This is a genomic window from Klebsiella sp. CN_Kp066 (assembly GCF_040065135.1).
GTDB classification, from domain to species: Bacteria; Pseudomonadota; Gammaproteobacteria; order Enterobacterales; family Enterobacteriaceae; genus Klebsiella; species Klebsiella oxytoca.
In genome coordinates, this window is record NZ_JBEAIU010000036.1 from 1 (window position 1) to 57,671 (window position 57,671).

The window sequence follows — 57,671 nt, forward strand, 5'->3', positions numbered from 1 at the left end:
CATCGCTGAATCCCGCTGACCCGGCGGGCTGTAAGCCGTTGTTCCGTGTCAGTGGAGGCGCATTATAGGGAGTTCTGAGACGTTGACAAGCCCTGTTTGCAAAAAATCTTTCAACCGTCTCTTTTTTGTGCAAAACGCTATGAAAGCGGTAATTTTTCCAGCGATTCGAAGCCGTAACGCTGCAAAACGCTCAAAAGCTGTTCAGTTTCAGCCGTTAACGCCATACAGTACGCAATATTGGCATCACCCGATTTTGCATCAGGCGCTTCATGCTCTAATAGCCAGGCGGTTCGACGCGCAATCGCCGCCCCGGAGTCGATCATTCTCGTCCCTTCCGGCAGAACCTGCTGCAGCTCCTCTTGTAATAGAGGGAAATGCGTACAGCCCAACACAACCGTATCAGGCGGCTCCTGCATTCGCAGCCAGGGACGCAGAATACGTCGCAGCTCATCCAGCGGAACCGGCTCGCCGTGCAGCTTGGCTTCTGCCAGCTCAACCAGCTCTGCCGATCCCAGCATTTCGATTTTGCATTCATTCGCAAAACGAGCAATCAGTTCGCGCGTATAAGGACGTTTTACCGTCCCGCGCGTCGCCAGCAGACCAACAACGCCATTCGCCGTTAATCTTGCCGCGGGTTTTATCGCAGGAACCACGCCGACAACCGGAAACGCAAATTTGTCGCGCAAGGCGGGGAGGGAAACGGTACTTGCGGTATTACAGGCAATGACGGCCAGCGCCAGGGGGTAACGCTGCTGAACCGCAGTGACAATCTCCAGAACGCGTTCAACAATAAACTCTTCGCTTTTCTCGCCGTAGGGGAAAGCAACGTTGTCGAAAGCGTAGATATAATGCAGATTCGGCAAAAGCTGCCGAATCTCATTGTAAACCGACAGCCCACCGACGCCGGAATCAAACACCAGCACGGTGGGACGTGGATCAGAAGGTGTAGCTGCCAGACAAGGTGTATTCCCGTCCTGCAGTTTGGTAGCCATAAACTGTCTCGTAATCTTTATCGAACAGGTTAGCTATTTTACCACGAACTGTCAGGTGTGAGGTGATTGGATATGACAATCCGATATCCCACAGGCTCACGCCGCCAAGTTTTACATCACGGTTGTTGTCGTAATCATTATCGTAGCGCTGTCCGATATACTGATACATCACGTTCCAGCCGAGATCGAAGACCTGTCCCGTCAGTTCGTATTTCACCTGCTGCTTAGCACGGCGATACAGAACTTTATCCGTTTGGTCATCACGTGGGTCAACATACTGAAGCGTCAGATGATGGTCCACCGGGCCGGTACTGAGGTTGCCGGTCCACTCCAGCCCTTTAATGGTGGCAGACTTGACGTTGATATACTGATTATTGCTGTAGTCGATGAGGTTTTGAATTTCATAATGGTACGCCGACAGACGCCAGTCTAGCGGCCCCGTCAAACCCTCAATACCCGCTTCCCATTGTTTAGACTCTTCCGGTTTCAGATCCGGGTTAGCAGCAATACCTGGCCCGTAAGAGGAGGCAAAACGCGTCGCGCCATATTGCTGGCCGAGCGATGGCGCAAGGAATCCGGTGCCGTAGGAAAGCGTTGCCCGATAGCCTTCAACAAACTCCCAGCCCGCCGCCGTCTGCCAGGTACCGTGCCAGCCGAACTGCTCATCGTGATCTTCACGGCCAGATGCTTCCAGGGTCACGCTATCGAGCTGCTGCTGTCCAGTCAGATAAAGCCCGGTGGTGTCACGCTTGTAGGAATCCGACAACGTGGTACTGCTTGAGGTCAGCTTTTCCTGTTTCCAGTCAACACCGCCGCTTACCGCGCCATGCCCCACCTCAACGTTGTTACCCCATTGAATGTAACGCTGTTCCATATTATCCAGCGTCGCATCACCGGCATAGCGTCCCAGGTCATTGCTGTAGTTGTAGCTTTTAAGATGCTGATAGTTTGCGATCAGTTGAGAAGAGTAAATACCCGAGTTAAAGCGCAGCCCGATATCCCACGATTGATTGTAGTTCTGGGCTTCGTCGTTACCGCCGGCATAACCATACCCGCCCTGATCGTAATCGCTGTTCGCAGTGTAGCCATAGCCACGGAAGAAACCCGAGAAGTTATCATCAAACTTGTGCTGCACACCGCCCCAGAACAGCTTATTGCGGTAGCCATCGCGATCGCTGTCGCCGCTATAGGTGGAATCAGGCTGGATGTTAAAGCCTTTGGTAGTCTGGTAAGCGCCCGCTGCGGTCACTACCGTGTCGCCAAAGCGTTTGTTTATCGTGCCGTCATACGTCTGATAGCCATTGCTACCCATGCCCGCATTGATCTGTGAACGATCCTGGTCGGTCATCGTGATAATGTTAACCACGCCGCCAATCGCACCTGAACCATACACTGCGGAGCGCGGCCCACGAATATATTCCACGCGTTGCACCAGCGACACCGGGATCTGCCCCAAATCGATACCGTTGGAGATCCCCGCACGCGCCATCGGCACACCATCAATCAGCACCAGAACATGACGGCCTTCTGTCCCACGCACATAAAGTGAAGAGCTGTTACCCATCCCGCCATTTTGCGCGATATCCACGCCCGGCAAACGACGCATAACATCATTGAGATCTTTTGACTGCCAGCGCTGAATATCCTCATGCGTGACGACGTCGGTAGGAGCCAGTACGGTATTGACCGGTTGTTGAAAACGATTTGCTGTCACCACTAACGTATCTGAATTGCTGTCCTGCGCCCAGCCGGAAAAAGCCGTGACGGAGAGCGCCGTCATCAGCGAAGCTTTTTTAATCATTTTAAAAGCATCCGTAATATGCAAAGGATGCCGCCGGCTCTATCAATAGCACGCGATGATAGAAACCAAATGCGACGTATTCCGGCAGGTCTTCGGGCTTGGGGTGTTTAATGGATGAGGACTTCCCGCTAAATAACCGCAGTGTCTGCACTATGCGCTCATCCCACTTTTCCTTACCGCTGCGCGTCAGCTCCAGATTTGCACTGGATTCCCTATTAACTCATAGGACCGGTAACACGATGCTATAATTAGAAACATATAGATGTCCAGACTTCTACGGTGATATTTCCTGATATCATCAGGGCTGGACATCCCCAGCGCTTTCCCTACAATCCCCGCGTACTTATTTTATTCAGGATACATCATGACCCCCGAACACCTTCCTACCGAACAATATGAAGCGCAGCTGGCAGAGAAAGTCGTCCGTTTGCAGAAAATGATGGCGCCTTTCAGCGCCCCGGTTCCGGAAGTGTTTCGTTCGCCGGTCAGCCACTATCGCATGCGCGCAGAGTTCCGCCTGTGGCACGATGGCGATGACCTGTACCACATTATGTTTGATCAGCAGACCAAATCCCGTATTCGCGTCGATACCTTCCCGGCCGCCAGTGAACTCATTAATCAATTGATGACTGCCGTGATTGCCGGCGTACGCGATAACCCGGTACTGCGCCATAAACTGTTTCAGGTGGATTATCTGACCACCCTAAGCAACCAGGCGGTGATATCGCTGCTGTATCATAAAAAGCTCGACGACGAGTGGCGCCAGCAGGCGGAGCGTTTGCGCGATGCGCTGCGGGGGCAAAACCTGAATGTGCATCTGATTGGCCGCGCAACGAAGACGAAAATCGAGCTGGATCAGGATTATATTGATGAACGCTTACCGGTTGGCGGGCGTGAAATGGTCTATCGCCAGGTAGAGAATAGCTTCACCCAGCCGAACGCAGCGATGAACATCCAGATGCTGGAGTGGGCTATTGATACCACGAAAGGCGCAACCGGCGACCTGCTTGAGCTGTATTGCGGCAACGGCAACTTTTCGCTGGCGCTGGCGCGTAATTTCGATCGCGTGCTGGCAACAGAGATTGCTAAACCATCCGTCGCAGCAGCGCAATACAACATTGCCGCGAACCACATTGATAATGTGCAGATTATCCGCATGTCGGCGGAAGAGTTTACTCAAGCGATGAACGGCGTGCGGGAGTTTAATCGCCTGCAGGGCATCGATCTGAAGAGCTATCAGTGCCAGACGATTTTCGTCGATCCGCCGCGCAGCGGGCTGGATAGCGAAACGGAGAAAATGGTGCAGGCGTATCCGCGTATTCTGTATATCTCCTGCAATCCGGAGACCCTATGCCAGAACCTGGAAACGCTCAGTGATACCCACGAGATCACGCGCCTGGCGCTGTTCGACCAGTTCCCGTATACCCACCATATGGAATGCGGCGTACTGTTAACGAAGAAGTAAAGCTGCGGCAGGAAACCCGGCAACAGCGCTGTTGCCGGGCGATAGTTTATTCAGCGATCGCGCTCTTGCGGTTGCGCACTTTGTAGCCAATCCAGAACACCATAATCACCGACAGAACCGCCGGGAAGAAGTTAGAGCCGATGTCCGGATATTCCGCGCGCACAACGGTGCTATAAACCAGCACGCCGAGAATAAAACAGGCGGCGGCGAGCCCCGGCAGACCCACGGGCATACTACGATTTTGATAGCGCTGATGCAGACAGTAAACCGTCAGCACCAGCGACAAAACAGGGAAAATGGAAAAAGGGACAATTGAACTGAATAGCGCAGCGAAGGTTCCATTAATGGATAAACCTGCGATCAGCGCCAGCAGCAGCGTGCCTCTATCTTGTACTGAGTGTTTCATTGCTCGTCCTTCACGTTATTCGGAATGATTTGAAATTTTTTCTTGTTCACGGCGATACCAATAATACGCGCCTTTCGAGATCATTCTGAGCTGCAGCACCAGGCGCTCTTCCAGCTGCCGACGCTGCTCCGGACCTACATCCAGGGCCTCGGCGCCGGCGCTAAATACGATGGTGACCATAGCTTCAGCCTGCGCTTCGGTAAAGGCGCGCGGCATATGGTTTTCGATTTCTAAATAGTCGGCAAGTTCCGCGATGAAATGCTGAATTTCACGCGCCACGGCGGCACGAAACGCCGCGGATGTACCGGAGCGTTCACGCAGCAGCAGACGGAAGGCATTCGGGTTGTTACCGATGAATTCCATAAAGGTGGAAACAGAGGTACGAATGACGCTGCCCCCTTTGGCTATACGCTGCCGCGCCTGACGCATCAGCTGACGCAGCATCAGCCCGCTTTCATCCACCATGGTCAAACCCAGCTCATCGACATCGCGGAAATGGCGATAGAAGGACGTTGGGGCGATCCCGGCTTCCCGCGCCACTTCGCGCAGGCTCAAGCTGGCAAAACTTCGTTCAGCACTTAGCTGGCTAAATGCTGCTTCCACCAGCGAACGCCGGGTTTTTTCTTTTTGTTGCGCTCTTACGCCCATCACGTTGTCTGAATCCTTCCATAAGCCCTTCCGGCACTATACCAGAGATTAGAACTAATCGGTTTACACTGGATTGTGAATGATTGTTTACGAGCTGTTTCTGCTTTTATGCCGCAAAAAAGCACAACGATAATTGGGTTAAAGCGCGGCGAATGTTATCATCGTGTTTATTTTATGTATAAAACAGGTGAGTAATGCCATGTCACACTCTTGGGATTATGATGCAATTGTGATTGGTTCCGGTCCGGGCGGAGAAGGTGCCGCCATGGGGCTGGTGAAACAGGGAGCACGCGTTGCCGTCATCGAGCGCTACCATAACGTCGGCGGCGGTTGTACCCACTGGGGTACCATCCCGTCAAAAGCCCTCCGCCATGCCGTCAGCCGTATTATCGAGTTTAACCAAAACCCCCTCTACAGCGACCATTCCCGTCTTCTTCGTTCTTCCTTCGCCGACATCCTGAACCATGCCGACAGCGTCATTAACCAGCAAACCCATATGCGTCAGGGTTTCTACGAGCGCAACCACTGTGTAATCTTGCAGGGCAACGCCCACTTTGTCGATGAACACACTATCGCGCTGGAATGCCACGACGGTACCGTGGAGACGGTGACGGCGGAAAAGTTCGTCATTGCCTGCGGTTCACGCCCCTATCACCCGGCAGACGTCGACTTTCATCATCCGCGCATTTATGACAGCGACTCGATCCTCAGCCTGCATCACGAACCGCGCCATGTGATCATTTATGGCGCCGGGGTGATCGGCTGCGAATATGCGTCGATCTTCCGCGGGATGGAGGTCAAAGTGGATCTAATCAACACCCGCGATCGTCTGCTGGCATTTCTCGATCAGGAGATGTCTGATTCGCTCTCCTATCACTTCTGGAACAGCGGCGTGGTGATTCGTCACAACGAAGAGTACGAAAAGATTGAAGGCGTTGATGACGGCGTCATCATGCATCTGAAATCCGGCAAAAAGCTCAAGGCGGACTGCCTGCTCTACGCCAACGGCCGTACCGGGAATACCGACTCTCTGGCGCTGGAAAATATCGGTCTGCAGACCGATAGCCGCGGTCAGCTAAAGGTCAACAGCATGTACCAGACCGCCCTGCCGCACATCTATGCCGTCGGCGATGTGATTGGCTATCCGAGCCTGGCCTCCGCCGCGTACGATCAGGGGCGCATTGCGGCCCAGGCGCTGGTGAAAGGCGAAGCATCTGCGCATCTGATCGAGGATATCCCTACCGGGATTTACACCATTCCGGAAATCAGCTCGGTCGGCAAAACCGAGCAGCAGCTGACGGCAATGAAGGTGCCTTATGAGGTCGGGCGCGCGCAGTTCAAGCACCTGGCGCGAGCGCAGATTGTCGGTATGAGCGTCGGTACGTTGAAGATCCTGTTTCATCGCGAAACGAAAGAGATCCTCGGCATTCATTGTTTCGGTGAGCGCGCGGCCGAAATTATTCACATCGGCCAGGCGATAATGGAGCAGAAAGGCGGCGGTAACACCATTGAGTACTTCGTTAACACCACCTTTAACTATCCGACAATGGCGGAAGCCTATCGGGTAGCTGCGTTGAATGGCTTAAACCGCCTGTTTTAACGCCGCGTCGAAATGGCCATCCATTTTACTGCGGATGGCCTCCGCCAGATGTTCATAACGGCTACGCAGCGGAGAACCCGGGCGATAAACCAGCCCAACGGTACGTCTCGGTTCCGGCTTAATGCAAGGCACATAGACCACGCCATCGCGCTTTCTCTCCTGCGGCACGGCTAAGGCGGGCAACAGGGTGATGCCGCTACCGGCAGCCACCATGTTACGCAGCGTTTCGAGACTGGTCGCGCGGAAGTGGGTGTCTTCATCGGCGCCGGCTTCAAAGCAAAAGCCCATCGCCTGATCGCGCAGGCAGTGGCCATCTTCCAGCATCAGCAGTTTTTCACCGGCCAGATCCGACATCGGCACGCACTCGCGGTTTGCCCACGGATGATCTTCATAGATAGCCAGCATCATTGGCTCATCAAACAGCGGCACCTCAATAAAAGCTTCGCTCTCTTTGACCAGCGCCAGAATTGCGCAGTCGAGCTTACCGCTATCAAGCTGGGCCAACAGCTGATGGGTTTGCGCTTCATGCAGATACATTTCCAGCTTCGGAAAGGTCTGGTGCAGCATGGGGATAATCAGCGGCAGCAGATAAGGGCCAATGGTCGGGATCAGTCCGATATGCAATGGCCCGGACATGGTCTCTCCCTGCTGGCTCGCCATTTCCTTAAGCACTTTGACTTCGCGTAGCACGGTACGCGCTTGATCCACCAGCAGCAGCCCTGCCTGGGTGAACAGAACCTTACGGCTGGTGCGCTCCAGCAACATCACGCCGAGTTCATCCTCCAGCTTACGGATCTGCCCGCTAAGCGTAGGTTGACTGACGTGGCAAGAATCCGCCGCACGGCGGAAGTGGCGGTGTTCAGCTAGCGCTACCAGATATTCAAGATCGCGAATATTCATTATTCATCCTCCATCGCCACGATAGTCCATGGCGATAGATAGAATAGCAACGAACGATTATCCCTATCAAGGTTTCTGTTCAATAATAAACCCATAAATGAGGAAAACTGCAGAAAATCATTGAGCTTCCTCATCAGTTCTCTACCCGGATAACTAAAGCCAACGTGAACTTTTGCGGACCTTGTGTCCGCTTTTTTTTTGCATAAAAAAGCCCGGAGTTACCCGAGCTTCCTTTATTTAATACCTTTCAGGCAGCGAACAGATAGCTCAAACCAGGCGCGATTTAGCGTCGGCAATCGCCTGAGCAACCTGCTGCGGAGAAACGCCGCCTTTAGCCGCTCGCTTATCCAGACACGACTGCAGCGAAAGAATCGGATAGACGTCATCAGCAATAACGCCGCTAAATTTTTGTAAATTGGCCAGAGGGAGATCTTCCAGCGGTTTGCCCTGGGCAATGGCTTCTACTACCGCTTCACCCACAATATGGTGCGCCTCACGGAACGGTACGCCTTTAGCTACCAGATAGTCCGCCAGCTCGGTGGCATTCGCGTATCCCTGCTGCGCGGCTTCTTCACAGCGCGGGCGTTTCACCTGAATACCGTCAAGCACCAGCGCCGCCATATGCAGGCAGTCGAGCCAGGTATCAAGCGCGTCAAACAGGCCTTCTTTATCTTCCTGCATATCTTTGTTGTAGGCCAGCGGCAGCCCTTTAAGGGTCATCATCATGCCGGTCAGGGCACCCTGCACGCGGCCGCATTTACCGCGGATCAGCTCCAGCGCATCCGGGTTTTTCTTCTGCGGCATCAGGGATGAACCCGACGTCACGCGGTCAGAAAGCTCCACAAAGCCCGCTTCGCCGGTGTTAAAGAAGATCAGATCTTCGGCAAAACGCGACAGGTGGACCATGCCGATTGAGGCATCGGACAGCAGTTCCAGGACGTGATCGCGATCGGACACGCTGTCCAGGCTATTGCGGGTCGCCGTTGCGAAACCCAGCCAGCCGGCCAGCTGTTCGCGATCGATTTCATAGGCGGTCCCCGCCAGCGCGCCGCAGCCCAGCGGGCTGACGTCCAGACGTTTCAGCGCATCCTGCAGGCGGCTTTCATCACGCGCCAGCATTTCGACATAGGCCAGACACCAGTGAGCGAACGTCACCGGCTGCGCGCGCTGCAGGTGAGTATAGCCCGGCATGACCGCGTCCTGATTAGCCTCCGCCGTCTCAACCAGCGCGCTTTGCAGCTGACGATTCGCCGACAGCAGCTCCACCACGGTATCTTTGCACCACAGCTTCAGGTCCGTTGCGACCTGGTCATTACGGCTGCGCCCGGTGTGCAGCTTTTTGCCCAGTTGGCCAACCTTGTCGATCAGTTTACCTTCTACCCAGCTATGAATATCTTCCGCATCGCTTTCGAGGATCTGCTGCGGATTAGCCCGTACTTCTTCCAGCAGAATGTTCAGCGCCTCTTCCAGCTTCTGCTGTTCATCAGCGGTCAGTACGCCCACCGTCACCAGCGCTTTGGACCAGGCAACAGAGCCAACGATATCCTGCTCCGCCAGGCGATAGTCAAAGCGCAAAGAGTCGTTGAACTGTTTGAACCGCTGATCCGCTGCCTGAGTAAAACGCCCACCCCAAAGTGCCATAACATGCTTCCTTAATATCTTTGAATTTTATTGCCCGGCGGCGCTGCGCTTACCGGGCCGACAAAATGATAAATTGATTATGCCAGAATACGCGTGCCGATCGGCGTACCGTTAAACAGTGCAGGGAGCTGCTCTGCGTGCCGCCAGGAGGCGATATCGACCGGGCGGCCTAATGTCCGCGCCGCGTCCAGAGCCGCATTCACTTTGACGATCATTCCGTCGGTGATAATGCCCTGCTCGATCAGTTGTTCAGCTTTCCCGGCGGTCATTTCAGCAATACGCTGACCTTTGCCATCGAGAATGCCGCTCACGTCTGACAGCAGAATCAGGTCTGCGCCAAGCGTTGCCGCCAGCGCGGTCGCCGCCTGGTCAGCGTTGACGTTCATTAACTTACCGTCATCGGTAACGCCGATGGAGCTGACAACCGGCAGATAACCGCCCGCCAGCAGCGTGTTAATCAGCGCCGGAGAACCCGGCTGAGCAAATCCGACATGGCCAAGCTCTTCATCAAGCTGCGTCACTTTGACGCTATCGCCATCGCCGAGGAATAGCCCAACGGAAGCCAGGCCGTGTTTCTTCGCCCACGCCAGCAGCGTTTTATTGGCGGTTCCCGCCAGCGCGCCGGTAATAATGTCGATCTGATCCGCCGGGGTGACCCGCAGACCATTTTTCTTGTTCACCGGCAGATTGAGCTGCTTCATCAGTTCATCCACCACGCAGCCGCCGCCGTGCACAATAATTAGCGGGCGCTGATGTGATTCACGGTAGTTCACCAGGGCAGTAAACAGGCGCTCCAGCGCTTCTTCGCTGTCCAGCAGGACGCCGCCGAGTTTGATAATTAAAGGATTCATCATCACACCTTAAATAAGAGACTGCGTCTCAGCGAAGCCGAAACGAATGTTAGCGCACTGTACGGCCTGCGCGGCCGCACCTTTCAGCAGGTTATCTTCCGCCGCCACCACGATGATATGTTCATCCTGGACTGCAAAACCGATATCACAGAATGGCAGACCCACGACATTTTTCAATGCAGGGACCCCGCGATCGTATAAACGTACCAGCGGTTTATCCGCATAGGCCTGCTGGAACACCGCCGCGACCTGTTCTTTACTGACGCCGGGCTTCAGACGGCAGGTAATGGTTTCCAGAATCCCACGCTTAAAATTGCCCAGATGCGGGGTAAAAATAACGTCCGCGCCCAGGTGGGTGGAGATTTCCGGGTGATGGCGGTGATTGAAAACGCCGTAGGGTTGCAGGCTGACTTCGCAGAAGCTGTTACCGAGAGAGGCTTTACGCCCGGCGCCGCTGACCCCGCTGGTCGCGTTGATCGCCGGCCACTGGTTAAGATCCAGCAGTCCCGCATCGATCAGCGGTTTTAACGATAGCTGAGCCGCCGTCGGGTAGCAGCCGGGTACGGCAATCAGATTTGCCTCTTTTAGCTTTTCGACACTCCACTCGGCCAGGCCGTAAACCGCCTGTTCAAGCAGTTCAGGGTGCTGATGAGTGAAACCATAATATTTTTCATAGAAGGCGCCGTCATTCACGCGGAACGCCCCGGAGAGATCGAACACCACGCAGCCCGCCGCGAGAAACTGCGGCGCCAGATCGTGGCTCACTTCATGGGCGGTAGCCAGAAAAACGACATCGACTCCGGCGCTAAACTCGCTGATATCAGACATCGGCTGCAGCGGCAGATCGACAATGCCTTTCAGTTGCGGATGCAAATCGGAAACTAATTTTCCCGCATCATTACTTTGCGCGGAGACCGTCAAAGCGGTTATGGTCATATGAGGATGGCGATTTACATAGGCCACTAGCTCTGCGCCGGCATAACCGCTGGCGCCCACAATCAGCGTGTTCAACATTGGGGCTCTTCACCTTCTTGCTTACGTATATTTGCCCTGGAAGACCGTTGCCTTCCCCACCCTGTTGAGCCGTAAGCGCATCATCCTTACGTTCGATGGGTTTCCTTACGCTCAACGATAATGTATTTTTATTCACAAATAATGCATGAATATTGATACTATCACGACCCGAGGTGTGTCAACAATGAAAAACAATTTACCGCCCTTTATCGAGATTTACCGCGCGCTGATCGCCACACCTTCCATCAGCGCAACCGAAGAGGCGCTGGATCAAAGCAATGAGTCTTTAATCAATTTACTGGCGGGCTGGTTCCGTGATATCGGCTTTAATGTTGAAGTTCAGCCGGTGCCGGATACGCGTAATAAATTCAACCTGCTGGCGAGTACCGGCCACGGCGCAGGCGGCCTGCTGCTTGCCGGGCACACCGATACCGTCCCGTTTGATGATGGCCGCTGGACTCGCGATCCTTTTACCCTGACCGAGCATGACAATAAGCTATACGGCCTGGGCACTGCGGATATGAAAGGCTTCTTCGCCTTTATTCTCGATGCCCTGCGCGACGTCGATGTGGCTAAACTGAAAAAGCCTCTCTATATTCTGGCGACGGCCGATGAAGAGACCAGCATGGCCGGCGCGCGCTATTTCGCCGAAACGACCCAACTGCGGCCGGACTGCGCCATTATCGGCGAACCGACTTCGCTGCAGCCGGTACGCGCGCACAAAGGCCATATGTCTACTGCCGTTCGCGTTCAGGGGCAGTCTGGCCACTCCAGCGACCCGGCACGCGGCGTCAACGCCATTGAGCTAATGCACGATGCCATCGGCCGCATCATGCAGCTGCGCGATGACCTGAAAGAGCGTTATCACTACGCCGCATTTACCGTCCCGTATCCCACACTTAACCTTGGGGCCATTCACGGCGGCGATGCCTCCAACCGCATTTGCGCCTGTTGCGAACTGCATATGGATATTCGCCCGCTGCCCGGAATGACCCTCAACGATCTTAACGGGCTGCTGAACGAGGCGCTGGCACCGGTGAGTGAGCGTTGGCCTGGTCGCCTGACCGTTGCTGAACTGCATCCGCCGATCCCTGGCTACGAATGCCCACCGGACCATAAGCTGGTTGAGGTAGTCGAAAAACTGCTCGGCGCGCAGACCGACGTGGTCAACTACTGCACCGAAGCGCCGTTTATTCAGACCCTCTGTCCGACGCTGGTATTAGGCCCGGGCTCGATTAACCAGGCCCACCAGCCGGATGAGTATCTGGAAACGCGCTTTATTAAGCCAACCCGCGAGCTCATTACCCAGGTGGTCCACCATTTCTGCTGGCATTAAAACGCGCGCCCTCTGGTGATTTTTTTCCGCACGAGAGGGTGACAATTATCACGTTTTCATAAGCAACACTTATCAAGCGACCTCTGAGTTAAATTTCGCAAATTGCCGCTATTTATTCGTTTGCTGAAGCGATTTCGCAACAATTGACGCGGGGGGTTTTACGTGGCTTTATAAAAGACGGTTGCTTATCCACTGCTCAAATTTTCGAGCGCCGGATATAACAAAATAAAATGAGATGGGGTGTCTGGGGTAACATGAACGAACAATATTCCGCTTTGCGTAGTAATGTCAGTATGCTCGGTAAGGTGCTGGGCGACACCATCAAGGATGCGCTAGGAGAAAACATTCTTGATCGTGTCGAAACTATCCGTAAGTTGTCCAAATCTTCTCGCGCTGGCAATGAAGCCAACCGCCAGGAGCTGCTCACCACGCTGCAAAACTTGTCCAACGACGAGCTGCTGCCGGTGGCGCGCGCCTTTAGCCAGTTTCTGAACCTGGCTAATACCGCTGAGCAATACCACAGCATTTCGCCAAAAGGCGAAGCGGCCAGTAATCCTGAAGTGATTGCCCGCACCCTGAGAAAGCTCAAAGAGCAACCGAATCTCAACGAAACGATTATTAAACAAGCCGTTGAATCCCTGTCGCTGGAACTGGTGCTGACCGCGCACCCGACAGAAATCACGCGTCGTACGCTGATCCACAAGATGGGCGAGATCAACAACTGCCTGAAGCTGCTCGATAATAACGATATTGCTGACTATGAGCGCCACCAGGTCATGCGCCGTCTTCGCCAACTGATTGCCCAGTCCTGGCATACCGATGAAATCCGTAAGCATCGCCCTACCCCGGTGGATGAAGCCAAATGGGGCTTCGCGGTTGTCGAAAATAGCCTGTGGGAAGGTGTACCAAACTACCTGCGTGAGCTGAATGAGCAGCTGGAAGATAACCTCAACTATCGGCTGCCGGTAGATTTTGTCCCGGTCCGCTTTACCTCGTGGATGGGCGGTGACCGCGACGGCAACCCGAACGTAACCGCCGACATTACCCGCCACGTCCTGCTGCTCAGCCGCTGGAAAGCCACCGATCTGTTCCTGAAAGACGTGCAGCTGCTGATTTCCGAGCTGTCAATGGTCGAGTGTACCGACGAGCTTCGTGAACTGGCAGGCGCGGAAGGCGCGCAGGAACCCTATCGTTACCTGATGAAAAAACTGCGCACGCAGCTGATGGAGACGCAGGCCTGGCTGGAAGCGCGCCTGAAGGGGCAGAAGCTGCCGAAACCGGCGGGCCTTATCACGCAAAACGAGCAGCTATGGGAACCGCTCTACGCCTGTTACCAGTCGCTCCAGGCCTGCGGTATGGGGATTATCGCCAACGGCGAGCTGCTCGATACCCTGCGCCGCGTAAAAGCCTTTGGCGTACCGCTGGTGCGTATCGATATCCGTCAGGAAAGCACCCGTCACACCGAAGCGCTGGGCGAGATGACCCGCTACCTCGGCATCGGCGACTATGAAAGCTGGTCAGAAGCTGACAAACAGGCCTTCCTGATCCGCGAACTGAATTCCAAACGTCCTCTGCTGCCGCGTCAGTGGGAGCCGAGCGAAGAAACCCGCGAAGTGCTTGAGACCTGCAAAGTCATCTCCGAAGCGCCGCGAGGCTCTATTGCAGCCTATGTGATTTCGATGGCCAAAACGCCGTCAGACGTCCTGGCAGTACATCTGCTGCTGAAAGAAGCCGGTATCGGCTTTGCGCTGCCGGTCGCTCCGCTGTTCGAAACCCTGGACGACCTGAATAACGCCGACGACGTTATGACCCAACTGCTGAATATCGACTGGTATCGCGGCTTTATCCAGGGCAAGCAGATGGTCATGATCGGCTATTCCGACTCGGCGAAAGATGCGGGCGTAATGGCCGCCTCCTGGGCGCAGTACCAGGCGCAGGACGCGTTAATTAAAACCTGTGAAAAGGCCGGCATTGAGCTGACGCTGTTCCACGGCCGCGGTGGTTCTATCGGTCGCGGCGGCGCGCCGGCGCACGCGGCCCTGCTCTCTCAGCCTCCGGGAAGCCTGAAAGGCGGCCTGCGCGTCACCGAACAGGGCGAGATGATCCGCTTTAAATACGGTCTGCCGGAAGTCACCATCAGCAGCCTGTCGCTCTACACCAGCGCGATTCTGGAAGCCAACCTGCTGCCGCCGCCAGAGCCAAAAGCGCAATGGCGCGACATCATGGCCGAGCTGTCCGACGTCTCCTGCGAGATGTACCGCGGCTACGTGCGTGAAAATAAAGATTTCGTTCCTTACTTCCGTTCCGCGACGCCGGAGCAGGAGCTGGGCAAACTGCCGCTGGGCTCGCGCCCGGCCAAACGTCGCCCGACCGGCGGCGTCGAGTCGCTGCGCGCCATTCCGTGGATCTTCGCATGGACGCAAAACCGCCTGATGCTGCCAGCCTGGCTGGGTGCCGGCGCTGCGCTGCAAAAAGTCGTCGAAGGCGGCAAGCAGAGCGAGCTAGAGAGCATGTGCCGCGACTGGCCGTTCTTTTCTACTCGTCTCGGCATGCTGGAGATGGTCTATTCAAAAGCCGATCTGTGGCTGGCGGAATATTACGATCAGCGTCTGGTGAAGCCCGAACTGTGGAAGCTGGGCGAAGAGCTGCGCGAACTGCTGTCTGCTGACATCAACGTGGTGCTGGCCATCGCCAACGATTCCCACCTGATGGCCGACCTGCCGTGGATCGCGGAGTCCATCCAGCTGCGTAATATCTATACCGACCCGCTGAACGTACTCCAGGCCGAACTGCTGCATCGTTCACGCCTGGCGGAAGAGAAAGGTGAAAAACCGGATCCGCGCGTTGAACAAGCGCTGATGGTCACCATCGCAGGCGTTGCGGCTGGTATGCGTAACACCGGCTAATTCGCCTTGAGAAACCTGTAGCCCGGCTAAGCGTGCGTAGCGCGAGCCGGGTTAAAAACCTCGGCCCCGTTAAGCATCGCGTTTACCGGGGCTTTTTATTAGTGATGCAGCATTTCGTCGACAATCTGCTCTTTATGCAGCGCGTAAGGGTAGTAGGTCGGCCAGTTATCCATCTCTTTCAGCAGCGCTTCCTGCGACTCATTGCCCATAAAGATATGGAAATGTTGGGATTTGCGCGGCGCAATGGTGTGATCGCTAAACTGGACGAACTTTGGCGCTTTTGAATCCGCCTGCTGGCATTCAAAGAGGTAGCGCACGCCTTTTTTACCGGATGCGTAGGTCAGGATTTTGTAACCGGAATAGGCGTACTTACAGGTATTCACGGTTTTTCCAATGTGAAACTCCATGACGTTATCTTCGATACCAATCTGGTCCACATCGGTGGCATAGCCCTTCTTATAGTATTCCCGATATTCCGCCACGCTTTTACCGGCTTTTTTGGCCTTCTGCTCCAGCACGGCATCTAAATCGCCGTTCAGCAGATAGGGATTTACCGACTGCCAGATACCGTCCCAGTCGCTCAGCGTCCTGTCCTTTACATCCTGGTCGGCAAAAATGCCTTCACTCGCCTTTTGCTCTGCTTCGGTCAGCGCCGGGCCATGACTATGGTGGCCGTGGGCAACAGCCTGGCTGCTCGCCAGGACCAGGCTCATACCAAGCATAAGCGCGGAAATCTTTCGGGTCATCACTCTCTCCTAAGTTTAGGTTAGCAACAATATGTTACGGTATAACATAACATTAATATTATGCAACACACTTTCATACCCTGACTTCCCCTTTTCGGGATACCCATTGCGCCGAAAAGCAGCCGCTTTGGTCAGAAAATAATCCCTGAGATCTGTTTTAGCAGATGGGTTTTCAGTGGCCAGATAAAAAAACAGCAGATATCATGAAAAAACCTATGGCCTAATTTATCCATCACTAGTGGTTGTGCATTTTCTTGCAAAAGGGCAAAACATCGACAAACAAATAAATCTCATAGATATCAATATTTCTAAAAAAATAAAGTGAGTGATTTATTAAAACCATCATCTGAATGTCCGCGCACCTTTTACTTTATATTTTACCAGCGAGGTACTCACACGCAACTCAACGGGATTGTTGTATTTTATATTTTTGATTATAAATCATTAATTTAACAATTAACTTTACATCATATAATTATAAGAGAAATCCTGGTCAATGGTTATTGACCGGGTCTCTTTTCTCAAATAACATTCAATGTTAAATAACTACAAAACTCTCGCCCTTACTGTTTAAATTGATAAAGGACTTATCATGAAGTTTATAATTAAATCACTTACCTGTTTTATATTACTTAGCCCTTTTGTTTCTGCCGCAGCCACTGCATCCGATAAATGGTCTGGTTGTGCGCAAAAAGAATATCAAATTCAAAAACAGCTGGAGTATGCCAAAGCTTACGGAAATATACATAGAATCAGGGGGCTGGAAAGCGCGCTGACAAAAGTACAACGCTACTGCACAGACGGTAAACTTACTTCTGAGTGGCAAGAGAAGGTTGCAGACAAGGAGAGTAAGGTCCGCGAGCGCATGGAAGAACTACGCCACGCCCAGGCTTCAGGCGATCCTGAAAAAATCAGAAAAAAAGAGAAGAAGCTACAAGAAGCCAAAAATGAGCTTATGGAAGTACAATCTGGCCTCAATCAGTCACTGACCAGGCAATAAAGAAAAGAGACTGGACTAACCTCCTGGTTAAGCCAGCTCTCTTTCCGTTAGCTGATTGTCGACAAGATATTCCCCTCGCTCACTCCCATGTTAAGTAATGAAAAATCCTGATATGTGATGCCGCCAGAAGCAATCCGCCGTACGCAGAAATAACTTGTAAGCACATGATTGCAAAAATATAAAAACAGACAGAGCCGAAGAATAATCCTGCTTGGATGGAGTATCTTATGCCACCCTCTGGTATTCTGCCTTTTCCACGATGTTCGGTATGATGCAGATAAAGCATGTTTTGCGGAGCGATAATGGATAACGGCATCAATCAGGTTATTGATTCTTTTATTAAAGGTCAGGCGGTAATCGGCAAAGTCCATTTTTCCACAGAGTCCAGACCGGCTTCTGAAAAAGCGCTATGCGTCGATTTTCCGCGCCTCGAAATCATGCTTGAGGGTCAGCTTCAGGATCCGGCGATTAAAGCCGATTGCGCCCGGCTCATGCCGCACGATGTGCTCTATATTCCGGCTGGTGGATGGAACGCTCCTCAATGGCTGGTGCCCTCCACGCTGTTAACCATCCTGTTCGGTAAACAACAGCTGGAATTCGCCCTGCGCCGCTGGGACGGCGGCGCGCTTAGCGTGCTGGATAAACAGCAGGTTCCGCGCCGCGGCCCCCGGGTCGGCTCTTTTCTTCTGCAGGCGCTAAATGAAATGCAGATGCAGCCGCAGGAACAGCACACGGCCCGCTGTATCGTCACCAGCCTGCTCAGCCACTGCGCCGATCTGCTGGGCAGTCAGGTGCAAACGTCATCGCGCAGCCAGGCGCTGTTTGAAGCGATTCGTAAGCATATTGATGCCCACTTTGCCGACCCGTTAACCCGGGAGTCGGTGGCGCAAGCGTTTTATCTCTCGCCTAACTATCTTTCCCATCTGTTCCAGAAATGCGGGCCAATGGGGTTTAACGAATACTTGAATCATATTCGCCTGGAACAGGCCAGAATGCTGTTAAAAGGCCACGATATGAAAGTGAAAGATATCGCTCATGCCTGCGGTTTTGCCGACAGCAACTACTTCTGCCGCCTGTTCCGCAAAAACACCGAACGCTCGCCGTCAGAGTATCGCCGTCAGTATCATAGCCAGTTGACGGAAAAAACCGCTTCGCCGGAAAACTAGATTTTTGTGTGTTAAACCTGACTTTTGTACGTAGTTTTATCCCACTGTTGATCCTGCTCTCGAGATAAATGTGATCTAAATCACCCTTAGTCGTAATGCGTACATTTATCCAGTTTTTGGCAAATTTGTCATCTGGCGACCCTTCGAGTGAAAGCCGTATTCTTACCTCAACGACACCACGAATTAAGCACTGAGGAAAGCATTATGGAACTCTATCTGGACACCGCAAACGTAGCAGAAGTTGAACGCCTGGCCCGTATTTACCCGCTGGCAGGCGTGACCACCAACCCGAGCATTATCGCCGCAGGCAAAACGCCGGTTTGGGATGTTCTGCCGCGCCTGCAAAAAGCCGTCGGCCCGGAAGGTATTTTGTTCGCCCAGACCATGAGCCGCGACGCGCAGGGCATGGTGGAAGAAGCCAAACGCCTGAGCAACGCCGTTCCCGGTATTGTGGTAAAAATTCCGGTGACTGCCGAAGGCCTCGCTGCGATCAAACTGTTGAAAAAAGAAGGTATCCCCACACTTGGTACGGCGGTCTATAGCGCATCTCAGGGCCTGCTGGCTGCGCTGGCCGGGGCAAAATACGTTGCACCTTATGTAAACCGCGTCGACGCCCAGGGCGGCGACGGCATCCGCATGGTCCAGGAGCTGCAATCTCTGCTGGAGCTGCATGCGCCGGAAAGCAAAGTGCTGGCCGCCAGCTTTAAGACGCCGCGCCAGGCGCTGGATTGCCTGTTAGCCGGTTGCGAAGCTATTACCCTGCCGTTAGATGTAGCGCAACAAATGCTCGGCACCCCTGCGGTAGAGTCAGCCATTGAGAAGTTTGAGCAGGACTGGAATAACGCTTTTGGAACTCTGAACCTGTAACCCGATCGGCGGACCGCCCCAGGAGGCGGCATCCCGGTCATCCAGGAGGAATAGAAATGGATCGCATTATTCAATCACCCGGTAAGTACATTCAGGGCGCGGACGCAATTTCTCGCCTTGGCGGATACCTCAAACCGCTGGCTGAGCGCTGGCTCATCGTTGGCGATAAATTTGTACTCGGTTTTGCCGAAGAAAAACTGCGTAAAAGCCTGGCGGATGCCGATCTGGTTGGCGAAATCGCGCCGTTTGGCGGCGAATGCTCACACAATGAAATCAACCGCTTGCGTGATATTGCCGGTTCCGCCCGCTGCACAGCCGTGCTGGGTATCGGCGGCGGCAAGACGCTGGATACCGCAAAAGCATTAGCACACTTTATGAATCTGCCGGTGGTGATTGCCCCGACGATTGCCTCCACCGATGCCCCCTGCAGCGCGCTCTCTGTCATCTATACCGATGACGGCGAGTTTGATAGCTACCTGATGCTGCCGCGCAACCCGAACATGGTCATTGTCGATACGCAAATCGTTGCCGGAGCCCCGGCGCGCCTGCTGGCGGCCGGTATCGGCGACGCGCTGGCGACCTGGTTTGAAGCGCGTGCCTGCTCCCGCAGCGGCGCCACCACTATGGCGGGCGGCAAATGTACTCAGGCAGCGCTGGCGCTGGCTGAACTGTGCTACAACACGCTGATTGAAGAAGGTGAAAAAGCGATGCTGGCGGCAGAGCAGCACGTTGTGACGCCAGCGCTGGAGCGGGTGATTGAAGCCAACACCTACCTGAGCGGCGTCGGCTTTGAAAGCGGCGGCCTGGCGGCTGCGCACGCTATCCACAACGGCCTGACCGCGATCCCGGATGCTCACCACTACTATCATGGTGAAAAAGTAGCTTTCGGTACGCTCACGCAGCTGGTACTGGAAAACGCGCCGGTAGAAGAGATCGAAACCGTAGCGGCGCTGTGCCATAGCGTCGGACTGCCTATCACCCTGGCGCAGCTGGATATTAAAGCCGATATCCCAGGCAAAATGCGTACCGTAGCGGAAGCAGCCTGCGCAGAAGGCGAAACCATCCATAATATGCCCGGCGGCGCAACGCCGGATCAGGTTTATGCCGCGCTTCTGGTTGCCGACCAGTACGGTCAACGCTTCCTGCAAGAGTGGGAATAACCCCTCCCGACATACCCGCCAGCAGGCGGGTATCTTCTTTTCACCCGCCATTGCCCGCCAAAACGATGTATTTTATAGTGCGATTTTCCTTTGGGTGAGTCGTAGATATGCAGTCATCAGATCGAAGAATGAGCATTTACGCTATTCTGCAGCAGGACAAAAAAGTCGTCGTCAATGAGCTCGCCGCAAAGTTCGCTGTCACTAAAATGACCATCCGTCGCGACCTCTCCTTCTTTGAAAAACAAGGTATTGTTAAAACGACCTACGGCGGAGCCTATTTGACCAGCGGCGCCAGCGCCGGTCACAGCTTTCTGCTGAACTCGATTCAAATGGATGATGATAAGCATCTCATAGGCCAGAAAGCCGCCGAACTGATTGAAGATGGCGATACCCTTATTATCGACTGCGGCGCCACGCCGCTGGCGCTCGCTCAGTTTATTTTAGATAAAAGAATCATGGTGATAACCAATTCCTTCCCGGTCGTTAATCTGCTGAAAGGGCGTAAAAATATTAAATTGATCGTAGCGCCTGGCGAATATGACGAGGAGGCTCAGGGAATGATTTCTTTCAGTACCGCCGACTTCTTTCATAACATCCATGCCGACAAGGTCTTCCTTGGCACTCAGGGAATCAACGACGAGGGCGAGCTGACGGTAGCAACCATGGCCGGCGCGCACGTCAAGCAAACGCTGATGCGGGCCGGAAGACAGAAAATCCTGCTGGCGGACAAAACGAAATTTGGCCAAACGTTTCTTGCGGGTTACGGTCGTCTGGCAGACCTTGACTTCGCCGTTTGCCAGTCCGGTCTTTCCGCCGATATTCTCTCTCTGATGGACAGGCAAAACGTACAGCTACTGCTGGCTGAAATCGCTTCTGATGGCCCGGCGTCCGCATAGGGGTAATTGAGCGTTTTGCGTTGATAATACTTATGCGTCCTGCCCCCGAGCGTCACGCTTCTTGAGGCTGATTAGGGTCAGCGCGAGGACAATCAGCACAATACCGGCGCCTTCAACCGGACCCGGGTTTTCCCCTAAGAGCCACCATGAAAACAGGACTCCGCAGACCGGGACCGCCAGGGTGCTCAGCCCCGCGACGCTGGCGGGCAAATTACGTAACACAAATAACCAGAGGCACCAGGCCAGCGCCGTGGCCAGAATCGCGCTATATCCCAACGCCCAAAAAACCCCAGGCTGCCAGTCAATGCTGCGCTGCGGCACCAGCCAGGCGACGGCGCTCATCACCAGCGCGCCATACAGCATTTGCCAGCTGGTCAAGGCCAGTAAATCCACGCGCGGATAGCGAGCATACATCCGCTTCACCACAATCGCGCTGGCCCCCCAGCTTATGCCAGAGAGGATTGCCAGCAGGGCGCTTTTCATCGACGAAAAATCGAGCTGCCACGGCTGCAGCACCAGCAATAAACCCAGCGCCGCCACGCCTATCGCGGCATACTGCAGCCGCCGCATGCGTTCGCCTAAAAATAGCGCCGCCATCATGACCACCCAAAACGGCATGGTATAGCTTAGAACCGCAACCTTCCCGGCCCCGCCGCTGACCAGCGCCCACTGGGCAAGCCCAACCATCCCGCAGGTCTGCAGCAGGGCAATCGCCAGTGTGTAGCCAAATGGCGTGGGCCGCATTCCGCGACCGCGCAGCAGCAAAACGATAAACAGCAAAGCCGCCCCCAAAATACAGCGCAGCGCGGTAAAATCGAACGCGCCGATATAGAGCGTCACCTGCTTCATCGCAATCCAGCTGTAGCTCCAGATAAGCGTCAGCACAATCAGGCCGCCGAAGGCCAACGGGCTATTTTTCCCTGCCATAATCATCATCCAACCATCATGAATATTTTGCGGGCACTATACTCGCTTTGCTGGCGGGACGATAAACCAAAAGCAGCGGCGTCGAATGCGTTTTCGGCACCGCAGAGAAAAGAAGGAAGATAAGGGGAGGAAACTGAATCTTGTTTACGCCGGACGCACGCCCAGCGTGTGGCAAATCGCGTAGCTCATTTCCGCGCGGTTCAGGGTATAGAAGTGGAAATCTTTCACCCCTTCACGACTTAAAATCTTCACCATATCCATTGCGATATTCGCCCCTACCAGCTGGCGGGTTTCGGGGTCATTGTCCAGACCTTCAAACATTTTCGCCATCCACGTCGGGATACGCACGTTGGTCATGTCGGCAAATTTTTTCGCCTGCTTAAAGTTAGAGACCGGCAGAATACCCGGAATGATTTCGACATCGATACCCGCGGAGACGCAGCGGTCGCGGAAACGCAGGTAGCTTTCCACATCGAAGAAGAACTGGGTAATCGCGCGGTTTGCTCCGGCTTCGACTTTACGCTTCAGGTTGAGCAAGTCTGCCTGCGCGCTTTTAGCTTCGGGATGAACCTCCGGATAAGCCGCGACGGAAATATCAAAATCCCCGACCTCTTTCAGCAGAGTCACCAGGTCAGCGGCATACATATCCGGCTTTCCGCTGCCCGGCGGCAAGTCGCCGCGCAGCGCAACAATATGGCGGATCCCGCTATCCCAGTAATCTTTGGCAATGGTACGCAGCTCATCACGGCTGGCATCGATACAGGTCAGATGCGGCGCGGCCTCAAGCCCGGTACGCTCCTTAATACCTTTGATAATGCTATGGGTACGGTCACGTTCACCGGAGTTGGCGCCGTAGGTTACGGAGACAAACTTCGGCTTCAGGCTGCTGAGGCGATCGATGGATTTCCAGAGGGTTTGCTCCATTTCACTGGTGCGCGGCGGAAAGAATTCAAAGGAGACGTTAATCTGGCCCTGTACTTCCGCCAGGCTCTGATTCAGGGCTTCCCGCTGATTGGCGTGAAAAAAGCTCATACCTTACCTCATCAATCGCATTTTATTGTTTGTTGTATCGCGAACTTCTATACGTTTAGACGTCCAGATGTAAAAATGACGGAAAAGGACACTGGCGTCAATAGAAAAATCAGCGTAAACAGTGAGGAATATTCAGCCTGGATGAAATTAATTCATCTCCTCTGTACTAAGGCAATGATTTTTCAAGTACTGCGGTCAACTCTTCCAACAACATCTTATTTGTCGGCATCGTGACCACGCCCAGCCTGAGCGGAAGCTGCTGACTGGCATCCTGAAGAGGACAGAAAACCACACCCTGACGCTGAATAGCAGAAAAGGATGCCGGCAGTAAAATCATCCCTTCCCCACGCGCAATCCGCGCCAGCAGAACATCGTGCTCGGCGGGCTCCTCCACGTAGGCGGGCGTATAGCCAGCCCGGTCAAAAATGCGCCGCGTATAGTCAAAAAAATCGGGATTACGCTCGCGTTTAAACCAAAACAGCGGCCGGTGATTGAGCGCGCTTAACGCCAGATCCGCCTGACCGGCCTCTGGCCAGGCTGCCGGTAGGGCCGCCATGAGCGGTTCATAATACGATAAAGCGCGCAGGTGAAGGCCATCGGTATTCAGCGGCAGGGCGATCAGCGCCGCATCAAGTGTACCCTTGCGCACCCGCTGAGCCAGCGCCGGCGAGGGCTGACGGGTAATATGCAAAGCGCGGTTATGTTCGCCCAAAGCAGCTTCTGCGGCGGCGAAAACTCCTTGTTCAAAAGCGGTCGTCAGGCCCAGACGAAGAGGCTGCTGCGAGTGTGCCGAGAGCTGGCTCAGCGCTGCCAGAGTGCGTTCCTGAAGCGCCAGCAGCGGCCGGACCATGTCCAGCACTCGCCTTCCCTCTTCGGTAAGAATCAGGCCTTTGGTATGGCGCAAAAATAACGTCAGCCCCAGCTGCGCCTCGAGATGGCGGATATGACGGCTCAGCGGCGGCTGCGAAATAAATAGCCGCTGCGCCGCCCGGCTGATGTTGTTTTCCTCCGCAACAACGGCGAAGTAGCGCAGCAGGCGAATATCCAGATTCTGTAAACGTGAATTTGTCATACTGAAAAGGTATCACGAAAAGGGTATTACTCAAGCCCGGTAAACTTCCCTAACCTTCATCGCTATGCACAATCACACTGAGGAAAAAGCGATGACCAGCGAACGTTTTACTATCGGACAAGAAATGCTACAGCGCGTGGATGGCAAAGGCGGTGATGCCGTCGTCAATAGCCTGAAGGATATTGCCCCCGATTTCGCCCGCTATCTGATTGAGTTTCCCTTCGGCGATATTTATGCCAGGCCAGGGCTCGATTTACGCAGCCGGGAAATCGCGACCATCGCGGCGCTTACGGCTCTCGGCAACGCCGCGCCGCAGCTAAAAGTGCATATCGCCGCCGGATTAAATGTCGGTCTGACGCAAGAAGAGATGACGGAAGTTATCATGCAAATGGCGGTCTATGCCGGATTCCCGGCGGCCCTGAATGGCCTGTTTGCCGCTAAAGAAGTTTTCGCAGCGCAGCGATCGGCAGGCCGGACTAACCGCCCGGCCTGAAACGATTATTTCTTCACATCGACGACACGCATGTCGTTAAGCTGCTCGTCCGTCACCTTATTTCCGGCTTTGAAGTAGTCCACTACCGCATTTGAAACGTAGTAGCCGCCGGAAGTATTACGCGCTTGCCCTTGGGTAAACGCGGCAAAACCATCGCCGCCATCGGCAAGGAAGCTGTTGGTGGCAATATGATAAACCGTGGCATCTTCAATCGGCTGACCATTGAGCAAAAACGATACGACGCGCTGGCCCACCGGTTTACTGCTGTCGTACTTCATTTCCAGGCCTCTGGAGACCTGCAGCACGCCGTTGCTTAATCCCGCGCCATGCTCCATCAGGCTACGTAGCTGCTTCCCGGTTAAATCCATGGTGACCAGCTCGTTAGGGAACGGGAAGGTACTGATAACGGCTCCCATGCTCACTGCCCCGGCGGGAATTTCATTACGAATACCGCCTGAGTTAGTTAACGCCAGCTGCGTCTCCTTACCTGCCGCCTGCATCAAGGCATCCGCGGCAAGGTTGCCCAGCGGTGAAGAGACGCCATAAGCGCGAGTAAGCTCGACCGGCGCTTGAGCAATAACCTGCTGCACTACGCGATCCAGCTTTTTATTCCAGCCGTCGATGACCTGCTGCGTCTGCGGGTCAGGTTTCCACTCATCGGCATAGATAGTCTTCAGCTCGAAGTTCTTCACGGTGAACTGATGCGGTTTTTCCTGATAATCCAGCACCAGTTTCCCTACGTCGATGCCGCCGCTATCGGTAGAAAGAATTAACGTATTACCGACTTTAATCGGTTCCGGCGTGCCGACATGGGCATGGCCGGTAATCAAAATGTCCAGCCCGTTGACCTGGCTTGCGGTCTGAATATCTTTATCCAGCGCACGCCGTACATCGGTCCCCCCTTGACTCGACTGGCGTGCCGGGACGCCTTCGTGAATCAGAGCTACGGTCAGATCCACTTTACCTTTCAGTTCATCGATATAGTGCTGTAACCATTTCACCTCGTCGCGCGCTTCGATACCCACCCGCGTTGCGGCGGATACCGTATCGTCAAAGGCAAAAACGCCGTGCAGGCCGATCACGCCGATTTTCACGCCCTCTTTTTCGATAATGGTATAGGGCTTATCCCAGAACGCTTTATCGCTGTTCTGATAAAAAATGTTGCCCTGCACAATCGGGAATTTCGCCTGGCTAAGCTGGAGCAGCGTATTGTCCCAGCCGTGATCGAACTCATGGTTACCTATCGTCGCCGCATCGTAGGGCATGGTGTTCATGATATCGATAATTGCTTTGCCCTTTGTCAGGCTGCTGATATAGGGTCCGGTAAAATAGTCGCCGGCATCAAAAAACCAGGTCGCGCTATTTTTCGCCTTTTCCTGCTTAACCATCGTGGTGATATTCGCCAAGCCGCCGATGTCCCGTTTACCGTCGGCAATCCACGGCACTTTATAGGGTTCGACGTGGGCATGGAGATCGTTGGTGTAAATGAGGGTGACATCTTTGGCGCAGGCCCAGAAAGGCAAAGTCAGCAGGAGGGCGGCGCTAATTGTTTTTAATTTCATCGGAGTTCCTTTCAGAGAGGTCAAGAAGCGCTAAGTTACGTTCTGAAAGACTTTTTTATGTGAGAGTATTCACATTTGTATGCAACCTGAGCAGGGCAAAATTAACGACCTGCAAAAATCGTTGGTGCTGGCCCGCTCGTGGAGACTCTTTTTACCATTAACGCCTGTAAAACCTACGGTTGCCGTAACCTGGGTTTATCCTCTGCGGCCGACTACCGTTTTCCGGACTATCGGCTGGGTTATCCCGCGCTGTACTGCGCAGCCTGCGGCAGCTATCCACCGCTGTTTAATGATGATGAGTTCCGACCCTGGCTGGCCGCCTATCTGACGGATAACGCCCGGCGCTCTGGCTATTTTTGCCCGGCCTGTTATCGGCGAGATATAATTCGCTATGGCTACAACCCGAAGGGAACCCAGCGGCTTCAGTGCCGCCGCTGTGAAAAAGTCTGGACGCCAAAACATCACCATAGCCCGGTAATGGAGAGCCCGCAGCATATCTGCAGCGTACCGTTGATTGTGCCGTTTCAGGGTCATGAGGCCGGGCAGAAACTCTATCTCTTACTCAGCTTCGACGCCGTACGCGGCAATGTTCTCCATCTTTCGTCGAACTTCACGCCTTTTCCGGTTGGCGCATCACTACGCTATCGCTGGCGGGGAAGAGAAGCGCCTCAGGGCATTGCGGGCGATATCGTTCAGCGAATCTCTCAGACCGAAGCGGGCTTTTTACAGCGCAGTCAATTCGATGAGATACAGTACGGCAGCGCCGCGCCAAAGCGTCATTCCCGCGGCGCCATTCTGCGCCCGGTCATCGCCGCACACGGTCATTTCAAGCTGCTCAGCCATCGTTTTCCAGCGATAAAAACGCACATCATTGCTCATGAATGTTTTTTACGCGGCGCGGCGATCGTTGCCTGGGCGCCTCTGTTTCGCCAGCGGAAAGGAGAGCTGTGGTATGTGGAGGAAGAGATAAACAACCCCGCCAGTTCGGCACCGTGGCGGCTGCAGGGCAAAACGCATCATGGCTGGTGGCAAAATCCGTGGCAGCTCTGGACGCAGGGAGAGAACCGAAAAATGGTCTGCCAGCTTGCCGGAACGCCGGACGAGAACGCCTCTACCCCTGACCTCGCGGCCAGCCGACGCTTCACAACCTGGCTGGAAAAGAGACCCGAGTTCACGCAAAGCGCCCTGTTTTCAGCAGGGCGGGTGACGCAAATACTGGTCTCGTTGGCTCAAGAGTATAACGAGACGCTTACAGCAGCTGCGCCAGACGATTGATATCCGACTGAATTGCCCCGGCGGTCACATCGCGACCAGCGCCCGGGCCGCGGATCACCAGCGGGTTATCGCGATACCAGCGGCTCTCAATGGCAAAGACGTTATCACACGGCAGCAGCGCCGCCAGCGGGTGCTCTTCGCGCACCGCTTCCACGCCGACGCGAGCTTTACCGTTGGCGTCAAAACGCGCCACGTAGCGCAGCACCAGCCCCATCTCGCGCGCTGCTTCCAGACGCTGCAGCATCTGGTCGTTCAGCGCTTCACCGTTCTCGAAGAAGTGATCCACCGAACCTTCTTCACAGTGGGCGGGCACCAGCGATTCTACGCGCACCTGATCCGGCTCGATGTCGTAGCCCGCTTCTCGTGCCAGGATCACCAGCTTACGCATGACGTCTTTCCCGGAAAGATCGACGCGCGGGTCCGGTTCCGTCAGCCCCTGCTGCCAGGCCTGATCGACCAGATCAGTAAACGGTACGGTGCCGTCAAACTGCAGGAACAGCCACGAGAGAGTGCCGGAGAAAATACCGCTCAGCGCCAAAATGGTATCGCCGCTATCAATCAAATCGCGCACCGTATGGTTGACCGGCAGACCGGCGCCGACGGTGGCGTTGTACAGCCAGTGGCGCCCGGTTTTCTCGAACGCATCGTGGATCTGGCGATATTTACTGCTGCTACTGGCGCCAGCCAGCTTATTCGCGCTGATAACGTGGAAGCCATGGCTGGCAAAATCGAGGTACTGATCGGCCAGCTGCTCGCTGGCGGTTACATCCAGCACCACTAAATCATCATACGGATGCGCGCGCATCCATAAGAACAACGACTCTTCATCCTGCTCAACGGCCTCATCATTAAAGAAAGCCAGCGCGCGACTGGCGTCTAGCCCTTCATAATTGAGCAGACTGCGGCGGCTATCCACGACGCCGGCAAGGATGAATTCAAACCCGGTGCGGGCGGAAAGCGTGGTCTGCTCGCGAGCAAACAGCTCCAGCCAGCGGGAACCAATGTTGCCTTTACCAAACAGTATCAGACCAATGCGTTTTTCCGCGCGGAACAGCGACTGATGCAGGCCCTGGATAAGGCTTTCTGTCGGCCCGGCGCGCAGCACCGCGACCAGGCTAATCCCCTCTTCTGATTGCCAGGTGAACTCTACCGGCTGGCCTTTTAGCTGCTGCCAGAAGCGGTGGCAGTGCAGCGGGTTACGGGTCACGCCAGCGCCGACCATCGCCACCAGCGCCAGCTTCTGACGCAGGCGCAGCTCGCCCGGCAACCCCGCTTCGTCGAGCAGCTTCAGGGCGCTGTCGGCAACTTCTGAGGTGTAGCAGAACTGCAGCAGCTTACGGTCGGCATGTACGCCAACCGCCAGCGGACGCAGCTGAGCGCGTTTTAAAATCGCGTCCAGCTCTTTATGCGCCAGTTTGAAATCCTGGCCGCCGGGCACCTGGAACTCAATCAGGCAGACATCATCATGGCTGGTAACGATTCGCGCGCCGGTACCGGAAGCCAGTACGCGTTCGATGCGCGTAGAGCCCTGATCCGGGGTGTAGCTACAGCGTAATTGTAAATCGATATCGCTGCCGGAAACCGGCTGCAGCGTACGGGCGTGCAGTACCGGAGCCGCCAGACGGGCCAGTTCGCTGGCTTCATCAAGACGCAGCAGCGGTAACAGGCAGGCATCTTTCACTTTGCGCGGATCCGCGCTGTAGACCCCGGCCACGTCGCTCCAGATAGTGACGCGGGACGCCCCGGCCAGCGCGCCGATCTGGGTGGCGGAATAGTCGGAACCGTTACGCCCGAGCAGTACGGTTTCCCCGGCGTTGTTACGCGAGATAAAGCCGGTTACAACCAGGCGTTTATTCGGATGCTGCGCTATCAGCTGCTGCAAAAGCGGGTAGGATAAACCTTCATCCACCTGCGGCTGTGGGGAGCGCTCGGCGCGTAAGAAGCTACGCGCATCCAGCCAGGCGGCTTCTACGCCCAGGTGATTCAACACCGCCGCCATCAGGCGGGCCGACCAGATTTCGCCGTGGCCGACGACTTCGGCATAGACCGCGTCCGTTACGCCGCCATCAAGCAGCCCGGCAAGGCGTTCAAGATCCAGAATAAACGTGGCGATTAGCGCGTCGGCAGCGTCCGGAGCAAGCAATCCGGAAATCAGCTCCATCTGATAACGACGAAGCGATTGTTGCACCTGATGCGCAGAGAGGCGATCGGTCTGGCTGAGCTTCAGCCAGCTGATCAACTGGTTGGTGGTACTGCCGGCGGCGGAGACGACCATCATATCGCCCGCCTGCGAATACTCCGTCATGATACCCGCGACGCGCAGGTAACATTTCGCATCCGCTAAACTACTCCCACCAAATTTGTGCAGCTGACGACCCTTCGCCCCTGCCTGCGCAATCACACTCATGTTTATTCCTCGTTTGCTGCCCGGAAGCCATTTTCCAGGTCGGCAATTAAATCTTCACCATCTTCAATACCGGTCGAAATACGCAGAAGCGTTTCTGAGATCCCGGCGGCCGCACGCGCTTCAGGCGCCATGCCCGCATGGGTCATCGTCGCGGCGTGAGAAATCAGGCTTTCCACGCCGCCCAGCGATTCCGCCAGCGTAAATAGCGATAACCCGCTCAGGAAACGACGCAGCGTCTGCTCATCGCCATCCAGCTCGAAGCTTAACATCGCCCCAAAGCCTTTTTGCTGACGCGCCGCAATCTCATGCCCCTGGTTTTCCGGCAGGGACGGATGGTACAGTTTTTTCACCAGCGGCTGGGTTTTCAGGTAGTCGACAATCGCCAGCGCGTTGCGCTGCGCCACTTCCATACGCGGAGAAAGCGTACGTAAACCGCGCAGCAGCAGATAGCTATCAAACGCCCCGCCGGTGACGCCGATATTATTCGCCCACCATGCCAGTTCGGTGACGGTCGCCGGATCTTTGGCGATAACCACCCCGGCCACCACATCAGAATGACCGTTCAAATATTTGGTGCATGAATGCAACACCAGATCGGCGCCCAGCGCCAGCGGATTCTGCAAAGCCGGGCTCAGGAAGGTGTTATCAACCACGCTGACCGCTCCAGCCTCACGCGCCAGACCGCAGATTTTCGCAATATCCACAACTCTCAGCAATGGATTACTTGGGCTTTCGACCAGAACCAGCTTCGGTTTCTCCGCCAGTGCGGCGCGCAGCGCCTGTTCGTCATTCTGATCGACAAACAGCACGCGATAGCAGCCACGCTTCGCCAGGCTATCAAACAGACGGTAGCTGCCGCCGTAGCAGTCGTGAGGCGCCACCAGCAGATCGCCCGGTTTCAGGAAGACGGTAGTCACCAGCAGAATTGCCGACATCCCGGTATTCGTCAGGACCGCCCCTGCGCCGCCCTCCAGCTCCGCCAGCGCGCGCTGCACAACATCACGTGTCGGATTACCACGACGAGAGTAGTCGTGGGCGCGCGGTTCGTTAAATCCGGTGAAGTTATAGGTGCTGGAGAGATGAATGGGCGGGACAACGCAACCGTACTGCTCGTCGTCATTTAAACCGCTACGCACTGCGATGGTGGCCTGTTTACGCGTCATGTTGGGGAGTTCCTGGCTGAGTCGGTGAAAAGTCAGGTGTCAGAGTAATCATTGTTATAATAGACGTCAATACATCTGGACATCTAAACTTCTTTGCGTATAGATTGAGCAAACCGGAAATAGCCGTTAAAATTATATGCATTAGCGCACATCCGTGGCGGCTTGTTTGGTGTCAGACGCGCCCCTCTACGGTAAACTACGCGCAATTATGGCCGGGACTCACGTTCAGGCCCTTAACTAATGAATAGAGGATTAAAGGTAACTCATGGCTGAATGGAGCGGCGAATATATCAGCCCATACGCTGAGCACGGTAAGAAGAGTGAACAAGTAAAAAAAATTACGGTTTCCATTCCTCTGAAGGTGTTAAAAATCCTCACCGATGAACGCACGCGTCGTCAGGTGAACAACCTGCGTCACGCGACTAACAGCGAACTGCTGTGCGAAGCGTTCCTGCATGCCTTTACCGGTCAACCGTTGCCTAACGATGAAGACCTGCGTAAAGAGCGCAGCGATGAAATCCCGGAAGCGGCAAAAGAGATTATGCGCGAACTGGGCATCGACCCGGATACGTGGGAATACTAAAATCACTCAGGGCGGCGGGGCAAACCAGCCGCTCTTTTTAGTTGGATAACAAGGATGTTATGCCATGAAATACTGCGTACTGGCGCTGAGCCTGGCGTCGGCCTTTCCGGCGCACGCCTGGGTGCCGCAAACCGGCGATATCGTTTTTCAAATCTCCCGCTCATCGCAAAGCAAAGCCATTCAGCTGGCGACCCATTCCGCTTACAGCCACACCGGTATGGTGGTGATCCGTAATAAAAAACCTTACGTCTTTGAAGCCATCGGGCCCGTGGTTTACACGCCGCTGCAAAAGCTGAGCGAGTTCGACCTCAGATCCCCGCTCGTTCGTACCAGACTCAGAGAGCGTTACGGTCAGGCGATCCCGATGGACGAAACCGTCATCTCGCCGCAGGCGCTATTTGACGCGCCGCAGCTGGAAACCGTTGAAAAAAACTGGCCTCTGTTCCCGAGGTAATTGATCGTGAAAAATCTGCTTGTTGCCTGGATAGTCTTCCTGCTTTACGGCTGCGCCACCTATCCTCAGGCCATCAAACCGACGCCAGAAAAACCGTCGTCCGGGCCAGAAATCTATCTCGTCAATCACGGCTGGCACACCGGGATTATCCTGGCCGCCAATGACGTGAACAAAATTCTGCCGCAGCTTAACGTACGCTTTCCTCAGCGGGAACAGTGGTATGAAATCGGCTGGGGCGATAAAGGTTTTTATCAATCGCAGGAGATAACCACCCGACTTACGCTGCAGGCTATGTTCTGGTCATCCGGCGCGGTAATGCACGTAGTCGCCTTTTCAGGAGCGCCCGAAAGCTATTTTTCCGCAAGCGCAATGACGGCATTAATCCTTACCCCGGGCCAGAATAGCAGCCTGCTGCGCTACATCGGTCGCAGCTTTGCCCGTAATGAACGAGGGGAGCTGATACCGTTGAAAAAAGGGATCTACGGCGACAGCCAGTTTTACGCAGCAAACGGCCGCTACGGGATATTTAATACCTGTAATAAATGGACGGCAAAGGGACTGGAAAGCGCGGGAATGACCATGAACACTTCGTTAAAACTGACGGCGGGAAGCGTGATGAAGGCGGTAGAAGAGAATAAATGCTGCCTGAATCGATACTGCTATCCTCTGTAAAGCAGAGACAAAAAAGCCGCCCTGAGGCGGCTTCTTCAGCAAATTACTTGCTGGTACCCGGTACGCTGAAACGCTTGTTGAAGCGGTCAACACGACCACCGGTAGCAACATCACGCTGTTTGCCAGTGTAGAACGGGTGGCATTTACCGCACACGTCGAGGTTCAGGTCGTGACCTACGGTAGAACGGATTTTCATGACGTTACCGCAAGAGCAGGAAGCAGTAACTTCTTCGTATTTCGGATGAATATCTTTTTTCATGGGAGAACCTCAGTTAAGGCCGCGTCGCTCTTCCAGCCCTAACGCCAGACACCACGCGATGTTAATAATTCCCGGAGCGATTACACTACCGGGTAATAGATTTTGATGCTACACGAAGCACATCAAAGGCGGCGAATCATACAGAATTTGACCAGCATATGCAAACTGATCCGCGAGCCCTTATCACAATGTGTATACTAACCCGCCAGATTTCAAGTCAGGAAGATTAAATGCCCGTCGCTCATGTTGCCCTGCCCGTTCCGCTGCCCCGCACTTTTGACTATTTGCTGCCTGAAGGTATGCCGGTCAAAGCGGGCTGTCGCGTGCGCGTTCCGTTCGGCAAGCAGGAGCGGATAGGTATCGTGACGGCAGTCAGCGAACGTAGCGAGCTGCCGCTTGACGAACTCAAGCCGGTGGCCGAAGTTCTTGATGCCGAGCCGGTCTTCTCCTCTTCGGTCTGGCGGCTGCTGCTGTGGGCGGCGGACTATTACCACCATCCCATCGGCGATGTTCTGTTTCACGCGCTACCGATCATGCTGCGCCAGGGGAAGCCCGCCAGCGCGGCGCCAATGTGGTACTGGTTTGCCACCGAGCAGGGGCAAGCGGTTGATATCAACAGCCTTAAGCGCTCGCGCAAACAGCAGCAGGCGCTGGCGGCGCTGCGTCAGGGAAAAATCTGGCGCCATCAGGTTGCCGAACTGGAATTTAACGATGCCGCGCTGCAGGCGCTGCGGGGTAAAGGCCTTGCCGAACTCGCCAGCGAAGCGCCCGCTATCACCGACTGGCGAACAGGCTTCTCGGTGCCCGGAGAGCGCCTGCGGCTTAATACCGAACAGGCCACCGCCGTTGGCGCGATTCATAGCGCCTCGGACCGTTTTTCCGCCTGGCTGCTGGCCGGGATCACCGGCTCCGGCAAAACGGAAGTTTATCTGAGCGTCCTTGAAAACGTGCTGTCGCAGGGGCGCCAGGCGCTGGTAATGGTGCCGGAAATCGGCCTGACGCCGCAAACAATCGCCCGTTTCCGCCACCGTTTTAACGCCCCGGTAGAAGTCCTGCACTCCGGGCTGAACGACAGCGAGCGCCTCTCCGCGTGGCTAAAAGCCAAAAACGGCGAAGCGGCGATTGTGATCGGAACCCGCTCGTCGCTATTTACCCCTTTTAAAGACCTCGGGGTAATCGTGATCGATGAAGAGCACGACAGCTCTTACAAACAGCAGGAGGGCTGGCGCTACCATGCGCGCGATCTGGCGGTCTGGCGCGCCCACAGCGAGCAAATCCCGATCATCCTGGGCACGGCAACCCCGGCGCTGGAAACGCTTCATAACGTCCGCCAGGGCAAGTATCGCCAGCTCAAGCTGACCAGGCGCGCGGGAAATGCGCGGCCGGCTCAACAGCATGTCCTGGATTTAAAAGGCCAGCAGCTGCAGGCCGGGCTGTCCCCGGCGCTGATTAGCCGCATGCGCCAGCATCTGCAGGCCGATAACCAGGTCATTCTGTTTTTGAACCGCCGCGGATTCGCGCCGGCGCTGTTGTGCCACGACTGCGGCTGGATAGCAGAGTGCCCGCGCTGCGACAGCTACTACACGCTGCATCAGGCTCAGCATCATCTGCGCTGCCACCACTGCGACAGCCAGCGCCCGATCCCGCGCCAGTGCCCCTCCTGCGGCTCTACGCATCTGGTGCCGGTAGGTTTGGGCACTGAGCAGCTTGAGCAGGCGCTGGGACCGCTGTTCCCCGATATCCCGATTTCCCGTATCGACAGAGATACCACCAGCCGCAAAGGCGCGCTTGAGCAATATCTTGCCGATGTTAATCGCGGCGGCGCGCGCATTCTTATCGGCACACAGATGCTGGCGAAGGGTCACCACTTCCCGGATGTCACCCTGGTTTCCCTGCTGGACGTTGACGGTGCGCTGTTCTCCGCCGATTTCCGCTCGGCGGAACGCTTCGCTCAGCTTTATACCCAGGTATCGGGCCGCGCAGGCCGTGCCGGCAAACAGGGCGAGGTGATCCTGCAGACCCATCATCCTGAACATCCGCTGCTGCAAACGCTCCTCTATAAAGGATACGACGCGTTTGCTGAGCAGGCGCTGGCGGAGCGGCAAAGCATGCAGCTGCCGCCGTGGACCAGCCACGTGCTGATTCGCGCCGAAGACCATAACAATCAGCAGGCGCCGCTCTTTTTACAGCAGTTGCGGAATTTACTGCAGGCCAGCCCGCTGGCGGATAACAAGCTCTGGGTGCTCGGTCCGGTTCCGGCGCTGGCGCCAAAGCGCGGAGGCCGCTGGCGCTGGCAAATACTCCTGCAGCATCCGTCGCGTAGTCAGCTACAGCATATCGTCAGCGGGACGCTGGCGTTGATCAACACGCTGCCGGAAGCGCGAAAAGTGAAATGGGTTCTGGATGTCGATCCTATTGAAGGTTAAGGCTTCTGTTGCGAGGCGGATCGAAAAATTCAACCACCATCACGTTTTTCATGAAAATTCTGTAACTCTCTGGATGTACTATCTGTTAAAAATGTGGCTGATGTCAGAACGCCAGGGATGTGTCTGCGCAAGCCAGCGAGGAGAAAACAGGTGAAGCCCAAAAAACAGATCGTTGCCGCCACCATGAAAGACGTCGCCCAGAAGGCAAACGTCTCCACGGCAACCGTATCCCGAGCGTTAATGAACCCGGATAAGGTTTCGCAGAGCACGCGCAACCGGGTTGAACAGGCCGCGCTTGAAGTCGGCTATTTACCGCAATCGCTCGGGCGCAACATGAAACGCAACGAGTCGCGCACCATTCTGGTGATAGTGCCGGATATCTGCGATCCCTTCTTTAGCGAGATTATTCGCGGCATTGAAGTCACCGCGGCGGAGCAAGAGTATCTGGTACTGATTGGCGATTGCGCCCATCAGAATCGTCAGGAAAAGACCTTTATTGACCTGATTATTACCAAGCAGATCGACGGCATGCTGCTGCTGGGCTCTCGTCTGCCCTTCGATGCGGGCGTAGAAGAACAGCGCAACCTGCCGCCGATGGTCATGGCCAATGAATTCGCTCCCGAGCTGGAACTGCCGACGGTGCATATCGACAACCTCACCGCCGCGTTCAACGCCGTTAACTATCTGCACGAACTGGGGCATCGCCGCATTGGCTGTATCGCCGGTCCGGAAGAGATGCCGTTATGCCATTACCGCCTGCAGGGCTATGTCCAGGCGCTACGCCGGAGCGGAATAACCGTCGATCCGCACTATATCGCCCGCGGTAATTTTACCTATGAAGCCGGCGCCAACGCCCTGGAGCAGTTGCTGACGCTCCCGGAACCACCGACGGCGATTTTCTGCCATAGCGATATCATGGCGCTGGGCGCATTATCGCTGGCGAAGCGTCGCGGCCTGAAAGTTCCTGAAGATCTGTCTATTATTGGTTTTGATAACATCTCTTTGTCTGAATTTTGCGATCCGCCATTGACGACGGTCTCGCAACCACGTTTTGATATTGGCCGCGAAGCGATGCTACTTTTACTGGATCAACTGCACGGCCACAGCGTCAGCAGCGGGTCACGATTGCTCGACTGCGAGCTTATCGTTCGCGGCAGTACGCGCAAAATCCGAACATAATCTTCAGGCTTTCGGGCCTGCTCTTCTGGTCAAAGGCCCGCCGCTTAAGTAACATGGCGGGCTGAAAAACGAATAAGACAGCGAAACGATAGTGGCACAACGAGATTATGTACGCCGCAGCCAACCGGCTTCTTCGCGGCGCAAAAAGAGCAACTCCCGAAGCTCAAGGAACAAGCAAGGCGGCCTTTCGGCGGTTTCACCTGCTATGGTGGCGATCGCCGCGGCGGTGCTGGTGGCCTTTATCGGTGGACTGTACTTCATCACGCACCACAAGAAAGAAGAAGCTGAAGCGCTGCAGAATCGCCAGGCGGCGGGCAATGGCTTGCCGCCGAAGCCCGAAGAACGCTGGCGCTATATTAAAGAGCTGGAGAGTCGCCAGCCCGGCGTCCGCGCGCCTACGGAACCCACGGCAGGCGGTGAAGTCATGAAACCGGAGCAGCTGACGGACGAGCAGCGCCAGCTGTTAGCGCAAATGCAGGCCGATATGCGTCAGCAGCCTACGCAGCTGACCGAGGTGCCGTGGAATGAACAAACCCCGGCGCAGCGCCAGCAAACCCTACAGCGTCAGCGTTTAGCGCAACAGCAGGTGCAGCAACAGCAGTTAGCGCAGGCCCAGACGCAGGTACAGCAACCGCGTACGCAGCCTCGGGCCGTCGAGCAGGCCAAACCGGTACAGCAGCAGCCGAAGCAAACGGCATCGAATCAGCAACCGTATCAGGATCTGCTGCAAACGCCGGCGCATACCAGCACCGCCCAGCCCAAAACGCAGGCCGCCGCGCCGGTAACCCGCGTTGAAGAAGCGCCTAAAACCGCTACCGCGGAGAAAAAAGACGATCGCAGCTGGATGATCCAGTGCGGGTCCTTTAAAGGCGCAGAGCAGGCGGAGACCGTTCGCGCGCAGCTGGCGTTTGAAGGCTTCGCCTCGCATATCACCACCAATAACGGCTGGAACCGCGTAGTGATTGGGCCGCTGAAGGGCAAAGAAAACGCCAGCAATATGATTGAACGGCTGAAGATGGCCGGACACGCAAACTGCATTCGTCTCGCCGCCAGGGGTTGAAACCCTTAAAAACCCCCCCATCTATAATTGCATTCTGCCCCGCGTAAACCGCGGGGCCCCTATTCCGCTTTTGCAACCAAGGGGTCTGCTCGTGACTACAATTGTAAGTGTTCGCCGTAATGGCCATGTCGTTATTGCCGGTGATGGCCAGGCTACGCTGGGCAACACCGTAATGAAAGGCAACGTGAAAAAAGTGCGCCGCCTGTACAACGACAAAGTGATCGCCGGCTTTGCGGGCGGCACCGCTGACGCCTTCACGCTGTTCGAACTGTTTGAACGTAAGCTGGAAATGCATCAGGGCCATCTGGTGAAAGCCGCCGTTGAGCTGGCGAAAGACTGGCGTACCGACCGCATGCTGCGCAAGCTGGAAGCCTTGCTGGCCGTGGCTGACGAAAACGCATCCCTCATCATCACCGGTAACGGTGACGTGGTGCAGCCAGAAAATGATTTGATTGCTATCGGCTCCGGCGGTCCTTACGCCCAGGCCGCGGCTCGCGCCCTGCTGGAAAATACCGATATGGGCGCACGCGATATCGCAGAGAAAGCGTTGAATATTGCAGGTGATATCTGCATTTATACCAACCACTTCCATACCATCGAAGAATTACCGTCTAAAGCGTAAGGATCTCCCATGTCTGAAATGACCCCACGCGAAATTGTCAGCGAACTGGACAAACACATTATCGGCCAGGACGCAGCCAAGCGCTCCGTCGCCATCGCTCTGCGTAACCGCTGGCGTCGTATGCAGCTCAACGAAGAGCTGCGTCACGAAGTCACGCCAAAAAACATTCTGATGATCGGTCCGACCGGCGTCGGTAAAACAGAAATCGCCCGTCGTCTGGCAAAGCTCGCCAACGCGCCGTTCATCAAGGTGGAAGCCACTAAATTCACCGAAGTGGGCTATGTTGGTAAGGAAGTGGACTCGATTATCCGCGATCTGACCGATGCGGCGATCAAAATGGTACGCATGCAGTCCATCGATAAAAACCGCTACCGTGCCGAAGAGCTGGCGGAAGAGCGCATCCTCGACGTGCTTATCCCACCGGCGAAAAACAACTGGGGCCAGGCTGAACAGCCTCAGGAACCCTCCGCCGCGCGCCAGTCTTTCCGTAAAAAACTGCGCGAAGGGCAGCTCGACGACAAAGAGATTGAGATCGACCTCGCCGCCGCGCCGATGGGCGTAGAAATCATGTCCCCTCCGGGCATGGAAGAGATGACCAGCCAGCTGCAGTCGATGTTCCAGAACCTGGGCGGACAGAAGCAAAAGCCGCGTAAGCTGAAAATCAAAGACGCGATGAAGCTGCTGATTGAAGAAGAAGCGGCTAAGCTGGTCAATCCGGAAGAGCTGAAGCAGGATGCCATCGACGCCGTTGAACAGCACGGTATCGTGTTTATCGATGAGATCGACAAAATCTGTAAGCGCGGCGGCAACTCGTCCGGTCCTGATGTCTCTCGTGAAGGCGTACAGCGCGATCTGCTGCCGCTGGTTGAAGGCTGCACCGTTTCCACCAAGCACGGCATGGTGAAAACCGATCACATCCTGTTTATCGCCTCCGGCGCGTTCCAGGTAGCCAGCCCATCCGACCTGATTCCTGAACTACAGGGTCGTCTGCCGATTCGCGTTGAGCTGAAAGCGCTGACCACCCACGACTTCGAACGTATTCTGACCGAGCCGAACGCGTCCATCACCGTACAGTATAAAGCGCTGATGGCCACCGAAGGCGTCAATATTGAATTCACGGATGACGGCATCAAGCGTATCGCGCAGGCTGCCTGGCAGGTCAACGAGACCACCGAGAACATCGGCGCGCGTCGCCTGCATACCGTCCTGGAGCGTCTGATCGAAGATATCTCCTACGATGCCAGCGAAATGAATGGCCAAACCGTCACCATTGATGCGGAATATGTCGGTAAGCATCTGGATGTTCTGGTGGCAGATGAAGATCTGAGTCGTTTTATCTTATAATCCGGTTCAATATATTTTCATCACTATAGATGGGGCTATAGATACCCTAAATAATTCGAGTTGTCGCAAGGCGGCCTTTGGCTGAGTGCCCTCATTTTTCCCGGCAGTGTACCTGAGTACATGGCTGGGTTGAATGAGCGTAGCCAACGCACCTGCAGCTTGACGTATGAAGGGTAGAGCCCCATTTTTTATTGGCCGGGACTTATGACCGAACACGCTATCACTCGCACTCAGGCCTGGCTGGAAAGCCTGCGCCCCAAAACGTTGCCTCTGGCCTTTGCCGCCATTATTGTCGGCTCCGCTCTGGCCTGGCATCAGGGAAGTTTCGATCCCTGGGTTGCCCTGCTGGCAATCATTACCGCCGGTTTACTGCAAATCCTCTCCAATCTGGCCAATGATTATGGCGACGCGGTAAAAGGCAGCGATAAGCCCGACCGTATCGGCCCCCTTCGCGGCATGCAGAAAGGGGCAATTACCCAGGCGCAGATGAAACGCGCGTTGATACTCACCGTAGCGCTGATTTGCCTTTCTGGCCTGGCGCTGCTATTCCTGGCCTGGCAAACCATGGCCGATTTTATCGGTTTTATGGTGCTTGGCGGACTCTCAATCGTTGCTGCAATTACCTATACCGTCGGCACCCGTCCTTACGGCTACATCGGCCTTGGCGATATTTCAGTGCTGATTTTCTTCGGCTGGCTGAGCGTCGTGGGAAGCTGGTATCTTCAGGCGCACAGCGTGGAAGCGGTCATTTTCTTACCCGCCACGGCCTGCGGTTTGCTGGCGACGGCGGTGCTGAATATTAACAATCTGCGTGATATCGACAGCGATCGTGAAAACGGTAAAAACACCCTTGCGGTACGCCTCGGGCCGGTTAACGCTCGTCGCTATCATGCCTGCCTGCTGCTTGGCGCGCTGCTATGCCTGGCGCTGTTTAATCTGATCTCACTGCATAATCCGTGGGGCTGGCTGTTCCTGCTGGCCACCCCGCTGCTGGTTAAGCAGGCGCGTTATGTCATGCGCGAGCGCGATCCGGTCGCCATGCGCCCAATGCTGGAAAGAACCGTAAAAGGCGCCCTGTTAACCAACCTGCTGTTTGTTATCGGGATTATTTGCAGCCGACTCGCGGCTTAACTGACAAATATCAATTAACAATTGATGATTTTGCCAACAGCACGATTCACGAGATATACTGAAAATTCTCGCAGCAACTGAACGTTAAGCCTATGAAATACGATACTTCCGAGCTTTGTGACATCTACCAGGAAGATGTCAACGTCGTGGAACCTCTGTTCTCCAACTTTGGGGGGCGCTCGTCGTTTGGTGGACAAATCATCACGGTAAAATGTTTCGAGGATAACGGGTTGCTCTACGATATGCTCGAACAGAACGGTCGTGGCCATGTCCTGTTAGTTGACGGTGGTGGTTCCGTTCGGCGCGCATTGATTGACGCTGACCTGGCGCGTCTGGCCGTACAAAACGAGTGGGAGGGGCTGGTCGTCTATGGCGCAGTGCGTCAGGTTGACGATCTGGAAGATCTGGATATCGGTATCCAGGCGCTGGCCGCCATTCCCGTTGGCGCCGCAGGGGAAGGCATCGGCGAAAGCGACGTTCGCGTCAACTTCGGCGGCGTCACCTTCTTTTCCGGCGACCATCTCTACGCCGATAACACCGGGATCATCCTTTCGGAGGATGCTCTGGATATTGAGTAGCGTGTCCCGCCCATAAAAAAGGCCTTCTCTCTGAGAAGGCCTTTTTGTTGGCGTCTGAGCTTAGTACAGCTTCTTAGCGCAATCCAGCCAGTCGCTTTTAAACGGACGCTTCATGTTTTCGATAGCGTCGATGATGTCGTGGTGAACCAGCTTCTCGTTCTGAATACCGACGCAACGGCCGCCGAATCCCTGCAGCAGCAGGTCAATCGCGTACGCGCCCATGCGGGATGCCAGAATACGGTCATAAGGAACCGGGGAGCCGCCGCGCTGAATGTGGCCCAGTACGGTTGCGCGAGTTTCACGGCCGGTCTCTTTCTCAATATAGTGAGCCAGCTCGTCGACGTCGCACATATGCTCGGTGATCGCCACAATCGCGTGTTTTTTGCCTTTCGCGATACCCGCCTTGATTTCAGCAACCAGATCGTCGCGAGTGTACTCAACCTCAGGAACCATGATGAATTCGCAGCCGCCGGAGATGGCTGCCGCCAGGGTCAGGTCGCCGCAGTAACGGCCCATCACTTCAACAACGGAAATACGCTGGTGAGAGGAAGAAGTATCACGCAGGCGGTCAATAGCCTCAACCACGGTGCTCAGAGCGGTAAAGAAACCGATGGTGTAGTCGGTGCCTTTAATATCGTTGTCGATGGTGCCCGGCAGACCGATGCAAGGGAAGCCCATCTCAGTCAGGCGTACGGCGCCCATATAAGAACCGTCACCGCCGATGACTACCAGCGCATCGAGGCCGCGCTTTCTCATATTTTCAATCGCGACGGCGCGAATATGTTCTTCGCGGAATTCTGGAAAACGCGCCGAACCCAGGAAGGTGCCGCCGCGGTTGATCATATCGGAAACGCTGTAGCGGTCGAGCTGAACCATGCGATCTTCATACAGGCCGAGGTAACCGTCATAGATTCCAAAAACTTCCAGACCTTCCGTTAATGCCGCGCGCACAACGCCGCGAATTGCTGCGTTCATGCCCGGGGCATCACCGCCACTTGTCAACACACCGATTTTCTTAATCATGACTACCTCTGAACTTAGGAAGCAAAAAATAATCCTGTTGCCTGAAGCGCCCCTCACCAGGAGTGCACAACGATAATTGCAATAGTATATCAAACGCTTCTGGCTGAATTGATTCAGGTCAGACCAAATGGCGGTAATTTATACAAATAATGCCGATCCGCCCCACATTTTTACATCGAGTTTACAGATAACAACTTAAAGATCATAAAACACCCTGCTGCGCTAACGGCACCACCGAACAGGGGTCCTGGTGGATAATCACATCGGAACCCGGGAATCGGAGCAACAGCGCCTGCTCCACCTGATCGGCAATCACATGTGCCTGAACCAGCGGGAGATTATCTTCCATTTCCAAATGAATCTGAATAAAGCGAGTCGGCCCTGACTGCCGCGTACGTAGATCGTGCGCCCCGCTGACGCCTGGCCATGCGGTCACGATATTGATAATTTCCTGGCGTTCCTCATCAGGTAACGCGCGGTCTAATAACGACTGAACGGCGTCATAACCCATGCGCAGCGCGCTATATAAAATATAGACGCCTATACCTAATGCAAACAGCGCATCAGCACGATGCCAGCCGTACCATGAGAGGGCCAGCGCCACCAGGATTGCGCCGTTCATCATAACATCAGACTGATAATGAAGCATATCCGCCCGCACCGCCTGACTTTGCGTTTTTCTCACTACCCAGCGCTGAAAGGTCACCAGCACCAGCGTGCTTATCAGCGCAACCAGCGTCACTACCATCCCGACACCCGCCGCGTTCATCGGCTCAGGCCGCACGAGATGCTGGATACCCGTCAAGAACAGAAACAGTGCCGATCCGGAAATAAACATGCTTTGCGCCAGCGCGGCCAGCGATTCCGCCTTGCCGTGACCAAAGGTATGTTCTTCATCGGCGGGTTGTAGCGAATAACGCACCACCAGCAGGTTGGTTAACGAGGCGGCGATATCCACCAGCGAATCAACCAGCGCCGCCAGAATACTCACTGAGCCGGTATACCACCACGCAAAAATCTTAATTAAAAGTAACGCAGAGGCCATCACCGTCGCCGCAATCGCCGCGCGACTCACCAGCTGCCCATAGGATTGATTCATAAACGCTCCTTACTTCGCGATGCGCTTAGTATAACCCGATAATTTACCGCGACGGGGAGCCGGGAAGAGGCTGAATAACAGGCAAAAAAAACCCCCACATCATGTGGGGGAAGACAGGGATGGTGTCTATGGCAAGGAAAACAGGGTTGTTACTGGGGTTGCAGGGTATTGCTACTACTCGAAAGCATCATCGCTGAGCCTTTTTGCATCCTTGCAACCTCACGCAACTGGTTCATTCGTTGCTGGTGCTTAGCGTTTAAAACCGCTTGCTGCTCTGGCGTTAACAGGTGGTACATCTGGTTGCGAACTTTTGCCATTTCAACCTGGCGGGCAACCTGTTCCTGCGCCATCTTATCTGCCTGAGCGCGTACAGCGTTTTCATCAAAATTTTCTGCGGTGACAAGGCGATGCATTGTCTCCATTTCGCTAACATTAACGGGTGGCCTTTCGTGGCGTGCCCGCTGCATAAGATCTCGTAACTGTTGCCGTTGGTGTTCAGTTAAACTTATGCCGTCAAACATATGGCTCTGGCTGCTGCGCTGGACCCCTTCGTCTCCGGGGAGCCAGTTAACGCTGGTGACGACTTCAGCGGCTTGGCTATATGCACTTAGCGCCAGCGTTGAGGCCATGACGGCAGCGATAACATTGCGCATCACATACTCCCAAAACGTTTGTGTCGCGATTCAACGATAGAGAGTTTACGATGCAGGCTGCAAACATGCGTCAGGGGGTGTAAAACAACGTAAAGTCATGGATTAGCGAGCCTTGATGACGTAATTTCTGCCTCGGAGGTATTTAAACAATGAATAAAATCCTGTTAGTAGATGATGACCGGGAGCTCACCTCCCTGTTAAAAGAGCTGCTCGATATGGAAGGTTTTAATGTGCTCGTAGCCCATGACGGGGAACAGGCGCTGGCCCTTCTGGACGACAGCATCGATTTACTTTTGCTTGATGTGATGATGCCGAAGAAAAACGGTATCGATACACTCAAAGAGTTGCGTCAGACGCACCAGACCCCGGTTATCATGCTAACGGCCCGCGGGAGCGAGCTGGATCGCGTTCTCGGCCTCGAGCTGGGCGCGGACGATTATCTGCCTAAGCCGTTCAACGATCGTGAGCTGGTAGCGCGTATACGCGCTATTCTGCGCCGATCGCACTGGAGCGAGCAGCAGCAGACAACCGAAGCCGGTTCACCGACGCTGGAAGTGGATGCGCTAAGCCTTAACCCCGGTCGCCAGGAAGCCAGCTTCGATGGCGTGACCCTGGAACTGACCGGCACCGAGTTCACCCTGCTCTATCTTCTGGCGCAGCATCTTGGCCAGGTGGTATCGCGTGAACATCTTAGCCAGGAAGTATTAGGTAAACGCCTGACGCCATTCGACCGCGCAATCGATATGCACATCTCCAACCTGCGGCGTAAGCTGCCGGAGCGCAAGGACGGCCATCCGTGGTTTAAAACGCTGCGCGGACGCGGCTATCTGATGGTATCGGCTTCATGATTGGAAGTTTAACCGCACGCATCTTCGCTATTTTCTGGCTCACGCTGGCGCTGGTGTTGATGCTGGTTCTGATGCTGCCCAAGCTGGACTCGCGCCAGATGACCGAGCTGCTGGAGAGCGAGCAACGTCAGGGCATCATGATTGAACAGCACGTCGAGGCCGAACTGGCGAACGATCCGCCGAACGACCTGATGTGGTGGCGTCGTCTGTTTCGCGCTATCGATAAGTGGGCTCCGCCGGGCCAGCGTTTGCTGCTGGTCACCAGCGAGGGTCGCGTCATCGGCGCGGAACGCAACGAAATGCAGATTATCCGCAACTTTATCGGCCAGGCGGATAACGCCGACCATCCGCAGAAAAAACGCTATGGTCGTCTGGAAATGGTCGGGCCTTTTTCCGTCAGGGATGGAGAAGATAACTACCAGCTCTATCTGATTCGCCCTGCTAATACCTCACAATCAGACTTCATCAATCTGCTGTTCGACCGGCCTTTGTTGCTGCTCATCGTCACGATGTTAGTCAGCGCCCCGCTGCTGCTATGGCTGGCGTGGAGCCTGGCGAAACCCGCGCGTAAGCTCAAAAATGCCGCAGATGAAGTCGCCCAGGGCAACCTGCGTCAGCATCCGGAGCTGGAAGCCGGTCCGCAGGAGTTTTTAGCCGCCGGGACCAGTTTTAACCAGATGGTGACCGCGCTGGAGCGCATGATGTCCAGCCAGCATCGTCTGCTGTCCGATATCTCGCACGAACTGCGCACGCCGCTGACCCGCCTGCAGTTAGGCACCGCATTGCTGCGCCGCCGCAGCGGGGAAAGCAAAGAGCTGGAGCGGATTGAGATGGAAGCGCACCGGCTGGATAGCATGATCAACGACCTGCTGGTGATGTCGCGCAATCAGGCGAAAACCGCGCTGGTCAGCGAGACGGTGAAAGCCAACCAGCTGTGGGGCGAGGTGCTGGATAACGCCGCCTTTGAAGCCGAACAGATGGGGAAATCGTTCACCGTCGAGTATCCGCCGGGGCCCTGGCCGCTGTACGGTAACCCCAATGCGCTGGAAAGCGCGCTGGAGAATATCGTGCGTAACGCGCTGCGCTACTCGCATACCAAAATTTCGGTAAGCTTCTCGGTGGATAAAGATGGCATCACGGTTAACGTCGATGATGACGGCCCGGGCGTAAGTCCGGAGGATCGCGAGCAGATTTTCCGTCCGTTCTACCGTACCGATGAGGCGCGCGATCGCGAGTCTGGCGGTACCGGGCTGGGGCTGGCGATTGTCGAAGCGGCAATCCAGCAGCATCGCGGTTGGGTGAAAGCCGACGACAGCCCGCTGGGCGGCTTGCGCTTAACCCTGTGGCTGCCGTTGTACAAGCGTACCTGATTCTCCCGGCCTGCGCTTCGCCAGGCCGGGTTCGAAACGGGTAGCCCGGATAAGGCGCAACGCGCCGCCATCCGGGAACGCGCACGGGAGCGCTATTTCCCCCACAATCTCCGCGAATTATTTTCGATCTTCCCGCTCAGGCGCCGTTTCTGCATGGTACGGCTCCAGCTTACCGACAGCCCCGCCGCCGATAGCAGGCGGTGATACTGCTCGTCATCGAACGGCATTTGCCAGGCAATAGCTCCCGCCTCGTGAACGCTAACGTCGCTGAGGCGGGAAACCAGCGCCAGCGGCGCATCGCCGGACACTCGTCCGCCCGCCACTACCCGATACAGCCAGCCGGTTTTGCCGCTATTCTGCATAAGCTGCGCCATGTCGCTGACGGCAAAATGGTAGTTAAGCTTGAAGCACGGCGATCTCGGCTGCGTCACCTGAATCAGCGCCTCTCCCCAGTGGAAGATATCGCCAATATAGACATTTTTTTCCGTCAGCCCTTCGGTCGAGAGATTTTCGCCAAACGCCGGGGCGCAGAAAAGATCCGCCTGCTGCGGAAGTTCACGGGCCCAGTGGGCATAGTGTTCACGGGGATAGTGGCACAGCGCGCGGTCCGGCCCGCCGTGAATTTTCTTCTCCGCCTGCTCATCGCCCTCCAGCCCCAAATCGCCGAGGGTCAGTTCACCGTCGATCTGAATTTTACCGATGGCGCTTGGACGGCTGCCGTCGTAATCCCTTACCTTGCCCACAAAGACATTCACCGGATAGTGCATCGCTGCTCCTTTGCTGCGGATATAAAAAAAGCGAGCCATCAGACTCGCTTCTCGCTCAGCACAATGCAACCTTATTTTTTGGCGGCAAAACGCGCTGCGGCTTCGTCCCAGTTCACCACGTCCCAGAACGCTTTAATGTAGTCCGGACGACGGTTCTGGAATTTCAGGTAGTAAGCGTGTTCCCATACGTCCAGGCCCAGAATCGGGAAGCCGGAAGCGCCGGAGATTGCTTCGCCCATCAGCGGGGAGTCCTGGTTAGCGGTAGAAACCACCGCCAGCTTGTCGCCTTTCAGCACCAGCCACGCCCAGCCGGAGCCGAAACGGGTAGCAGCCGCTTTTTCAAATTCCGCTTTAAAGTTGTCAACGGAACCGAAATCACGCTCGATAGCCGCTTTCAGGTCGCCCTGCAGGGTAGTACCGGTTTTCAGGCCTTTCCAGAACAGGCTGTGGTTAGCGTGGCCGCCGGCGTTGTTACGCAGCACGGTTTTTTTGTCTGCCGGCAGCTGATCCAGTTTGGTAATCAGCTCTTCTGCGGACAGGTTCGCGAATTCAGGCAGGCTTTCCAGCGCTGCGTTGGCATTATTAACGTAGGTCTGGTGGTGTTTAGTGTGATGGATTTCCATCGTCTGCTTGTCAAAATGCGGTTCCAGGGCGTCATAAGCGTACGGCAGGGCAGGCAGTGTATAACTCATAATCATCTCCATTATTGTCGAGCGGCGGAAAGTGTTAATGCCGCGTAAGCAGTTGGTTCATTATAGTTAATTAAATGATATTGAAAACGCTTATCAATGCCGTATTTTTAATAAGGTTATAACAAGGGGGAATAGATGTAGTTTTGTGATACAGAACAACTAATTAAGTTTTTGGTTGCCAGGTTCCGCCTTCTGGTGGCAACAGCTTAAAGGCGGAAAAACTGACCGATTTTTACACTCATCGGGTCGGAAGAAGATTTATCCGATAAAAAATAGATGAGGATAAAATCAATGAATCACGCGATTACGATGGGTATTTTTTGGCATTTGATAGGTGCAGCCAGTGCAGCCTGTTTCTATGCCCCGTTCAAGAAAGTTAAACATTGGTCCTGGGAAACAATGTGGTCAATCGGCGGGATCGTCTCCTGGCTGATCCTCCCCTGGGCCATCAGCGCCATGCTGCTGCCCGACTTCTGGGCCTATTACGGTTCTTTTAACGCCTCCACGCTTCTGCCCGTTTTCCTGTTCGGCGCCATGTGGGGCATCGGTAATATTAACTACGGCCTGACGATGCGCTATCTCGGCATGTCGATGGGGATCGGCATCGCCATTGGTATTACGTTGATTGTCGGTACGCTCATGACCCCGATTCTCAATGGTCAGTTTGATGTTCTCATTAACACTAAAGGCGGCCAGATGACGCTGCTCGGCGTGCTGGTTGCGGTGATTGGCGTGGGCATCGTCACCCGGGCAGGCCAGTTGAAAGAACGCAAAATGGGCATCAAGGCCGAAGACTTCAATCTGAAAAAGGGCCTGCTGCTGGCGGTGATGTGCGGCATCTTCTCCGCAGGTATGTCGTTCGCCATGAACGCCGCCAAGCCGATGCACGAAGCCGCCGCCGCGCTCGGCGTCGACCCGCTTTACACCGCGCTGCCAAGCTATGTGGTGATCATGGGCGGCGGCGCGCTGGTTAACCTCGGCTTCTGCTTTATCCGGCTGGCAAAAGTGAAAAATTTGTCGATAAAAGCCGACTTCTCGCTGGCAAAACCGCTCATCATCAGCAATATCCTGCTTTCCGCGTTAGGCGGCCTGATGTGGTATCTCCAGTTCTTCTTCTACGCCTGGGGCCACGCCAGCATCCCGGCGCAGTACGACTACATGAGCTGGATGCTGCATATGAGCTTCTATGTGCTGTGCGGCGGGCTGGTAGGCCTGATCCTCAAAGAGTGGAACAACGCCGGTCGTCGTCCGGTGGGCGTCCTCAGCCTCGGCTGCGTGGTGATTATCATCGCCGCCAATATCGTCGGTCTGGGAATGGCGAACTAGCGTCGTCAGGCGGCGGCGCGACTGCGCTGCCGCCACTGCCCCGGCGTCATGCCTATCTCGCGGTTAAACACTACCGAAAAGTAGTTACTGTCTTCAAACCCGCACTGCATCGCCACTTCGCCAATCAGCCGTTCGGTATGCTGCAGCAGATACTGCGCGTGGCAAATACGCAGCTGGCGCAGGTAGTGGTTGATAGTCATCCCCGTCTGCTGACGAAACTGCTGGCGCAGCGCGCGCTCGCTGCACCCTTCCCGCTCGCAAAAACGGTCAAGAAAGAAGGGACGATTGAGGCTGCCCGCCAGCTCGGTGAGCAGCTTATCGAGCAGCGCTTCGCTTTGAGTTGCCGCCAGATTATCGGTGGCGTAGCGATAGCGCTGAAGAATAAGCACCAGCTGCGCAAACAGCAGTTCGGCCATATTATTGGCCTGGGCATCGCTACGACAGCTCTCATGCTCCAGCTGGGTAATCACCTGTCTGACCTGGGCCATGCCGCTGCTGCCAATCCGCCAGTGCGGAACCCACGGGGTGCCGAACAGGCCCGGAATGTGCGCCGCCCAGTCAAAGTTAAGCCGCAGCCGATCCGGGCAATAAATGACGTTTTGCAGGACGAGATCGTTTACCGAGGCGTAGGAGTGCTTATCTTCCGCGCGGATATAGAACAGATCGCCGCGGGTAATGCGCCACGGGCGATCGTTAAGAACGTGCAGGCCGTTTCCCCGCCACACCAGCACCAGTTCGCAGAACTCATGGGTGTGCTCGGCGAAGACGTTTTGCGGATAGCGATCCGCTACCGCCACCGCCTGAGCGGGGGAGGCAAAAAATTCATCTTTGCGAAGAATCAGCTGACCTGCCACGACATCAACTCCGAACATAAATAACGTTTCATTATTCGCGTTTATGTCTGCTAAAACGTTGACTGCTCTCCCGTTACTGAAGAATGGCGTCGCGCCCCTGGCGAATATCGCGCGGAGACCAGTCAAATTCACGGCGAAAAAGCGTCGAAAAGTGGTTACTGTCGCCGAATCCGCAGCGATAGGCGATATCGGTCACGCTGTCATCGCTGTGGCGCAGCAGATGGCGCGCTTTCATCAACCGCACCCGATTCAGGTAGCGCTGCGGCGTCAGTCCGGTTTGCTGTTTTAACTGACGATGCAGAGTTCGCAAGGAGAGCGAAAACCGCGCCGCCACCTCTTCCCAGCAGATATCTTCAGCAAAATGATCTTCCAGCCAGGCCATTAAATGGTTGAGCCGCGCGTCATTGTTGGCTGCGCCTTCAGCGAGGCTGCTTTTACGCAGGTGCACCAGCAGCTGCATAAATAAAATCTCGCGGCTGGCGATGGCGTGCATATCCGCATCCGCGCCAACGTTCTCCATCTGCTCCACAATCTGCCGCACCTGCTGCAATGCATTCTGATTCACCCGCCAGTGTGAGAGATAGTTCCCCTCCTGCTCCTGCGGCAACAGTTCGTTCAGGCCGGACAAAAAGCGAAATGCGTCCGGCGCGCGATAGAGCACATTAGTCAGGCATAAATTATCCGTGTGCTCGTAGAGATGACGATCGTGATCGCGGATAAAGCACACCGATCCGCCGCTGATGGTATAGGGCTGGCCGTTGAAAACGTGAATCCCGGTGCCGTGCTCCACAATAACAATCTCATGAAAATCATGATGATGCTCAGGAAAAGCGGATTGCGGGAGCCGCGGCTCAATGGCGACAGCTGAAACGCCGGACTTAAAGAAATCCACACTGTGCAACATAGTCATAGCCGCTCCTCGAAATGAGAAAAGTTATCAATCAGTGGAGCAAATAGTAATTAAGGGGCGGCGATCCGGCCTTCAATTTTTGACCGCAAAATTCGTAAAGCCTGCCGCTTTTTCAAGAAATGGCGGGAAAGATCGGGAACTGCGGACAACATCACATCCCTCCATGCAGCGCAGATAAAACGAAACTGTGACCTCTCTCACGGTCACCTTTGCTTTCTTGCCAGCGGCCAATTTTCCCTGTCAGTAACAAGAAGGTGAGCCTGAGGCGACTTTTTTAGACTGCATGCAATGATTTTCACAAGGATCTTCCCATGAGTTTTCGTCATTGTGTCGCCGTTGATTTAGGCGCCTCCAGCGGGCGGGTGATGCTCGCCGGTTATCAACCCGGGCAGCAAACGCTGGCGCTGCGTGAAATTCACCGTTTTACCAATAGCCTGCAGAAGGTGGATGGTTTCGACTGCTGGGATCTCGATAGCCTGGAAGGGGAAATTCGCCGCGGTCTGGAGAAGGTCTGCGAACAGGGCATCCTGATCGACAGCATCGGCATCGATACCTGGGGCGTGGATTATGTCCTGCTGGATAAAGCGGGCCAGCGCGTCGGCCTGCCGGTTTCCTATCGCGATTCTCGTACCCAGGGGCTGATGCGCCATGCCGAAGAGCAGCTGGGCCGGGCGGAGATCTACCGCCGCAGCGGCATTCAGTTTCTGCCGTTTAACACCCTTTACCAGCTCCGCGCGCTGGTTGAACAACAGCCGGAACTGGTCAGCCAGGCCGCGCATGCGCTGCTGATCCCGGACTACTTTAGCTTCCGCCTGACCGGCAACATGAACTGGGAGTACACCAACGCCACCACCACGCAGCTGGTCAACATTAACAGCGATAACTGGGATGAAGAGCTGCTGAACTGGAGCGGCGCGCCGCGCGAATGGTTCGGTACGCCGACGCACCCCGGCAACGTTATCGGCCACTGGATATGTCCGCAGGGCAATAACATCCCGGTGGTCGCCGTCGCCAGTCACGATACCGCCAGCGCGGTTATCGCCTCGCCGCTGGCCAGCAAAAACGCCGCGTATCTCTCTTCCGGCACCTGGTCGCTGATGGGCTTTGAAAGCAAAACCCCCTGCACCAGCGATGCGGCGCTAAAGGCCAATATCACCAACGAAGGCGGGGCCGAAGGCCGCTATCGGGTACTGAAAAATATTATGGGTCTTTGGCTGCTGCAGCGGGTGCTCAAGGAGCAAAACGTCAGCGACCTGCCGGCGCTGATCGCACGCACCGCTGCGCTTCCGGCCTGCCGCTGCGTTATCGACTGTAACGATGACCGCTTTATCAACCCGGACAACATGAGCGCGGAAATCCAGGCCGCCTGCCGCGAATCCGGGCAGCCGGTTCCTGCCGGCGACGCCGAGCTGGCCCGCTGCATTTTCGACAGCCTGGCGCTGCTCTACGCTCGGGTGCTTAATGAACTGGCGGCGCTGCGCGGTCAGCCGTTCAGCCAGCTGCATATTGTCGGCGGCGGCTGCCAGAACGAACTGCTCAATCAGCTTTGCGCCGACGCCTGCGGCATCACCGTGGTCGCTGGCCCGGTTGAGGCCTCCACCCTGGGCAATATCGGCATTCAGCTGATGACCCTGGACGAGCTGCACAACGTCGATGAATTCCGTCAGGTCGTGCGGCAAAACTACGCCCTCACCACCTTTACCCCCAATCATGAAAGTGAAATTGCCCGCTTTAGCGCGCAGTTTCAGCCACAACAGACCAAGGAGCTTTGCGCATGACCACTCAACTTGAACAAGCCTGGGAAATTGCCAAACAGCGCTACGCCAGCGTCGGCGTGGATGTCGAGGAGGCCTTGCGCCAGCTGGACCGCCTGCCCGTTTCCATGCACTGCTGGCAAGGCGACGACGTCGTCGGTTTCGAAAACCCGGAAGGAAGCCTGACCGGCGGTATTCAGGCCACCGGCAACTACCCGGGGAAAGCGCGTAACGCCAGCGAGCTGCGCGCCGACCTTGAGCAGGCGTTGAGCCTGATCCCCGGGCCAAAACGCCTGAACCTGCACGCCCTCTATCTGGAATCCGACGCGCCGGTAGCGCGTAATGAAATTAAGCCAGAGCACTTTAAAAACTGGGTTGAGTGGGCGAAAGCCAACAAGCTGGGGCTGGATTTTAACCCCTCCTGCTTCTCGCATCCGCTGAGCGCTGACGGCTTTACGCTGTCGCACGCCAACGATGAAATCCGCCAGTTCTGGATCGATCACTGCAAGGCCAGCCGCCGTATTTCCGCTTACTTCGGCGAGCAGCTGGGCACGCCGTCGGTGATGAATATCTGGATCCCGGACGGCATGAAGGATATTACCGTTGACCGCTTCGCGCCGCGCCAGCGCCTGCTGAACGCGCTTGATGAAGTGATCAGCGAGAAGCTCGACCCGGCGCACCATATTGACGCCGTAGAGAGCAAACTGTTCGGTATCGGCGCGGAAAGCTACACCGTCGGTTCCAATGAGTTCTATATGGGCTACGCCACCAGCCGCCAGACTGCCCTGTGCCTGGATGCCGGCCACTTCCATCCGACGGAGGTCATCTCCGATAAGATTTCCGCCGCCATGCTCTATATCCCGCGTCTGCTGCTGCACGTAAGCCGTCCGGTACGCTGGGACAGCGACCACGTGGTGCTGCTGGATGATGAAACCCAGGCCATCGCCAGCGAAATCATCCGCCACGATCTGTTCGACCGCGTGCATATCGGTCTCGATTTCTTCGACGCCTCGATCAACCGCATCGCGGCGTGGGTGATTGGTACCCGCAATATGAAGAAAGCGCTGCTGCGCGCTCTGCTGGAACCAACCGAGCAGCTGCGTCAGCTGGAGCTCGACGGCGATTACACCGCCCGTCTGGCGCTGCTGGAAGAGCAGAAGTGCCTGCCGTGGCAGGCCATCTGGGAAATGTACTGTCAGCGTCACGATACGCCGGCAAGCAGCCAGTGGCTGGATAACGTACGCGCTTATGAAAATACGGTTCTGAGCCAGCGCGGGTAATGCCTGGACTTCCCCGGACGCAGCCGGGCTACGAACCGGTAGCCCGGATAAGCCATTTACGGCGCAATCCGGGGGCTTGCACATATTCAGGGCGAGGGGCCAACCCCGCGCCGAATCAACAGGAAAGACAAGACTATGCAGACCATTATCGACGCCTGGTTCGTCCAGGGCATGATTAAAGCCACTTCCGACGCCTGGCTGAAAGGCTGGGACGAGCGCAACGGCGGCAACCTGACGCTGCGCCTCGACGAAGCGGATATTGAACCCTACGCGGCGGATTTCCACGCTAAACCGCGCTATATCGCCCTGAGCCAGCCGATGCCAACGCTGGCCAACCAGCCGTTTATCGTCACCGGTTCCGGTAAATTCTTCCGTAACGTCCAGCTCGACCCGGCGGCGAACCTCGGCGTGGTGAAAGTCGACAGCGACGGCGCGGGATACCATATTCTTTGGGGTCTGACCAACGATGCGGTACCGACATCCGAGCTACCGGCGCACTTCCTGTCGCACAGCGAGCGCATCCGCCTGACCAACGGCAAAGACCGGGTGATCATGCACTGCCACGCCACTAACCTGATTGCCCTGACCTACGTGCTGGAGAACAACAGCGATCTGTTCACCCGTAAGCTCTGGGAAGGCAGTACCGAATGCCTGGTGGTCTTCCCGGACGGCGTCGGCATTCTGCCGTGGATGGTGCCGGGCACCGACGAAATCGGCCAGGCCACCGCTGAGGCGATGCAGAAACACTCGCTGGTGCTGTGGCCGTTCCACGGCGTTTTCGGCAGCGGCCCCAATCTGGATGAAACCTTCGGCCTGATCGATACCGCCGAGAAATCCGCTGAGGTGCTGGTGAAAGTCTATTCAATGGGCGGGATGAAACAAACCATCACCCGCGAAGAGCTGGTCGCTCTTGGCAAACGCTTCAACGTTCAACCGATGCAGTCCGCGTTAGACCTTTATCAATAACAACATCGCGCCCCGCTCACCGAGACGGGGCGAAACATCACCTGCAAACCCTACCAAACTGACTCTTGTGGAGTAAAAGCAATGAAAACAAAGACAAGCTTGATCCTCACCGTTGCCATCCTGGCGTTGTCCGGTTCCGCTTTAGCCGAAGTCAAAATCGCCCTCGTGGCGAAATCATTGGGAAATGGATTCTTCGAAGCAGCGAACGTCGGCGCGCAGGAAGCGGCCAAAGAGTTAGGCGATGTCAAAGTGATCTATACCGGCCCGACCACCACCACCGCCGAAGCACAGATCGAAGTGCTGAATGGTTTGATCGCCCAAGGGGTGGATGCGATCGCCATTTCCGCTAACGATCCCGATGCCGTGGTGCCGGTGCTGAAGAAAGCGATGCAGCGCGGCATTAAGGTGGTCTCCTGGGACTCCGGCGTCGCGCCGGCGGGACGCCAGATCCATCTTAATCCGTCCAATAACGCCTTGATTGGCGAAACCAACGTTAAGCTCGCCGCCGATGCGCTGAAGGCGCTGAACGTGGAAAAAGGCGATGTGGCGATTTTAAGCGCCACCCCAACCTCCACCAACCAGAACATCTGGATTGAGGAGATGAAAAAGGTGCTGCCGCAGTATCCGTCCGTCAATCTGGTGACCGTCGCCTACGGTGACGATCTGTCGGATAAAAGCTACCGCGAAGCGGTGGGCCTGCTGAAGTCATATCCTGACCTGAAAGTGATTGTTTCGCCTTCGTCGGTGGGGATCGTTGCCGCCGCGCAGGCGGTGAAAGATCAGGGCAAAATCGGCAAGGTCTACGTGACTGGCCTGGGGTTGCCATCGGAAATGGCGGGGGCGATTAAGTCCGGCGCCAGCAAAAGCTTTGCTATCTGGAATCCGATCGACCTTGGCTATGCCGCCACGTATCTGGCCGACGATTTAGTCAAAGGCACGGCGACCAAAACCGAAGCCAATATGGGCAAGCTGGGCAAAGTGAAGCTCGACGCCGACGGTAGCGGCGCGATGGCCGAACCGTTCGTCTACGATGCGAGCAATATCGATAAGTTCTCGAAGATTTTCTAACCCTGCTTCCTCACCCCGGCCCGCTCCCGAAGGAAGAGTGAGAAAGCCAGGCCCTCTGCGCAATGCTGGCAGAGAGCACTGAACGGTTCCCTCGCCACTTTGGGGAGAGGGTTAGGGTGATTTTACGGAGAACTATCATGTCAGCATCCACCCCACTGCTGTCGCTTAAGGGCATCACCAAGGTTTTCCCCGGCGTGCGCGCACTTGAGAACGTACAGCTCGATCTCTGGCCCGGCAAAGTCACCGCCTTAATCGGCGAAAACGGCGCGGGCAAATCCACGCTGGTCAAAGTGATGACCGGTATTTATCAGCCCGAAGAGGGCGAGATTCTCTATAAAGCGATCCCTATCCAGCTGCCGACCCCGGAGTCAGCGCACAAGGTCGGGATCACCGCCATTCATCAGGAAACCGTGCTGTTCGACGAGCTGTCGGTCACTGAAAATATTTTCGTCGGCCAGTATCTGCATCGCGGTCTGCTGAAGAGGCTCGACTGGCCCGCCATGTACCGCAAAGCCAGCGAGATTCTCACCCGCCTGGAGGTGCAGATTGACCCGCGCGCGACGTTGAAAACCCTCAGCATCGCCCAGCGCCATATGGTGGCCATCGCCCGGGCGCTCTCCTTTGAAGCCCAGGTGGTGATCCTCGATGAGCCGACTGCCGCACTCTCACAGCATGAAATTCTGGAGTTTTATCAAATCGTTGAGCGCCTGAAGCAGGACGGCAAAGCGATTCTTTTTATCTCGCATAAGTTTGATGAGATTTTCGAGCTGGCGGACTACTACACCATTCTGCGCGACGGCGTTTACGTCAGCTCCGGAGCGATAAACGACATCACCGAAGAGCGGATGGTGGCGATGATGGTGGGCCGCGCGATTACCCAAACCTACCCGAAAGTTGACTGTACCCCAGGGGAAACGGTGCTGGAGGTGCAAGACCTCTGTCACCCCACCGAGTTTGCCCATATCAATTTCAGCCTGCGCAAAGGGGAGATTCTTGGCTTTTACGGCCTGGTGGGCGCCGGGCGCACCGAGCTGATGCAGGCGCTCTCCGGGGTCTCGACCCCCTCCTCCGGCAACATCGTACTGAAGGGCAAAGCGATGCGCTTTCGCCAGCCGGCCGACGCCATCAACGCCGGTATCGTCTGCGTGCCGGAAGAGCGGCAGAAGCAAGGAGCGATTATCGCCCTGCCGATCGCCCAGAACATCAGCCTGCCGCAGCTCAGCAAACTCAACCCCAACGGCGTACTGAACGACGCCCGCGAATGGCGGCTGGCGGATGAGTACGCTTCGCGCTTACAGGTCAAAGCCTTTAGCTGGCGGCAGGCGGTGGAAACCCTTTCCGGCGGCAATCAGCAAAAAGTGGTGATCGGCAAATGGCTGGCGACCCATCCCGAGGTGATTATCCTCGACGAACCGACCAAAGGCATC

The 57,671-nt window shown here is 55.6% G+C and carries 52 protein-coding genes and 1 riboswitch (1 of these 53 running past the window's edge); of the genes, 29 read left to right on the forward strand and 23 right to left on the reverse strand.

Translation table 11 applies throughout. The features are described 5' to 3' along the window. Positions 1-137: 137 nt before the first annotated feature. Together murI and btuB are read right to left on the reverse strand one after the other, a co-directional pair. On the reverse strand, positions 138-992 hold the full coding sequence (murI, locus tag ABLV75_RS13610; protein ID WP_004107591.1) for a glutamate racemase: 855 nt from the start codon (positions 990-992) through the stop codon (positions 138-140). After that, positions 937-2,793, reverse strand: a complete 1,857-nt coding sequence (gene btuB / locus ABLV75_RS13615) for a TonB-dependent vitamin B12 receptor BtuB (RefSeq protein ID WP_004107587.1) — start codon at positions 2,791-2,793, stop codon at positions 937-939. Before btuB ends, murI begins: the two co-directional genes overlap by 56 nt. 65 nt (positions 2,794-2,858) lie before the next feature. Beyond that, positions 2,859-3,041, reverse strand: a riboswitch (cobalamin riboswitch). Positions 3,042-3,157: 116 nt separating this feature from the next. On the opposite strand from btuB, the gene trmA reads away from it, so the two are divergent. Further along, positions 3,158-4,258, forward strand: coding sequence for a tRNA (uridine(54)-C5)-methyltransferase TrmA (gene trmA, locus ABLV75_RS13620; protein ID WP_004107585.1), 1,101 nt, complete (start codon positions 3,158-3,160; stop codon positions 4,256-4,258). Positions 4,259-4,304: 46 nt separating this feature from the next. On the opposite strand, the gene ABLV75_RS13625 is transcribed toward trmA, so the two are convergent. Both ABLV75_RS13625 and fabR read right to left on the reverse strand, forming a co-directional pair. After that, on the reverse strand, positions 4,305-4,664 hold the full coding sequence (locus ABLV75_RS13625; protein WP_004107583.1) for a YijD family membrane protein: 360 nt from the start codon (positions 4,662-4,664) through the stop codon (positions 4,305-4,307). Positions 4,665-4,679: 15 nt separating this feature from the next. Further along, positions 4,680-5,315, reverse strand: coding sequence for an HTH-type transcriptional repressor FabR (gene fabR / locus ABLV75_RS13630; RefSeq protein ID WP_004107582.1), 636 nt, complete (start codon positions 5,313-5,315; stop codon positions 4,680-4,682). A gap of 196 nt (positions 5,316-5,511) precedes the next feature. Here fabR and sthA point away from each other — a divergent pair, with 196 nt between their 5' ends. After that, complete coding sequence (gene sthA / locus ABLV75_RS13635; protein ID WP_004107580.1) at positions 5,512-6,912, forward strand: Si-specific NAD(P)(+) transhydrogenase; 1,401 nt, start codon at positions 5,512-5,514, stop codon at positions 6,910-6,912. Here the strand turns inward: sthA and oxyR are convergent. The 4 genes from oxyR to argC all read right to left on the reverse strand — a co-directional run bounded on the left by oxyR (position 6,895) and on the right by argC (position 11,318). Then, positions 6,895-7,812: a DNA-binding transcriptional regulator OxyR gene (oxyR, locus tag ABLV75_RS13640; RefSeq protein WP_004107578.1), complete on the reverse strand. Its 918-nt coding sequence runs from the start codon at positions 7,810-7,812 to the stop codon at positions 6,895-6,897. The two genes, sthA and oxyR, sit on opposite strands and share 18 nt — an antisense overlap. Positions 7,813-8,079: 267 nt before the next feature. After that, positions 8,080-9,453 carry an argininosuccinate lyase gene (gene argH / locus ABLV75_RS13645; protein ID WP_004107571.1) on the reverse strand — a complete coding sequence of 458 codons (1,374 nt, stop codon included), beginning with the start codon at positions 9,451-9,453 and terminating at the stop codon, positions 8,080-8,082. Between the two features lie 77 nt (positions 9,454-9,530). Then, complete coding sequence (gene argB / locus ABLV75_RS13650) at positions 9,531-10,307, reverse strand: acetylglutamate kinase (RefSeq protein WP_094298910.1); 777 nt, start codon at positions 10,305-10,307, stop codon at positions 9,531-9,533. Between the two features lie 6 nt (positions 10,308-10,313). After that, on the reverse strand, positions 10,314-11,318 hold the full coding sequence (gene argC, locus ABLV75_RS13655; protein WP_004107567.1) for an N-acetyl-gamma-glutamyl-phosphate reductase: 1,005 nt from the start codon (positions 11,316-11,318) through the stop codon (positions 10,314-10,316). Between the two features lie 184 nt (positions 11,319-11,502). Between argC and argE the strand changes: the two genes are divergently transcribed. Together argE and ppc are read left to right on the forward strand one after the other, a co-directional pair. After that, positions 11,503-12,654 (forward strand): acetylornithine deacetylase, encoded by a 1,152-nt coding sequence (gene argE / locus ABLV75_RS13660; RefSeq protein WP_004107566.1) that lies wholly within the window; start codon positions 11,503-11,505, stop codon positions 12,652-12,654. Positions 12,655-12,908: 254 nt separating this feature from the next. After that, the gene (gene ppc / locus ABLV75_RS13665; protein WP_004107564.1) at positions 12,909-15,560 is read left to right on the forward strand and encodes a phosphoenolpyruvate carboxylase; all 2,652 of its coding nucleotides are present in this window, start codon (positions 12,909-12,911) and stop codon (positions 15,558-15,560) included. A 98-nt stretch (positions 15,561-15,658) separates the two neighbouring features. Here ppc and zinT read toward each other — a convergent pair whose 3' ends face one another. Beyond that, positions 15,659-16,306, reverse strand: a complete 648-nt coding sequence (gene zinT, locus ABLV75_RS13670; protein WP_004107563.1) for a metal-binding protein ZinT — start codon at positions 16,304-16,306, stop codon at positions 15,659-15,661. Between the two features lie 592 nt (positions 16,307-16,898). Between zinT and ABLV75_RS13675 the strand changes: the two genes are divergently transcribed. From ABLV75_RS13675 to ABLV75_RS13695, 5 genes are all read left to right on the forward strand, one after another. Next, positions 16,899-17,306 (forward strand): DUF1090 domain-containing protein, encoded by a 408-nt coding sequence (locus ABLV75_RS13675; RefSeq protein ID WP_004107560.1) that lies wholly within the window; start codon positions 16,899-16,901, stop codon positions 17,304-17,306. A gap of 302 nt (positions 17,307-17,608) precedes the next feature. Then, positions 17,609-18,472, forward strand: a complete 864-nt coding sequence (locus ABLV75_RS13680) for an AraC family transcriptional regulator (protein WP_004107559.1) — start codon at positions 17,609-17,611, stop codon at positions 18,470-18,472. Between the two features lie 204 nt (positions 18,473-18,676). After that, positions 18,677-19,339, forward strand: coding sequence for a fructose-6-phosphate aldolase (gene fsa, locus ABLV75_RS13685; protein WP_004107558.1), 663 nt, complete (start codon positions 18,677-18,679; stop codon positions 19,337-19,339). A 56-nt stretch (positions 19,340-19,395) separates the two neighbouring features. Continuing rightward, the gene (locus ABLV75_RS13690; RefSeq protein WP_004107557.1) at positions 19,396-20,499 is read left to right on the forward strand and encodes a glycerol dehydrogenase; all 1,104 of its coding nucleotides are present in this window, start codon (positions 19,396-19,398) and stop codon (positions 20,497-20,499) included. Between the two features lie 128 nt (positions 20,500-20,627). Beyond that, on the forward strand, positions 20,628-21,395 hold the full coding sequence (locus ABLV75_RS13695) for a DeoR/GlpR family DNA-binding transcription regulator (RefSeq protein ID WP_016809662.1): 768 nt from the start codon (positions 20,628-20,630) through the stop codon (positions 21,393-21,395). Between the two features lie 30 nt (positions 21,396-21,425). On the opposite strand, the gene ABLV75_RS13700 is transcribed toward ABLV75_RS13695, so the two are convergent. The 3 genes from ABLV75_RS13700 to ABLV75_RS13710 all read right to left on the reverse strand — a co-directional run bounded on the left by ABLV75_RS13700 (position 21,426) and on the right by ABLV75_RS13710 (position 24,426). Continuing rightward, positions 21,426-22,322, reverse strand: a complete 897-nt coding sequence (locus tag ABLV75_RS13700; RefSeq protein ID WP_004107555.1) for a DMT family transporter — start codon at positions 22,320-22,322, stop codon at positions 21,426-21,428. 144 nt (positions 22,323-22,466) lie between these two features. Further along, positions 22,467-23,354 carry a methylenetetrahydrofolate reductase gene (gene metF, locus ABLV75_RS13705; protein ID WP_004107554.1) on the reverse strand — a complete coding sequence of 296 codons (888 nt, stop codon included), beginning with the start codon at positions 23,352-23,354 and terminating at the stop codon, positions 22,467-22,469. Positions 23,355-23,520: 166 nt separating this feature from the next. Further along, positions 23,521-24,426, reverse strand: coding sequence for a LysR family transcriptional regulator (locus ABLV75_RS13710; protein ID WP_004107553.1), 906 nt, complete (start codon positions 24,424-24,426; stop codon positions 23,521-23,523). 91 nt (positions 24,427-24,517) lie between these two features. Here ABLV75_RS13710 and ABLV75_RS13715 point away from each other — a divergent pair, with 91 nt between their 5' ends. Then, on the forward strand, positions 24,518-24,919 hold the full coding sequence (locus ABLV75_RS13715; RefSeq protein WP_004107552.1) for a carboxymuconolactone decarboxylase family protein: 402 nt from the start codon (positions 24,518-24,520) through the stop codon (positions 24,917-24,919). A gap of 5 nt (positions 24,920-24,924) precedes the next feature. Here ABLV75_RS13715 and ABLV75_RS13720 read toward each other — a convergent pair whose 3' ends face one another. After that, entirely contained in the window at positions 24,925-26,481 is a 1,557-nt protein-coding gene (locus tag ABLV75_RS13720; protein ID WP_004107551.1) for a bifunctional UDP-sugar hydrolase/5'-nucleotidase, read from the reverse strand. 138 nt (positions 26,482-26,619) lie between these two features. On the opposite strand from ABLV75_RS13720, the gene ABLV75_RS13725 reads away from it, so the two are divergent. Further along, positions 26,620-27,756: a hypothetical protein gene (locus tag ABLV75_RS13725; RefSeq protein ID WP_004107550.1), complete on the forward strand. Its 1,137-nt coding sequence runs from the start codon at positions 26,620-26,622 to the stop codon at positions 27,754-27,756. On the opposite strand, the gene ABLV75_RS13730 is transcribed toward ABLV75_RS13725, so the two are convergent. Both ABLV75_RS13730 and metB read right to left on the reverse strand, forming a co-directional pair. Next, complete coding sequence (locus tag ABLV75_RS13730; protein WP_004107549.1) at positions 27,731-30,163, reverse strand: bifunctional aspartate kinase/homoserine dehydrogenase II; 2,433 nt, start codon at positions 30,161-30,163, stop codon at positions 27,731-27,733. The genes ABLV75_RS13725 and ABLV75_RS13730 overlap by 26 nt on opposite strands. Before the next feature lie 2 nt (positions 30,164-30,165). Then, the gene (gene metB, locus ABLV75_RS13735) at positions 30,166-31,326 is read right to left on the reverse strand and encodes a cystathionine gamma-synthase (protein ID WP_004107548.1); all 1,161 of its coding nucleotides are present in this window, start codon (positions 31,324-31,326) and stop codon (positions 30,166-30,168) included. 265 nt (positions 31,327-31,591) lie between these two features. Between metB and metJ the strand changes: the two genes are divergently transcribed. From metJ to ABLV75_RS13750, 3 genes are all read left to right on the forward strand, one after another. After that, a complete protein-coding gene (gene metJ / locus ABLV75_RS13740) occupies positions 31,592-31,909 on the forward strand; it encodes a met regulon transcriptional regulator MetJ (RefSeq protein WP_004107547.1) in 318 nt (105 codons plus the stop codon). Positions 31,910-31,973: 64 nt separating this feature from the next. Continuing rightward, positions 31,974-32,363 carry a YiiX/YebB-like N1pC/P60 family cysteine hydrolase gene (locus ABLV75_RS13745; RefSeq protein WP_004107546.1) on the forward strand — a complete coding sequence of 130 codons (390 nt, stop codon included), beginning with the start codon at positions 31,974-31,976 and terminating at the stop codon, positions 32,361-32,363. A 6-nt stretch (positions 32,364-32,369) separates the two neighbouring features. Beyond that, complete coding sequence (locus ABLV75_RS13750; RefSeq protein WP_004107545.1) at positions 32,370-33,035, forward strand: TIGR02117 family protein; 666 nt, start codon at positions 32,370-32,372, stop codon at positions 33,033-33,035. A 43-nt stretch (positions 33,036-33,078) separates the two neighbouring features. On the opposite strand, the gene rpmE is transcribed toward ABLV75_RS13750, so the two are convergent. Beyond that, a complete protein-coding gene (gene rpmE / locus ABLV75_RS13755; RefSeq protein WP_004107543.1) occupies positions 33,079-33,294 on the reverse strand; it encodes a 50S ribosomal protein L31 in 216 nt (71 codons plus the stop codon). Positions 33,295-33,524: 230 nt separating this feature from the next. On the opposite strand from rpmE, the gene priA reads away from it, so the two are divergent. The 7 genes from priA (at position 33,525) to rraA (ending at position 41,634) form a co-directional block, all read left to right on the forward strand. Further along, on the forward strand, positions 33,525-35,720 hold the full coding sequence (gene priA / locus ABLV75_RS13760; protein WP_004107541.1) for a primosomal protein N': 2,196 nt from the start codon (positions 33,525-33,527) through the stop codon (positions 35,718-35,720). A gap of 150 nt (positions 35,721-35,870) precedes the next feature. After that, positions 35,871-36,899 (forward strand): DNA-binding transcriptional regulator CytR, encoded by a 1,029-nt coding sequence (gene cytR, locus ABLV75_RS13765; RefSeq protein WP_004107539.1) that lies wholly within the window; start codon positions 35,871-35,873, stop codon positions 36,897-36,899. Positions 36,900-36,990: 91 nt separating this feature from the next. After that, positions 36,991-37,959, forward strand: coding sequence for a cell division protein FtsN (gene ftsN, locus ABLV75_RS13770; protein WP_071530263.1), 969 nt, complete (start codon positions 36,991-36,993; stop codon positions 37,957-37,959). A 91-nt stretch (positions 37,960-38,050) separates the two neighbouring features. After that, positions 38,051-38,581 (forward strand): ATP-dependent protease subunit HslV, encoded by a 531-nt coding sequence (hslV, locus tag ABLV75_RS13775; protein ID WP_004107530.1) that lies wholly within the window; start codon positions 38,051-38,053, stop codon positions 38,579-38,581. 9 nt (positions 38,582-38,590) lie between these two features. Next, positions 38,591-39,925, forward strand: a complete 1,335-nt coding sequence (gene hslU / locus ABLV75_RS13780) for an HslU--HslV peptidase ATPase subunit (RefSeq protein ID WP_004107529.1) — start codon at positions 38,591-38,593, stop codon at positions 39,923-39,925. Positions 39,926-40,129: 204 nt separating this feature from the next. Then, positions 40,130-41,056, forward strand: a complete 927-nt coding sequence (menA, locus tag ABLV75_RS13785) for a 1,4-dihydroxy-2-naphthoate polyprenyltransferase (protein WP_004107525.1) — start codon at positions 40,130-40,132, stop codon at positions 41,054-41,056. Positions 41,057-41,148: 92 nt separating this feature from the next. Further along, complete coding sequence (rraA, locus tag ABLV75_RS13790) at positions 41,149-41,634, forward strand: ribonuclease E activity regulator RraA (RefSeq protein WP_004107523.1); 486 nt, start codon at positions 41,149-41,151, stop codon at positions 41,632-41,634. A gap of 60 nt (positions 41,635-41,694) precedes the next feature. Here rraA and pfkA read toward each other — a convergent pair whose 3' ends face one another. The 3 genes from pfkA to cpxP form a co-directional block, all read right to left on the reverse strand. Next, on the reverse strand, positions 41,695-42,657 hold the full coding sequence (gene pfkA / locus ABLV75_RS13795) for a 6-phosphofructokinase (protein ID WP_004107521.1): 963 nt from the start codon (positions 42,655-42,657) through the stop codon (positions 41,695-41,697). A 202-nt stretch (positions 42,658-42,859) separates the two neighbouring features. Next, positions 42,860-43,756, reverse strand: coding sequence for a CDF family cation-efflux transporter FieF (gene fieF, locus ABLV75_RS13800; RefSeq protein ID WP_004107519.1), 897 nt, complete (start codon positions 43,754-43,756; stop codon positions 42,860-42,862). A gap of 149 nt (positions 43,757-43,905) precedes the next feature. Then, on the reverse strand, positions 43,906-44,409 hold the full coding sequence (gene cpxP / locus ABLV75_RS13805; protein WP_004107516.1) for a cell-envelope stress modulator CpxP: 504 nt from the start codon (positions 44,407-44,409) through the stop codon (positions 43,906-43,908). Between the two features lie 149 nt (positions 44,410-44,558). Here cpxP and cpxR point away from each other — a divergent pair, with 149 nt between their 5' ends. Both cpxR and cpxA read left to right on the forward strand, forming a co-directional pair. Further along, entirely contained in the window at positions 44,559-45,257 is a 699-nt protein-coding gene (gene cpxR, locus ABLV75_RS13810) for an envelope stress response regulator transcription factor CpxR (RefSeq protein WP_004107514.1), read from the forward strand. Beyond that, positions 45,254-46,627, forward strand: coding sequence for an envelope stress sensor histidine kinase CpxA (gene cpxA / locus ABLV75_RS13815; protein WP_004107505.1), 1,374 nt, complete (start codon positions 45,254-45,256; stop codon positions 46,625-46,627). Before cpxR ends, cpxA begins: the two co-directional genes overlap by 4 nt. Before the next feature lie 92 nt (positions 46,628-46,719). Here the strand turns inward: cpxA and yiiM are convergent, their stop codons facing one another. After that, positions 46,720-47,394: a 6-hydroxyaminopurine reductase gene (yiiM, locus tag ABLV75_RS13820; protein ID WP_047721119.1), complete on the reverse strand. Its 675-nt coding sequence runs from the start codon at positions 47,392-47,394 to the stop codon at positions 46,720-46,722. Positions 47,395-47,465: 71 nt separating this feature from the next. Then, positions 47,466-48,086 (reverse strand): superoxide dismutase [Mn], encoded by a 621-nt coding sequence (gene sodA / locus ABLV75_RS13825; protein ID WP_004107495.1) that lies wholly within the window; start codon positions 48,084-48,086, stop codon positions 47,466-47,468. 291 nt (positions 48,087-48,377) lie between these two features. Here sodA and rhaT point away from each other — a divergent pair, with 291 nt between their 5' ends. After that, positions 48,378-49,412 (forward strand): L-rhamnose/proton symporter RhaT, encoded by a 1,035-nt coding sequence (gene rhaT, locus ABLV75_RS13830; protein WP_004107493.1) that lies wholly within the window; start codon positions 48,378-48,380, stop codon positions 49,410-49,412. 5 nt (positions 49,413-49,417) lie between these two features. Here rhaT and rhaR read toward each other — a convergent pair whose 3' ends face one another. Both rhaR and rhaS (ABLV75_RS13840) read right to left on the reverse strand, forming a co-directional pair. Next, positions 49,418-50,266: an HTH-type transcriptional activator RhaR gene (gene rhaR / locus ABLV75_RS13835; protein WP_004107490.1), complete on the reverse strand. Its 849-nt coding sequence runs from the start codon at positions 50,264-50,266 to the stop codon at positions 49,418-49,420. Between the two features lie 73 nt (positions 50,267-50,339). Continuing rightward, positions 50,340-51,176: an HTH-type transcriptional activator RhaS gene (rhaS, locus tag ABLV75_RS13840; RefSeq protein WP_004107487.1), complete on the reverse strand. Its 837-nt coding sequence runs from the start codon at positions 51,174-51,176 to the stop codon at positions 50,340-50,342. A 311-nt stretch (positions 51,177-51,487) separates the two neighbouring features. Between rhaS (ABLV75_RS13840) and rhaB the strand changes: the two genes are divergently transcribed. The 5 genes from rhaB to ABLV75_RS13865 all read left to right on the forward strand — a co-directional run. Further along, on the forward strand, positions 51,488-52,954 hold the full coding sequence (rhaB, locus tag ABLV75_RS13845; RefSeq protein WP_016809652.1) for a rhamnulokinase: 1,467 nt from the start codon (positions 51,488-51,490) through the stop codon (positions 52,952-52,954). Continuing rightward, positions 52,951-54,210 carry an L-rhamnose isomerase gene (gene rhaA, locus ABLV75_RS13850; RefSeq protein ID WP_070555327.1) on the forward strand — a complete coding sequence of 420 codons (1,260 nt, stop codon included), beginning with the start codon at positions 52,951-52,953 and terminating at the stop codon, positions 54,208-54,210. The genes rhaB and rhaA overlap by 4 nt, the downstream gene beginning before the upstream one ends. Positions 54,211-54,345: 135 nt before the next feature. After that, positions 54,346-55,176 (forward strand): rhamnulose-1-phosphate aldolase, encoded by an 831-nt coding sequence (rhaD, locus tag ABLV75_RS13855; RefSeq protein WP_004107477.1) that lies wholly within the window; start codon positions 54,346-54,348, stop codon positions 55,174-55,176. An 81-nt stretch (positions 55,177-55,257) separates the two neighbouring features. Further along, entirely contained in the window at positions 55,258-56,244 is a 987-nt protein-coding gene (rhaS, locus tag ABLV75_RS13860; protein WP_004107475.1) for a rhamnose ABC transporter substrate-binding protein, read from the forward strand. A 137-nt stretch (positions 56,245-56,381) separates the two neighbouring features. After that, positions 56,382-57,671, forward strand: the 5' portion of a protein-coding gene (locus ABLV75_RS13865) for a sugar ABC transporter ATP-binding protein (RefSeq protein WP_016809651.1). It continues 222 nt past the right edge of the window; 1,290 of the gene's 1,512 nt are visible here — the first part of the coding sequence; its start codon is at positions 56,382-56,384; its stop codon lies beyond the right edge, outside the window.

Bases quoted from the DNA above. Each gene is read 5' to 3' on its own strand.
- rhaS (WP_004107487.1), bottom strand. From the start codon at position 51,176: ATGACTATGTTGCACAGTGTGGATTTCTTTAAGTCCGGCGTTTCAGCT.
- sodA (WP_004107495.1), bottom strand. From the start codon at position 48,086: ATGAGTTATACACTGCCTGCCCTGCCGTACGCTTATGACGCCCTGGAA.
- fieF (WP_004107519.1), bottom strand. From the start codon at position 43,756: ATGAATCAATCCTATGGGCAGCTGGTGAGTCGCGCGGCGATTGCGGCG.
- rhaT (WP_004107493.1), top strand. From the start codon at position 48,378: ATGAATCACGCGATTACGATGGGTATTTTTTGGCATTTGATAGGTGCA.
- rhaA (WP_070555327.1), top strand. From the start codon at position 52,951: ATGACCACTCAACTTGAACAAGCCTGGGAAATTGCCAAACAGCGCTAC.
- ABLV75_RS13675 (WP_004107560.1), top strand. From the start codon at position 16,899: ATGAAGTTTATAATTAAATCACTTACCTGTTTTATATTACTTAGCCCT.
- cpxR (WP_004107514.1), top strand. From the start codon at position 44,559: ATGAATAAAATCCTGTTAGTAGATGATGACCGGGAGCTCACCTCCCTG.
- murI (WP_004107591.1), bottom strand. From the start codon at position 992: ATGGCTACCAAACTGCAGGACGGGAATACACCTTGTCTGGCAGCTACA.
- fsa (WP_004107558.1), top strand. From the start codon at position 18,677: ATGGAACTCTATCTGGACACCGCAAACGTAGCAGAAGTTGAACGCCTG.
- ABLV75_RS13690 (WP_004107557.1), top strand. From the start codon at position 19,396: ATGGATCGCATTATTCAATCACCCGGTAAGTACATTCAGGGCGCGGAC.
- rraA (WP_004107523.1), top strand. From the start codon at position 41,149: ATGAAATACGATACTTCCGAGCTTTGTGACATCTACCAGGAAGATGTC.
- ppc (WP_004107564.1), top strand. From the start codon at position 12,909: ATGAACGAACAATATTCCGCTTTGCGTAGTAATGTCAGTATGCTCGGT.
- metF (WP_004107554.1), bottom strand. From the start codon at position 23,354: ATGAGCTTTTTTCACGCCAATCAGCGGGAAGCCCTGAATCAGAGCCTG.
- ABLV75_RS13720 (WP_004107551.1), bottom strand. From the start codon at position 26,481: ATGAAATTAAAAACAATTAGCGCCGCCCTCCTGCTGACTTTGCCTTTC.
- ABLV75_RS13745 (WP_004107546.1), top strand. From the start codon at position 31,974: ATGAAATACTGCGTACTGGCGCTGAGCCTGGCGTCGGCCTTTCCGGCG.
- ABLV75_RS13695 (WP_016809662.1), top strand. From the start codon at position 20,628: ATGAGCATTTACGCTATTCTGCAGCAGGACAAAAAAGTCGTCGTCAAT.
- rhaD (WP_004107477.1), top strand. From the start codon at position 54,346: ATGCAGACCATTATCGACGCCTGGTTCGTCCAGGGCATGATTAAAGCC.
- sthA (WP_004107580.1), top strand. From the start codon at position 5,512: ATGTCACACTCTTGGGATTATGATGCAATTGTGATTGGTTCCGGTCCG.
- pfkA (WP_004107521.1), bottom strand. From the start codon at position 42,657: ATGATTAAGAAAATCGGTGTGTTGACAAGTGGCGGTGATGCCCCGGGC.
- hslU (WP_004107529.1), top strand. From the start codon at position 38,591: ATGTCTGAAATGACCCCACGCGAAATTGTCAGCGAACTGGACAAACAC.
- oxyR (WP_004107578.1), bottom strand. From the start codon at position 7,812: ATGAATATTCGCGATCTTGAATATCTGGTAGCGCTAGCTGAACACCGC.
- argE (WP_004107566.1), top strand. From the start codon at position 11,503: ATGAAAAACAATTTACCGCCCTTTATCGAGATTTACCGCGCGCTGATC.
- cpxA (WP_004107505.1), top strand. From the start codon at position 45,254: ATGATTGGAAGTTTAACCGCACGCATCTTCGCTATTTTCTGGCTCACG.
- cpxP (WP_004107516.1), bottom strand. From the start codon at position 44,409: ATGCGCAATGTTATCGCTGCCGTCATGGCCTCAACGCTGGCGCTAAGT.
- trmA (WP_004107585.1), top strand. From the start codon at position 3,158: ATGACCCCCGAACACCTTCCTACCGAACAATATGAAGCGCAGCTGGCA.
- ABLV75_RS13700 (WP_004107555.1), bottom strand. From the start codon at position 22,322: ATGGCAGGGAAAAATAGCCCGTTGGCCTTCGGCGGCCTGATTGTGCTG.
- argC (WP_004107567.1), bottom strand. From the start codon at position 11,318: ATGTTGAACACGCTGATTGTGGGCGCCAGCGGTTATGCCGGCGCAGAG.
- ABLV75_RS13715 (WP_004107552.1), top strand. From the start codon at position 24,518: ATGACCAGCGAACGTTTTACTATCGGACAAGAAATGCTACAGCGCGTG.
- priA (WP_004107541.1), top strand. From the start codon at position 33,525: ATGCCCGTCGCTCATGTTGCCCTGCCCGTTCCGCTGCCCCGCACTTTT.
- ABLV75_RS13625 (WP_004107583.1), bottom strand. From the start codon at position 4,664: ATGAAACACTCAGTACAAGATAGAGGCACGCTGCTGCTGGCGCTGATC.
- argB (WP_094298910.1), bottom strand. From the start codon at position 10,307: ATGATGAATCCTTTAATTATCAAACTCGGCGGCGTCCTGCTGGACAGC.
- yiiM (WP_047721119.1), bottom strand. From the start codon at position 47,394: ATGCACTATCCGGTGAATGTCTTTGTGGGCAAGGTAAGGGATTACGAC.
- rpmE (WP_004107543.1), bottom strand. From the start codon at position 33,294: ATGAAAAAAGATATTCATCCGAAATACGAAGAAGTTACTGCTTCCTGC.
- ABLV75_RS13730 (WP_004107549.1), bottom strand. From the start codon at position 30,163: ATGAGTGTGATTGCGCAGGCAGGGGCGAAGGGTCGTCAGCTGCACAAA.
- rhaB (WP_016809652.1), top strand. From the start codon at position 51,488: ATGAGTTTTCGTCATTGTGTCGCCGTTGATTTAGGCGCCTCCAGCGGG.
- argH (WP_004107571.1), bottom strand. From the start codon at position 9,453: ATGGCACTTTGGGGTGGGCGTTTTACTCAGGCAGCGGATCAGCGGTTC.
- ABLV75_RS13710 (WP_004107553.1), bottom strand. From the start codon at position 24,426: ATGACAAATTCACGTTTACAGAATCTGGATATTCGCCTGCTGCGCTAC.
- zinT (WP_004107563.1), bottom strand. From the start codon at position 16,306: ATGACCCGAAAGATTTCCGCGCTTATGCTTGGTATGAGCCTGGTCCTG.
- metJ (WP_004107547.1), top strand. From the start codon at position 31,592: ATGGCTGAATGGAGCGGCGAATATATCAGCCCATACGCTGAGCACGGT.
- metB (WP_004107548.1), bottom strand. From the start codon at position 31,326: ATGACGCGTAAACAGGCCACCATCGCAGTGCGTAGCGGTTTAAATGAC.
- ABLV75_RS13680 (WP_004107559.1), top strand. From the start codon at position 17,609: ATGGATAACGGCATCAATCAGGTTATTGATTCTTTTATTAAAGGTCAG.
- menA (WP_004107525.1), top strand. From the start codon at position 40,130: ATGACCGAACACGCTATCACTCGCACTCAGGCCTGGCTGGAAAGCCTG.
- rhaS (WP_004107475.1), top strand. From the start codon at position 55,258: ATGAAAACAAAGACAAGCTTGATCCTCACCGTTGCCATCCTGGCGTTG.
- btuB (WP_004107587.1), bottom strand. From the start codon at position 2,793: ATGATTAAAAAAGCTTCGCTGATGACGGCGCTCTCCGTCACGGCTTTT.